General features: G+C 68.7%; 54 protein-coding genes. 23 read left to right on the top strand and 31 right to left on the bottom strand.

Features of this window, described 5'->3' with window-relative positions:
- Positions 1-235: 235 nt before the first annotated feature.
- Entirely contained in the window at positions 236-2,293 is a 2,058-nt protein-coding gene (locus B0F77_RS37540) for an elongation factor G-like protein EF-G2 (protein ID WP_086667816.1), read from the top strand.
- A gap of 101 nt (positions 2,294-2,394) precedes the next feature.
- Here B0F77_RS37540 and B0F77_RS37535 read toward each other — a convergent pair whose 3' ends face one another.
- A complete protein-coding gene (locus B0F77_RS37535) occupies positions 2,395-3,876 on the bottom strand; it encodes a CoA-acylating methylmalonate-semialdehyde dehydrogenase (protein ID WP_086667802.1) in 1,482 nt (493 codons plus the stop codon).
- Positions 3,873-5,156 carry an aspartate aminotransferase family protein gene (locus tag B0F77_RS37530; protein WP_086667801.1) on the bottom strand — a complete coding sequence of 428 codons (1,284 nt, stop codon included), beginning with the start codon at positions 5,154-5,156 and terminating at the stop codon, positions 3,873-3,875. Before B0F77_RS37530 ends, B0F77_RS37535 begins: the two co-directional genes overlap by 4 nt.
- Positions 5,157-5,264: 108 nt before the next feature.
- Between B0F77_RS37530 and B0F77_RS37525 the strand changes: the two genes are divergently transcribed.
- Positions 5,265-6,857, top strand: coding sequence for a PucR family transcriptional regulator (locus B0F77_RS37525; RefSeq protein ID WP_086667800.1), 1,593 nt, complete (start codon positions 5,265-5,267; stop codon positions 6,855-6,857).
- Between the two features lie 30 nt (positions 6,858-6,887).
- Here the strand turns inward: B0F77_RS37525 and B0F77_RS37520 are convergent, their stop codons facing one another.
- On the bottom strand, positions 6,888-7,346 hold the full coding sequence (locus tag B0F77_RS37520; protein WP_086667799.1) for a hypothetical protein: 459 nt from the start codon (positions 7,344-7,346) through the stop codon (positions 6,888-6,890).
- Positions 7,347-7,473: 127 nt separating this feature from the next.
- Here B0F77_RS37520 and B0F77_RS37515 point away from each other — a divergent pair, with 127 nt between their 5' ends.
- Genes B0F77_RS37515 through B0F77_RS37505 form a run of 3 tightly spaced genes read left to right on the top strand, consistent with a single transcriptional unit; the run spans position 7,474 to position 9,362 of the window.
- Entirely contained in the window at positions 7,474-8,181 is a 708-nt protein-coding gene (locus B0F77_RS37515; protein WP_211294226.1) for a MerR family transcriptional regulator, read from the top strand.
- Between the two features lie 17 nt (positions 8,182-8,198).
- The gene (locus B0F77_RS37510) at positions 8,199-8,807 is read left to right on the top strand and encodes a class I SAM-dependent methyltransferase (protein WP_086667797.1); all 609 of its coding nucleotides are present in this window, start codon (positions 8,199-8,201) and stop codon (positions 8,805-8,807) included.
- Between the two features lie 51 nt (positions 8,808-8,858).
- A complete protein-coding gene (locus B0F77_RS37505; protein ID WP_086667796.1) occupies positions 8,859-9,362 on the top strand; it encodes an RDD family protein in 504 nt (167 codons plus the stop codon).
- Here B0F77_RS37505 and B0F77_RS37500 read toward each other — a convergent pair.
- Positions 9,343-10,044 (bottom strand): alpha/beta hydrolase, encoded by a 702-nt coding sequence (locus B0F77_RS37500; RefSeq protein ID WP_086667795.1) that lies wholly within the window; start codon positions 10,042-10,044, stop codon positions 9,343-9,345. The two genes, B0F77_RS37505 and B0F77_RS37500, sit on opposite strands and share 20 nt — an antisense overlap.
- 155 nt (positions 10,045-10,199) lie before the next feature.
- Here B0F77_RS37500 and B0F77_RS37495 point away from each other — a divergent pair, with 155 nt between their 5' ends.
- From B0F77_RS37495 to B0F77_RS37475, 5 genes are all read left to right on the top strand, one after another.
- Positions 10,200-11,708 (top strand): NCS1 family nucleobase:cation symporter-1, encoded by a 1,509-nt coding sequence (locus B0F77_RS37495; protein ID WP_086667794.1) that lies wholly within the window; start codon positions 10,200-10,202, stop codon positions 11,706-11,708.
- Positions 11,705-12,547 (top strand): nitrilase-related carbon-nitrogen hydrolase, encoded by an 843-nt coding sequence (locus tag B0F77_RS37490; RefSeq protein WP_086667793.1) that lies wholly within the window; start codon positions 11,705-11,707, stop codon positions 12,545-12,547. Before B0F77_RS37495 ends, B0F77_RS37490 begins: the two co-directional genes overlap by 4 nt.
- The gene (gene hydA, locus B0F77_RS37485; RefSeq protein WP_086667792.1) at positions 12,544-13,929 is read left to right on the top strand and encodes a dihydropyrimidinase; all 1,386 of its coding nucleotides are present in this window, start codon (positions 12,544-12,546) and stop codon (positions 13,927-13,929) included. Before B0F77_RS37490 ends, hydA begins: the two co-directional genes overlap by 4 nt.
- Before the next feature lie 11 nt (positions 13,930-13,940).
- The gene (locus B0F77_RS37480) at positions 13,941-14,933 is read left to right on the top strand and encodes a TIGR03842 family LLM class F420-dependent oxidoreductase (protein WP_086667791.1); all 993 of its coding nucleotides are present in this window, start codon (positions 13,941-13,943) and stop codon (positions 14,931-14,933) included.
- Between the two features lie 190 nt (positions 14,934-15,123).
- Complete coding sequence (locus tag B0F77_RS37475; RefSeq protein ID WP_086667790.1) at positions 15,124-17,208, top strand: tetratricopeptide repeat protein; 2,085 nt, start codon at positions 15,124-15,126, stop codon at positions 17,206-17,208.
- A gap of 4 nt (positions 17,209-17,212) precedes the next feature.
- Here B0F77_RS37475 and B0F77_RS37470 read toward each other — a convergent pair whose 3' ends face one another.
- From B0F77_RS37470 to B0F77_RS37435, 8 genes are all read right to left on the bottom strand, one after another.
- Positions 17,213-18,163, bottom strand: coding sequence for an NUDIX hydrolase (locus B0F77_RS37470; RefSeq protein ID WP_086667789.1), 951 nt, complete (start codon positions 18,161-18,163; stop codon positions 17,213-17,215).
- Positions 18,160-19,272, bottom strand: coding sequence for a glycosyltransferase family 4 protein (locus B0F77_RS37465; RefSeq protein ID WP_086667788.1), 1,113 nt, complete (start codon positions 19,270-19,272; stop codon positions 18,160-18,162). The genes B0F77_RS37470 and B0F77_RS37465 overlap by 4 nt, the downstream gene beginning before the upstream one ends.
- Before the next feature lie 13 nt (positions 19,273-19,285).
- Positions 19,286-20,188 (bottom strand): phosphatidylinositol mannoside acyltransferase, encoded by a 903-nt coding sequence (locus B0F77_RS37460; protein WP_086667787.1) that lies wholly within the window; start codon positions 20,186-20,188, stop codon positions 19,286-19,288.
- Positions 20,185-20,787, bottom strand: coding sequence for a phosphatidylinositol phosphate synthase (gene pgsA, locus B0F77_RS37455; RefSeq protein WP_086667786.1), 603 nt, complete (start codon positions 20,785-20,787; stop codon positions 20,185-20,187). The genes B0F77_RS37460 and pgsA overlap by 4 nt, the downstream gene beginning before the upstream one ends.
- Before the next feature lie 151 nt (positions 20,788-20,938).
- Complete coding sequence (locus B0F77_RS37450; protein ID WP_086667785.1) at positions 20,939-21,778, bottom strand: helix-turn-helix domain-containing protein; 840 nt, start codon at positions 21,776-21,778, stop codon at positions 20,939-20,941.
- 305 nt (positions 21,779-22,083) lie between these two features.
- Positions 22,084-22,632 carry an HIT family protein gene (locus B0F77_RS37445; RefSeq protein WP_086667784.1) on the bottom strand — a complete coding sequence of 183 codons (549 nt, stop codon included), beginning with the start codon at positions 22,630-22,632 and terminating at the stop codon, positions 22,084-22,086.
- Entirely contained in the window at positions 22,629-24,677 is a 2,049-nt protein-coding gene (thrS, locus tag B0F77_RS37440; protein WP_245849154.1) for a threonine--tRNA ligase, read from the bottom strand. The genes B0F77_RS37445 and thrS overlap by 4 nt, the downstream gene beginning before the upstream one ends.
- Before the next feature lie 34 nt (positions 24,678-24,711).
- Complete coding sequence (locus B0F77_RS37435; protein WP_086667782.1) at positions 24,712-25,203, bottom strand: GNAT family N-acetyltransferase; 492 nt, start codon at positions 25,201-25,203, stop codon at positions 24,712-24,714.
- Positions 25,204-25,344: 141 nt separating this feature from the next.
- On the opposite strand from B0F77_RS37435, the gene B0F77_RS37430 reads away from it, so the two are divergent.
- Both B0F77_RS37430 and B0F77_RS37425 read left to right on the top strand, forming a co-directional pair.
- Positions 25,345-25,629: a hypothetical protein gene (locus B0F77_RS37430; protein ID WP_086667781.1), complete on the top strand. Its 285-nt coding sequence runs from the start codon at positions 25,345-25,347 to the stop codon at positions 25,627-25,629.
- Between the two features lie 70 nt (positions 25,630-25,699).
- On the top strand, positions 25,700-26,206 hold the full coding sequence (locus B0F77_RS37425) for a hypothetical protein (RefSeq protein WP_086667780.1): 507 nt from the start codon (positions 25,700-25,702) through the stop codon (positions 26,204-26,206).
- Positions 26,207-26,344: 138 nt separating this feature from the next.
- Here the strand turns inward: B0F77_RS37425 and B0F77_RS37420 are convergent, their stop codons facing one another.
- The 6 genes from B0F77_RS37420 to B0F77_RS37395 form a co-directional block, all read right to left on the bottom strand.
- A complete protein-coding gene (locus tag B0F77_RS37420) occupies positions 26,345-27,994 on the bottom strand; it encodes an AMP-binding protein (protein ID WP_086667815.1) in 1,650 nt (549 codons plus the stop codon).
- Positions 27,995-28,180: 186 nt separating this feature from the next.
- Positions 28,181-28,879: a FadR/GntR family transcriptional regulator gene (locus tag B0F77_RS37415; protein WP_425435776.1), complete on the bottom strand. Its 699-nt coding sequence runs from the start codon at positions 28,877-28,879 to the stop codon at positions 28,181-28,183.
- Between the two features lie 4 nt (positions 28,880-28,883).
- Positions 28,884-29,651, bottom strand: coding sequence for a 3-oxoacyl-ACP reductase (locus B0F77_RS37410; RefSeq protein ID WP_086667779.1), 768 nt, complete (start codon positions 29,649-29,651; stop codon positions 28,884-28,886).
- 27 nt (positions 29,652-29,678) lie between these two features.
- Positions 29,679-31,031: an aldehyde dehydrogenase family protein gene (locus B0F77_RS37405; protein WP_086667778.1), complete on the bottom strand. Its 1,353-nt coding sequence runs from the start codon at positions 31,029-31,031 to the stop codon at positions 29,679-29,681.
- Positions 31,028-31,723: a gamma-glutamyl-gamma-aminobutyrate hydrolase family protein gene (locus tag B0F77_RS37400; RefSeq protein WP_086667777.1), complete on the bottom strand. Its 696-nt coding sequence runs from the start codon at positions 31,721-31,723 to the stop codon at positions 31,028-31,030. The genes B0F77_RS37405 and B0F77_RS37400 overlap by 4 nt, the downstream gene beginning before the upstream one ends.
- Complete coding sequence (locus tag B0F77_RS37395; RefSeq protein WP_086667776.1) at positions 31,710-33,050, bottom strand: glutamine synthetase family protein; 1,341 nt, start codon at positions 33,048-33,050, stop codon at positions 31,710-31,712. The genes B0F77_RS37400 and B0F77_RS37395 overlap by 14 nt, the downstream gene beginning before the upstream one ends.
- Before the next feature lie 125 nt (positions 33,051-33,175).
- Between B0F77_RS37395 and B0F77_RS37390 the strand changes: the two genes are divergently transcribed.
- Complete coding sequence (locus B0F77_RS37390) at positions 33,176-34,711, top strand: amino acid permease (protein WP_086667775.1); 1,536 nt, start codon at positions 33,176-33,178, stop codon at positions 34,709-34,711.
- 46 nt (positions 34,712-34,757) lie between these two features.
- Here B0F77_RS37390 and B0F77_RS37385 read toward each other — a convergent pair whose 3' ends face one another.
- Positions 34,758-35,516, bottom strand: a complete 759-nt coding sequence (locus tag B0F77_RS37385) for a dienelactone hydrolase family protein (protein ID WP_086667774.1) — start codon at positions 35,514-35,516, stop codon at positions 34,758-34,760.
- Positions 35,517-35,622: 106 nt separating this feature from the next.
- Here B0F77_RS37385 and B0F77_RS37380 point away from each other — a divergent pair, with 106 nt between their 5' ends.
- On the top strand, positions 35,623-36,486 hold the full coding sequence (locus B0F77_RS37380) for a 3-hydroxybutyryl-CoA dehydrogenase (protein ID WP_086667773.1): 864 nt from the start codon (positions 35,623-35,625) through the stop codon (positions 36,484-36,486).
- Between the two features lie 33 nt (positions 36,487-36,519).
- On the opposite strand, the gene B0F77_RS37375 is transcribed toward B0F77_RS37380, so the two are convergent.
- From B0F77_RS37375 to B0F77_RS37325, 11 genes are all read right to left on the bottom strand, one after another.
- A complete protein-coding gene (locus tag B0F77_RS37375; protein WP_086667772.1) occupies positions 36,520-37,101 on the bottom strand; it encodes a GTP-binding protein in 582 nt (193 codons plus the stop codon).
- Positions 37,082-37,447 carry a DUF742 domain-containing protein gene (locus tag B0F77_RS37370; protein WP_086667771.1) on the bottom strand — a complete coding sequence of 122 codons (366 nt, stop codon included), beginning with the start codon at positions 37,445-37,447 and terminating at the stop codon, positions 37,082-37,084. The genes B0F77_RS37375 and B0F77_RS37370 overlap by 20 nt, the downstream gene beginning before the upstream one ends.
- The gene (locus B0F77_RS37365; protein WP_086667770.1) at positions 37,447-37,881 is read right to left on the bottom strand and encodes a roadblock/LC7 domain-containing protein; all 435 of its coding nucleotides are present in this window, start codon (positions 37,879-37,881) and stop codon (positions 37,447-37,449) included. The genes B0F77_RS37370 and B0F77_RS37365 overlap by 1 nt, the downstream gene beginning before the upstream one ends.
- A complete protein-coding gene (locus B0F77_RS37360) occupies positions 37,878-40,208 on the bottom strand; it encodes a sensor histidine kinase (RefSeq protein ID WP_245849153.1) in 2,331 nt (776 codons plus the stop codon). Before B0F77_RS37360 ends, B0F77_RS37365 begins: the two co-directional genes overlap by 4 nt.
- 222 nt (positions 40,209-40,430) lie before the next feature.
- Entirely contained in the window at positions 40,431-41,342 is a 912-nt protein-coding gene (locus B0F77_RS37355; RefSeq protein WP_086667769.1) for an NHL repeat-containing protein, read from the bottom strand.
- Positions 41,343-41,426: 84 nt separating this feature from the next.
- On the bottom strand, positions 41,427-42,269 hold the full coding sequence (locus B0F77_RS37350) for a helix-turn-helix domain-containing protein (RefSeq protein ID WP_086667768.1): 843 nt from the start codon (positions 42,267-42,269) through the stop codon (positions 41,427-41,429).
- A gap of 123 nt (positions 42,270-42,392) precedes the next feature.
- Positions 42,393-43,133, bottom strand: coding sequence for an ATP-binding protein (locus B0F77_RS37345; protein WP_086667767.1), 741 nt, complete (start codon positions 43,131-43,133; stop codon positions 42,393-42,395).
- Between the two features lie 50 nt (positions 43,134-43,183).
- Positions 43,184-43,504, bottom strand: coding sequence for a hypothetical protein (locus B0F77_RS37340; RefSeq protein ID WP_143467116.1), 321 nt, complete (start codon positions 43,502-43,504; stop codon positions 43,184-43,186).
- Positions 43,505-43,569: 65 nt separating this feature from the next.
- Entirely contained in the window at positions 43,570-43,872 is a 303-nt protein-coding gene (locus B0F77_RS37335; RefSeq protein WP_143467114.1) for a hypothetical protein, read from the bottom strand.
- Entirely contained in the window at positions 43,857-45,311 is a 1,455-nt protein-coding gene (tnpB, locus tag B0F77_RS37330) for an IS607 family element RNA-guided endonuclease TnpB (protein WP_245849152.1), read from the bottom strand. The genes B0F77_RS37335 and tnpB overlap by 16 nt, the downstream gene beginning before the upstream one ends.
- A gap of 7 nt (positions 45,312-45,318) precedes the next feature.
- Positions 45,319-46,758: a PucR family transcriptional regulator gene (locus B0F77_RS37325; protein WP_086667764.1), complete on the bottom strand. Its 1,440-nt coding sequence runs from the start codon at positions 46,756-46,758 to the stop codon at positions 45,319-45,321.
- Positions 46,759-46,886: 128 nt separating this feature from the next.
- Between B0F77_RS37325 and uraH the strand changes: the two genes are divergently transcribed.
- The 9 genes from uraH to B0F77_RS48230 all read left to right on the top strand — a co-directional run bounded on the left by uraH (position 46,887) and on the right by B0F77_RS48230 (position 55,401).
- A complete protein-coding gene (gene uraH / locus B0F77_RS37320) occupies positions 46,887-47,201 on the top strand; it encodes a hydroxyisourate hydrolase (protein WP_086667763.1) in 315 nt (104 codons plus the stop codon).
- 2 nt (positions 47,202-47,203) lie between these two features.
- Positions 47,204-48,064 (top strand): FAD binding domain-containing protein, encoded by an 861-nt coding sequence (locus B0F77_RS37315; RefSeq protein WP_086667762.1) that lies wholly within the window; start codon positions 47,204-47,206, stop codon positions 48,062-48,064.
- Positions 48,055-48,516: a (2Fe-2S)-binding protein gene (locus tag B0F77_RS37310; protein ID WP_086667761.1), complete on the top strand. Its 462-nt coding sequence runs from the start codon at positions 48,055-48,057 to the stop codon at positions 48,514-48,516. The genes B0F77_RS37315 and B0F77_RS37310 overlap by 10 nt, the downstream gene beginning before the upstream one ends.
- Complete coding sequence (locus tag B0F77_RS37305; RefSeq protein WP_086667760.1) at positions 48,513-49,865, top strand: 8-oxoguanine deaminase; 1,353 nt, start codon at positions 48,513-48,515, stop codon at positions 49,863-49,865. Before B0F77_RS37310 ends, B0F77_RS37305 begins: the two co-directional genes overlap by 4 nt.
- Positions 49,862-52,048: a molybdopterin cofactor-binding domain-containing protein gene (locus B0F77_RS37300; protein ID WP_086667759.1), complete on the top strand. Its 2,187-nt coding sequence runs from the start codon at positions 49,862-49,864 to the stop codon at positions 52,046-52,048. Before B0F77_RS37305 ends, B0F77_RS37300 begins: the two co-directional genes overlap by 4 nt.
- 37 nt (positions 52,049-52,085) lie before the next feature.
- Positions 52,086-52,547, top strand: coding sequence for a nucleoside deaminase (locus tag B0F77_RS37295; RefSeq protein WP_211294225.1), 462 nt, complete (start codon positions 52,086-52,088; stop codon positions 52,545-52,547).
- An 89-nt stretch (positions 52,548-52,636) separates the two neighbouring features.
- The gene (locus B0F77_RS37290) at positions 52,637-54,043 is read left to right on the top strand and encodes an NCS2 family permease (RefSeq protein WP_086667757.1); all 1,407 of its coding nucleotides are present in this window, start codon (positions 52,637-52,639) and stop codon (positions 54,041-54,043) included.
- 55 nt (positions 54,044-54,098) lie between these two features.
- Positions 54,099-55,181 carry an XdhC family protein gene (locus B0F77_RS37285; protein ID WP_086667756.1) on the top strand — a complete coding sequence of 361 codons (1,083 nt, stop codon included), beginning with the start codon at positions 54,099-54,101 and terminating at the stop codon, positions 55,179-55,181.
- A complete protein-coding gene (locus B0F77_RS48230; RefSeq protein ID WP_425435778.1) occupies positions 55,066-55,401 on the top strand; it encodes an allophanate hydrolase-related protein in 336 nt (111 codons plus the stop codon). Before B0F77_RS37285 ends, B0F77_RS48230 begins: the two co-directional genes overlap by 116 nt.
- Before the next feature lie 65 nt (positions 55,402-55,466).
- On the opposite strand, the gene B0F77_RS37275 is transcribed toward B0F77_RS48230, so the two are convergent.
- Positions 55,467-56,087 carry a response regulator gene (locus B0F77_RS37275; RefSeq protein ID WP_086667754.1) on the bottom strand — a complete coding sequence of 207 codons (621 nt, stop codon included), beginning with the start codon at positions 56,085-56,087 and terminating at the stop codon, positions 55,467-55,469.
- Positions 56,088-56,305: the final 218 nt, after the last annotated feature.

The following is a 56,305-nucleotide window of genomic DNA, read 5'->3' as shown; positions in this document are numbered from 1 at the left end:
TTCACGAGGGGAAGTCTTGGTTAACCCATCCTACGTCTGACGTGGCCTCCTCACCCAAGCCACTGGAGCCCGGAACCAGAAGGCCACTTCACGATCAACCGCAGGTCGTGACACGTGTCACTCGGTCAGTTGCGAAACGTACTCGCGAGCCGGTCGGCGCCCAGACGGGTCTTCGGGGTTGTCCCCGGAGTGGAACGGGTGTGAGATCGAACACTACGACTTGACGGAGGTCGCCATGGGAAGCAAGAACTCCGACAACGGGACACCGGCAGGCGCGGTCGCTGTAGACGATCCGGCCAAGGTCCGCAACGTCGTGCTGGTCGGCCCGTCCGGCGCGGGCAAGACGACGCTCACCGAAGCCATGCTCGCCGCCACCGGCGTGCTGACCCGCGCGGGGTCGGTCACCGAGGGCACCACGGTCTGCGACCACGATCCGGCCGCCGTGCGACAACAACGTTCGGTAGGCCTCGCGGTGGCTCCGATCCAGCACGGGGACATCAAGATCAATCTGATCGACACCCCCGGATACGTCGACTTCGTGGGTGAGCTCAGGGCAGGACTACGGGCCGCGGACGCGGCCCTTTTTGTTGTCAACGCTTTCGAAGGCGTTGACGCCGCCACCATCGCGCTGTGGGAAGAGTGCGCTCTCGTCGGCATGCCGCGTGCCGTTGTCATCACACGCACAGACCACCACCGCGCCAACTTCGGCAACGCGGTCATCGAGTGCCAGGCGGCGTTCGGCGCGGGCGTCGTGCCGTTGTACATGCCGGAGGGTGACGCGCTGGTCGGTCTCCTGACGTCCGGCGACAACTACCCGGACGAGCGCGCGGCGTTGATCGAGGGAATCATCGCCGAGAGCGAGGACGAGTCCCTCATGGACCGCTACCTGGCTGGCGAGGAGATCGACCAGGACACGCTGATCACCGACCTGGAGACCGCCGTCGCGCGCGGTTCGTTCCACCCGGTGATGCCCGTGTGCGCCGCGACCGACATGGGCCTGACAGAGCTGTTGGACGGCATCGCGCGCGCGTTCCCCTCACCGCTGGAGCACGAGGTCCCTCTCGTGACATCGGTGGACGGCATTCCGCAGCCCCGCATGGCCGCCGACCCGGACGGGCCACTCGTCGCCGAGGTGGTCCGCACCGCAGTGGACTCCTACGTCGGCCGCGTGTCGCTGGTCCGCGTCTTCTCCGGCACGCTGCGCCCCGAACGCCCCGTGCACGTCTCCGGTCACGGCATGTCCGACCGCGGCCACGAGGACCACGACGCCGACGAACGCGTGGCCCACATCTACTCACCGCTGGGCGCCTCCCTGCGCGAGGTCCCCTACTGCGTGGCCGGCGACCTGTGCGCCCTGACCAAGCTCACCACCGCCGAAACCGGCGACACCGTGTCCGCGCCCGAGAAGCCGCTCCTGATGGCCCCGTGGGACATGCCGGAGCCGCTGCTGCCCGTGGCCGTCGTCCCGCGCACCCGCAGTGACGAGGACAACCTGGCCCGCAACCTCAACCGCCTGGTCGCCAGCGACCCGACCCTGCGCCTGGACCGCAACGCCGAGACGCACCAGATGGTCCTGTGGTGCATGGGCGAGGCCCACGCCGACGTCGTGCTGGCCCGCCTGCGCGCCGGCGGAGCGGAGATCGACACCGAACCGGTCCGCGTCGCGTTGCGCGAAACCTTTGCCGGCTCGGCGAAAGGTCACGGCCGGCACGTCAAGCAATCTGGAGGTCACGGCCAGTACGCCGTGTGCGACATCGTGGTGGAACCGCTCCCCCGCGGCTCCGGCTTCGAGTTCGTCGACAAGATCGTGGGCGGCTCGATCCCCAACCAGTTCATCCCGTCCGTGGAAAAGGGCGTGCGCGCCCAGCTGGAACGGGGCCTGCACGACGGCACCCCCGTCGTCGACGTCCGCGTCACCCTCGTCGACGGCAAGGCGCACTCCGTCGACTCCTCGGACGCCGCCTTCCAGACCGCGGGCTCGATGGCGCTGAAGGAAGCCGCCGCGAACGGCCGCACGACGCTGCTGGAACCGATGGACGAGGTCGCCATCCGCCTGCCGGACGACCACCTCGGCACCGTGCTGGGCGACCTGTCCGGCCGGCGCGGCCGCGTGCTGGGCACCGAGTCCGACGAGGGCGGCTGGACGCTGATCCGCGCCGAGGTGCCGTCGTCCGAACTGCTGCGCTACGCCATCGAACTGCGCTCGCTGACGTCGGGCACCGGCACCTTCACCCGCCGCTTCTCCCGTTACGACCCGCTGCCGGAGGCGCTGGTGGCCCGCACCAGCAGGTAGGCCCGATCACTCGCGTCCTCCGCTGGCCATGAACGGCGCTTTTGTGGACCTGAGGTCCACAAAAGCGCCGTTCATGGCCAGCTCGCATCGGTGATGCAGTACTAGGTGTTCTGCGGGAACCCCAGGTTCACGCCGCCGTGCGACGGATCGAGCCACCGCGACGTGATCACCTTGGAGCGGGTGAAGAAGTGCACGCCGTGCGGCCCGTACGCGTGTGCGTCGCCGAACAACGATTCCTTCCAGCCGCCGAACGAGTAGTAGGCCACCGGCACGGGGATCGGCACGTTCACGCCGACCATGCCGACCTCGATCTCGTTCTGGAACCGGCGGGCCGCACCACCGTCGTTGGTGAAGATCGCGGTGCCGTTGCCGTACCGGTTGCTGTTCACCATCTCGACGGCTTCCTCATAGGTGTCACAGCGGACGACCGAGAGGACCGGGCCGAAGATCTCGTCGGTGTAGATCGTCATGTCCGTGCCGACGTGGTCGAACAGCGTCGGGCCGAGCCAGAACCCGCCGGCCTCGCCGTCGATCGGGTGGTCGCGGCCGTCCACGACCAACGACGCTCCCGCATCGACACCGGCGTCCAAATAGGACGTGACCTTGTCCCGGTGCACGCCGGTGACCAGCGGTCCCATCTCGCACGACGACCCGGAGCCGACCTTCACGTCGGCGATCCGCGACTTGATCTTGTCGACCAGCGAGTCGCCCACCTGGCCCACGGCCACGACCACCGAGATCGCCATGCACCGTTCGCCGGCCGAACCGAACCCGGCGGACACCGCGGCGTCCGCGGCCAGGTCCAGGTCGGCGTCGGGCAGCACGACCATGTGGTTCTTGGCGCCGCCCAACGCCTGCACGCGCTTGCCGTGCGACGTACCGGTCTCGTAGACGTACCGCGCGATCGGCGTGGAGCCGACGAACGAGATCGCCTTCACCGTCGGGTGCTCCAGCAGCCGGTCCACGGCCACCTTGTCGCCGTGCACGACGTTCAGCACGCCGTCCGGCAGCCCGGCCTCCGCGAACAGTTCGGCGATGAAGATCGACGCCGACGGGTCCTTCTCGGACGGCTTCAGCACCACCGCGTTGCCACAGGCGATCGCCGTCGGCACGAACCACAGCGGCACCATCGCCGGGAAGTTGAACGGCGAGATCACGCCGACCACGCCGACCGGCTGCTGGATCGAGTAGACGTCGACCCGCGTCGAGGCGTTCTCGCTGAACCCGCCCTTGAGCAGCTGCGGGATCCCGCACGCGTACTCGACGGATTCGAGGGCCCGCTGGATCTCGCCGCCCGCGTCCGAGACGACCTTGCCGTGCTCCGCCGAGACGATCTGCGCCAGCTCGCCCTTGCGGTCGTTGAGCAGCTCGCGGAACTTGAACATCACCGTCGAGCGCTGTGCGAGCGACGCGTTTCGCCAGGACGCAAACGCTTCCGCCGCCGAGGAGACGGCTGCGTCCACTTCGGACACCGATGCGAAGGCGACCTGTGAGGCCACCTTGCCGGTCGTCGGGTCGTAGACGTCGCCAACGCGCTCGGGAGTGTCTTCCCAATGCTTGCCGTTGATCCAGTGCTTGATCACGCCTTCTCCACCGCCTGCGCCAAGATCCCCAGAGCCTCTTCCAGTTCGTCCTCGGTCAGCGTCATCGGCGGCGCCAACCGGATCACGTTGCCGTACAGGCCGCCCTTGCCGACGAGCAGTCCGCGCGCCTTCGTCTCGGCCAGCACCGTGGCCGCGGCACCGGCGTTCGGTTCGCCCTCGGGCCCGACGAACTCGACACCGACCATCAGGCCCTTGCCGCGCACGTCACCGATGATCGGGTGCTTGTCCGCGAGTTCGCGCAGGCCCCCGAGCAGGCGCGAACCCAGCTTGGCCGCGTTGGCCTGCAGGTCGTGGTCGAGCAGGTAGTTCAGGGTGGCGAGCGCGCCGGCCGTGGAGACCGGGTTGCCGCCGAACGTGGAGATCGAGTTGGCGTTGATCGCGTCCATCAGGTCGCCGCGCGCGACCACGCCGCCGATCGCGAGGCCGTTGCCGAGGCCCTTGGCGAACGTCATCGCGTCCGGCACCACGTCGTGCGCCTGGATGCCCCAGAAGTGCTCGCCGGTGCGTCCCCAGCCGGTCTGCACCTCGTCGGAGACGAAGAGGATCCCGTACTCGTCCAGGACGTCCTTGAACGCGCGGAACAGGCCGTCGGGCGGGGAGGTGAAGCCGCCGACGCCCTGGATCGGCTCGGCGATCATGCACGCGACGTCGCCGGACGTGGTGGTCTCGATGATCTCGCGCAGGTCGTCGACACAGGCCTTGATGTAGTCCTTGTCGTCCATCGCCTTGAACGGGCTGCGGTAGCGGTAGCCGCCGTGCACCCAGCTGACCTTGATCGGCGAGAGCGCGCTGGCCGACCAACCGCGGTTGCCCGTGATGGCGACCGTGGCGAACGCACGGCCGTGGTAGCTGTTGCGCAGGGCCAGCACCTGCTCGCTGCGGCGCGCCTGAGTGGCGAGCATCAGCGCGGTCTCGTTGGCCTCGGTGCCGGAGTTGGTGAAGAACACCTTGGCGTCCGGGATGCCGCTCAGCTCGGCGATCTTCTCCGCGAGCTCGACCTGCGACTTGATCAGGTACAGCGTCGAGCTGTGCAGGACGCCGGTGTCGAGCTGCGAGCGGATCGCGTCGCTGATCTCGGCGACGTCGTAACCGATGGCGTTGGTCAGGATGCCCGCGAAGAAGTCCAGGTAGGTCGTGCCCTCGCGATCTGTCACCCGGCGCCCGCTGGCGCTCGCGATCTCGATGGGCTCGTCGTAGTAGAGGGCCAGCCACTTCGGCATCACCGCGCGGTGTCGTGCCAGCAGCTCCTTGTGAGCCATCTCGTCCTCCAGGGGGTGTCCACCTGTCCTCGGAGTCTGCTGGGAGGCCGGGTTCGCCGCCATGCACAACCTGTACCCGGATCGGGCGGTTGGCATTACGTTGTGTCCATGTACCCGACCGTCGCCGAAGTCGTCGCTCTCCCGGTGATCCGGCAGGGTAAGCCACGTTTGGTGGCCGGATCGGCCGGCCTTTCACGCCGCGTCCGCTGGGTGCATGTGGCGGAGATCGCAGACATCGCGCCATTGCTGCGCGGCGGCGAGCTGGTGCTCACGACCGGTGTGATGCTGCCCGAGTCCGGCCTCGCCCAGTACATCGAGGAACTCGCCGCGGTGGGCTGCGCCGGGCTGGTCGTCGAGCTGGGCCGGCGGTGGCGCGACGACGTGCCGGCCGCCCTGGTCACCGCCGCGGAACACCACGGGTTACCGCTGCTCACGCTCTCGGAGGAGACGAAGTACGTCGCCGTGACGGAGGCGGTGGTGGCGTTGATCGTGGACGCCCAGCTGGCCGAGCTGCGGGCCGCGGAGCAGGTCCACGAGACGTTCACGGCGCTGACGGTCGCCGGGGCCGAGCCCGCCGAGGTGCTGCGCGAGGTGGCGCGCACGTCCGGGCTGCCGGTGGTGCTGGAGACCCTGGGCCACGACGTGCTGGCCTACGACGCGGCCGGGCACGATCCGGTGGTGCTGCTCGACGACTGGGCGGCGCGCTCGCGGGCGGTCACGGTGTCCGAGCGGACCGCCTACCACTCCGGGTCCGGCTGGTTGATCACGATCGTCGGGGCGCGCGGGGCCGACTGGGGACGGCTCGTGCTCGTGTCTCCGGAGCCGCCGCCGCACCGGCACGTGGTGGTCGCCGAGCGCGCTGCGTCCGCATTGGCCGTGCACCGGTTGGTGGCGCGTGACCGTGAATCGTTGGAACGGCAGACGCACCGCACTCTGCTCGCACAGCTGTTGGGTCAGTCCGCCCAGGCGCCTGACCTAGGTGCGCGGGCGGCCGCACTGGGCGTGCCGTTGGAACGGCGGCAGCTGATCGGCGTGGCGGTCCGGCCGGTGTCCGTGCTGCAGGGGCAAACGCTTGCCACGCAGGAGGTTCTGCGTGATCTCGCCGAGGCGACGGCGCTGGCGGGCCGACGGGTGACGGTCGCGGCGCTGGTCGGCGTCGTGGACGACACATCGGTGCGTGCGCTGCTGTCCGTGCCGATGACCGTTGGAGTGGAAGGCGTGCTGCGCAAGGTCGCGCGCGAGATCCACCGCACGGCCGCGTCGCCGGTGGTGATCGCCGTGGGCACGACCGTGACGTCCACAACGGACGTTCGCCGGTCGCTGGGCGAGGCCGCGCACGTTGCCGGAGCGGCGTTGCGGGCGCCGGGATCGCAGCTCTACCACCGGCTGGACGACGTGCGGTTGCGCGGGTTGCTGCACCTGCTGCGCGAGGACGAGCGGGTGCGGGCGTTCGCGGACCGCGAGCTGGGACCGTTGCTGGCGCGGGATTCCGCTCAGGGCTCACGGCTGGTGGAGCTGCTGCGGTGCCTGTGCGAGAACGGCGGCAACAAGTCGGCGGCCGCGGGCGCCGCGCACCTGTCCCGCACCGCCTACTACCAGCAGCTGGCGCGGATCGAGCAGGTCCTGGGCGTCTCGCTGGAGGACCCGGAGTCCGTGCTGTCGCTGTACGTCGCGCTGCTGGTGCACGAAATGGGCCCGTGAGGTACCACGGGCCCATTTTCGGCGTGCGACTCAGCCGTTGATCGTCGGCAGCGTGCCCGACAGCACGTTCGGGTTCGGCACGACGCCGTTGGTCGGCAGGTCGGACAGGCTCGGGGCCTTCAGGTCACCGACGTGCGCGTTGCCGGCCAGGCCCTCGGCGTTCGGCAGCGACGGCAGGGTGCCGAGCTCGGGCAGCGGCGCGGGCACGGTGCGCTCCTGCGCGGCACCCGGAAGCGCCGGGACGGCCGGGACCGCGCCCAGCGGCAGGTCGCTGACCACGGGCGCCTGGATCTGGCCGAGGTTGACGGCGCCGGCCGACTCGAGCGGGTTCGCGTGCGAGGTGGCGTCGGAGATCACCTTGTCCGCGCCGACCTCGGGGAGGCCACCGTTCAGCTGCGGCACCTCCACGGCGTTGGCCGAGCCCGCGAGCAGCGGGGCCGCACCGGCGGCGAGAAGGGCGGCGGCGCGGAACAGTCCGGAACGAGACACAGTTTTCCTCAATCTGGTTTGGGGACCGATCTTCGTTTTCATCGGCTGATTTGGTTCGCCGATTAATCCGCTCGATCGGGTGTTGAGGACTTGAACCTCCCGCCACGTGAGGTCCTACGGTCTTGGTGTGACCCGTTGGAGCATCGGTGACCTGGCCAAAGCGAGCGGACTGACCGTCCGCACGCTCTACCACTACGACGAGATCGGACTTGTCGTCGCGTCGGAGCGCACGGCATCCGGTCACCGTCGGTACACCCCGGACGACGTCCGCCGCCTCTATCAGGTGAGATCGCTGCGCCAGCTCGGTCTTTCCCTGGAAGAGGTCCGATCGGCACTGTCCCGTTCGGACTCGCTGCGGCCGATCTTCCAGGCCCAGCTGGCCGCGCTGACCGCGCAGGTGCAGCAGGTCGAGGTGCTGCGGTCGCGGATCGCCGCGCTGCTCGACGGGCACACCACCGAGTCCCTTCTGTCCACTTTGGAGATGATGTCCGTGTACGAGAGCTACTTCACCGCCGATCAGCTGGCCGACCTGCGTTCCCGTGCGGCCTCGATGGGCCCGGAGGCCGTGGAGGCGCTGAAGGCTTCCTGGCAGGAACTGGTGCAACAGCTGCGTCAGCACATGGCGGACGGCACGCCCGCTACCGACCCACGCGTCGTGGAGCTGTCACGGCAGTGGGACGCGCTCGGGGCCAAGTTCACCGGCGACGACCCCGCGATCAAGGCCGCCGCGCAACGGTCGTGGGAGGAGAACAAGTCGTCGATCAGCACCCAGATCGGGTGGCCCGCGGAGGACGGCCTGGTGGATTACGTAAGTCAGGCGCGCGCGGCTCAGTGAGGTGAAAAAGTGTCGTCATGTCCGCCGATGACGACACACGCCGACTGCAAGCCGCCAACCCGACGGGTTGGTTCGAAGATCTCTACGCGGAGGCCGAAGCCGGCACGGCCTCCGTCCCGTGGGATCAGCCCCATCCGCAACCGCAGCTCGTCGAGTGGGGCGCGGGCCGCGACGGCACCGGCCGGCGCGCGCTGGTCGTGGGCTGCGGGTACGGCCGCGACTCGGAGTACCTGGCGTCGCTGGGTTTCGACGTGGTCGCGTTCGACATCTCCCCCACCGGGATCGCGGCGGTCCAGGCGCGCTATCCCTCGTCTCCAGTTTCCTACGTCGTCGCCGACCTGCTGAACCCGCCCGCCGAGTGGCACCACGCGTTCGACCTGGTCGTGGAGAACATGACCGTGCAGGCGCTGCCCGTCGAACTGCACGCGCAGGCGACCGAACGCGTCGCGTGGCTGACCGGCGAAACCCTGCTGGTGCTCGCCGTCGCCCGCGAGGAAGGCCCCACGCCCGACGGCCCGCCGTGGCCGCTGACGCCGTCCGAGATCATGGCTTTCGAAACCGACGGCCTGCGGGCGAGCAAGGTGCGGCGCGACCAGTACCGCTGGACGGCGGAATTCGTGCGCTAACTGTCCATGAACTGACTACTTATGCCGGACTTCTGCCGCATAGCGTGAATCATGCTCGTTCGTCGGCTGATCGCCCGCCTGCTCGACTGGCTCCTGGTGCTGGTCGTGGCGTGGCCGTTGGTTCACGAACCCATGCTGGTGGTGCTCTGCGCGGCCGTGTACGACGCTCTGCTGCTGCGGCTGAACACCCTCGGCAAAGCCCTGACAGGGCTGCGGGTGGTGGGCCCCGCGTCCGGACTGCGCGTAAGACGAGCACTGGCCCGCACGCTCATCACGACCGCGCTACCCGGCGCGGGCGCGGTGCTCGTGCTGACCGGTCTGAGCTGGCGGGAACCGGCGCTGATGGCGGGCCTCGGCTGGCAACAGCCGTGGGTCGTCATCGGCGAGCACGTGGCCGTGAGCTCGGCGGGCTGGCTCGGGTCGCTGCTGCTGGTGTCCGGGCTGGTGCTGCTCGTGCTTTCCGCTGTGGAGTCGTTGGATCTGCGCGGGACGCGGACGTGGCACGACCGTAAGGCGGGCACGGCCGTGGTGCGCCTCAAAGTGCGCGCCCAATGAACCCCAACGCCTCCGGCAGCACGCGACGCCAGTAGCCGTCGCTGTGCTCGCCGTGCTCGAACGACCCTTGCGCCCCCACCGCACGAGCCAGGTCCAGCGCCGGGTCGTGGAACGGGTCCTCCTGCCCGCACCAGATCCCCACCGGTGACTTGATGCTCGCCGTGTGGCGCAACGGCTCGTGTCGCTCCCACACCTCGCGCGACGCGAACCCGTTGATCCGCCGGGCGTCGTCCCACGTCGGGAACAGCGCCGGGCTGATCGCCGCGACGGCCTTCAGCGACTGCCGCGACGCGATGTCCAGGACCCCGAACCCGCCCATCGACACGCCCAAGGCCGCTTCGAACGGCACCGGCGGCGTGAGGTTCACCCAGTAGTCCTCGCCGCCGTTGACCACGGCACAGCGGAACTTCGCGCCGTCGAGGAACTGCGGCAGGCCGAGGTCCTGCCACCACCGGACGCTGCCGCCGCGTCCGTGCAGCACGAGCACGGCCGGGCCGGACGAGCCCATCCAGGCACCCCAGGGCGTGGGCTGAACGGGTACAGGTGGCACGTCGGGCACCACGCCGTCCGGGCCGGTCCAGCCCAGCAGCCGGCGGCCGCGCGGGGTCAGCGCGCCGTACGTCGCGGCCGTCCCCACCAGGCCCGCGCCCGCGAGCAAGACCGTCCGCCGTGGAATCCCCATACCGATCAGTGAAACAGAACGTGCGCACAATGTGCGCCGATCATGACAAGCGTGGACACTCTGACACTGCCACACCTGCGGCAGCGGACCCAGGATTCCGGGATGGAAACCGACCGCGTTCGGGTTGTTTCAGCAGCGTAACAGGGGGTTGAACGATGGCAGTCGAGTCCTCACCGCCCCAGGTCACACCTGACGGCCGGGTCGAACTGAGCGACGCAGGTCCCATCAAGGACAGCCGCTTCTACAACCCCGAGCTCGCGCCGGTGCCGATCGAGCAGCGCACCTGGACGACGTACAACTTCTTCGCGCTGTGGATGGGCATGGCGCACAACATCCCCAGTTACACGCTGGCCGCGAGCCTGATCGCGCTCGGCATGGACTGGGTGCAGGCGTTCCTCACGATCACCCTGGGCAACCTGATCGTGCTGGTCCCCATGCTGCTCAACAGCCACGCCGGCACGAAGTACGGCATCCCGTTCCCCGTGTTCGCCCGCGCGTTCTACGGGATCCGGGGCGCCAACCTGGTCGCGCTGCTGCGGGCGTTCATCGCGTGCGCCTGGTTCGGCATCCAGACGTGGGTCGGCGGCAAGGCGCTGCACGTGATCATCGGCAGGCTGGCCGGTGACGGGTGGGCGAAGGCGTCGCAGATCGGCGGGCAGCCGTGGACGTTGTGGTTGTGCTTCTTCGGGTTCTGGGTCGTGCAGATGCTGATCATCTGGCGTGGCATGGACGCGATCCGGCGTTTCGAGAACTGGACGGCGCCGCTGGTCAGCGTCGGGTTCCTGATCCTGCTGGGCTACGTGCTGGTGAAGGCGGGCGGGTTCGGGCCGATCCTGCACCAGGGCAGCACGCTCGGCTGGGGACCGGACTTCTGGAAGGTCTTCTTCCCCTCGCTGATGGGCATGATCGCGTTCTGGTCGACGCTCAGCCTGAACATGCCGGACTTCACGCGGTTCGGTGGTAGCCAGAGGAAACAGGTCACCGGACAGATCCTCGGCCTGCCGACCACCATGTCGTTCATCGCGATCGTCGCGATCCTGACCACGTCCGGCGCGCAGGCCCTCTACGGCGAGGCGATCTGGGACCCGGCGGATCTGGCATCCCGGTTCGACAGCACGCTCCTCGTGCTCATCGCGTTGATGTCGCTGGTGCTGGCGACCATCTCGGCGAACCTCGCGGCGAACGTCGTCAGCCCCTCCTACGACTTCTCGAACGCGTTCCCCAAGCGCATCACGTTCGCGGTCGGCGGCCTGATCACCGGCGTGGTCGGCATCCTGATCCAGCCGTGGCGGCTGATCTCCGACCCGAGCATCTACATCTTCGCGTGGCTCGGGTTCTACGGCGGTCTGCTGGCGAGCGTCGCCGGTGTGTTCGTGGCCGGGTACTGGGTGATCAAGAAGACCCGGCTCGAACTCCAGGACCTGTACCTCGACGGACGCGGTGCGTACTGGTTCAACGGCGGCTGGAACTGGCGTGCGGTCGTGGCGACGCTCGTGGGCTCGGTGCTCGCGGTCGGCGGCGCCTACGGCGGGCCGTTCCCGGCGGACGGCCTGATTCCGTTCCTCAAGCCGCTCTACGACTACAACTGGGTGATCGGTTTCGCGGCCGGTTTCCTGGTTTTCCTTGCTCTGAAGGACAACACGGCAAAGGAGACGACCAGGTGAGCAACATCATCCGGGCGGCGCTCGTCCAGCAGAAGTGGACGGGCGACAAGGAGTCGATGATCGCGAACGCGGTCGAGCACATCCGCAGCGCCGCTTCCCAGGGCGCGCAGGTGTTGTGTCTCCAGGAGCTCTTCTACGGCCCGTACTTCTGCCAGGTGCAGGACGCGGACTTCTACTCCTACACCGAGGCGATCCCGGACGGCCCCACGACGGAGCTGATGCAGGAGGTCGCGGCGCAGAACAACATCGTGCTGATCGTGCCGATGTACGAGGTGGAACAGCCGGGCGTGTACTACAACACCGCGGCCGTGATCGACGCGGACGGCACCTACCTCGGCAAGTACCGCAAGAACCACATCCCGCAGGTCAAGGGCTTCTGGGAGAAGTTCTACTTCAAGCCGGGCAACCTCGGTTACCCCGTGTTCGACACCGCGGTCGGCCGGATCGGCGTCTACATCTGCTACGAACGCCACTTCCCCGAGGGCTGGCGCGCGCTGGGCCTGGCCGGCGCGAAGATCGTGTTCAACCCGTCGGCGACGTCGCGTTCGCTGTCCGAGTACCTGTGGAAGCTGGAGCAGCCCGCGGCGGCCGTCGCGAACGAGTACTTCGTCGGCGCGATCAACCGCGTGGGCGTGGAACCGTTGGGTGACAACGAGTTCTACGGGCAGACGTACTTCGTGTCGCCGCGCGGCCAGCTCGTCGGCGACGCCGCGTCCGACACCGAGGAAGAGCTCGTGGTGCGCGACCTCGACCTGGACCTGCTGACCGAGGTCCGCGACACGTGGGCGTTCTACCGCGACCGCCGCCCCGACACCTACGAGGGCCTGGTGACGCCGTGAGCACCCTGATCCGCAACGGCTTGGTCATCAACGCGACCGGCTCGCACGCGGCCGACGTGCTGATCGACGGCGAGCACATCGCCGCGCTGGTCACGCCGGGGTTCGAGGTGCAGGCCGACGAGGTCGTCGACGCGGCGGGAAAGTACGTGATCCCCGGCGGGATCGACGTGCACACGCACATGGAGATGCCGTTCGGCGGCACCCAGTCCGCGGACACCTTCGAGACCGGCACGACCGCGGCGGCGTGGGGCGGCACCACCACGATCGTCGACTTCGCCGTGCAGCCCAAGGGTTCCTCGTTGCTGTCCACTCTGGACAAGTGGCACACCAAGGCCGACGGCAACTGCGCGGTCGACTACGGCTTCCACATGATCATCTCCGACGTGAACGACCAGTCGCTCAAGGAGATGGAGTCGTGCATCGCCCAGGGCGTGAACAGCTTCAAGATGTTCATGGCCTACCCCGGCGTCTTCTACGCCACCGACGGCGAGATCCTGCGCGCCATGCAGAAGGCGCGCGAAACCGGCGCCACGATCATGATGCACGCGGAGAACGGCATCGCGATCGACCAGCTCGTCGCGCAGGCGCTCGCCAACGGCCTGGGCGACCCGGTGCAGCACGGCCTGACCCGTCCGCCGGAGCTGGAGGGCGAGGCAACCTCGCGCGCCATCCAGCTGGCGAAGGTGACCGGTTCCCCGTTGTACATCGTGCACTTGTCGGCCGCGCAAGCGCTTGACGCTGTCACGGCCGCACGGGACACGGGCCAGAACGTGTTCGCCGAAACCTGCCCGCAGTACCTGTACCTGTCGCTGGAGGACTTGGCGCGTCCGGGCTTCGAAGGCGCCAAGTACGTGGCGTCGCCGCCGTTGCGCCCCAAGGAACACCAGTCGTCGCTGTGGCGCGGGCTCAGGACGAACGACCTGTCCGTCGTGAGCACCGACCACTGCCCGTTCTGCTTCAAGGACCAGAAACAGCTGGGCGTCGGCGACTTCTCCAAGATCCCCAACGGCATGCCCGGCGTCGAGCACCGCGTCGACCTGCTGCACCAGGGCGTCGCGAAGGGCGAGATCACCCGCGAACGCTGGGTCGAGATCGTGTCGACGACCCCGGCCAGGATGTTCGGCATGTACCCGCGCAAGGGCGTGATCGCGCCGGGCGCCGACGCGGACGTCGTGATCTACGACCCCGCCGCCACCCAGACGATCTCCGCCGAGACCCACCACATGGCCGTGGACTACTCGGCCTACGAGGGCTTCGAACTCGCGGGCCGGGTCGACACCGTGTTCTCCCGCGGCCGCAAGGTGATCGCCGACGGCGCCTACCACGGCTCCACGGGCCACGGCCGGTTCGTGTCCCGCGATCTCAACCAGTACCTGGTCTAGGAAGGAACACCGTGGACTTCGGCATCGTGCTGCAGACCGACCCGCCGGCGCGGGACGTGGTGGAAGGCCTCCGGGCCGCCGAGGACTGCGGCTTCCGCTACGGCTGGACGTTCGACTCCTGCGTGCTGTGGCAGGAACCGTTCGTCATCTACTCGCAGGTCCTCGCGGCGACTCGGGACCTGATCATCGGTCCCATGGTCACCAATCCGTCCACAAGGGACTGGTCGGTGACGGCATCGCTGTTCGCGACGCTGAACGACATGTTCGGCAACCGCACGGTCTGCGGCATCGGCCGGGGCGACTCGGCCCGCCGCGTGATCGGCCAGAAGCCCGCCTCCCTGGCCACCCTGGGCGACGCGATGCACGTGATCAAGGAACTGGCAGAGGGACGTTCCGTCGAACACCACGGCACAGCGGTGCAGATCCCGTGGGTGCGCAACGGAAAGCTGGAGATGTGGATGGCCGCGTACGGTCCCAAGGCGCTGAAGATGGTCGGCGAGCAGGCCGACGGCTTCATCCTGCAGACTGCCGACCCGGACATCGCGCGCTGGACGATCGGCTCCGTCCGCGAGGCCGCCGTCGCGGCCGGGCGTGATCCGTCGGCCATCACGATGTGCGTCGCGGCACCGGCCTACGTCGGAACTGATCTCCCCCATCAGCGGGATCAGTTGCGGTGGTTCGGCGGGATGGTCGGCAACCACGTCGCGGACCTCGTCGCGCGGTACGGGGACTCGGGCGCCGTGCCCAAGGCCCTGACCGACTACATCAAGGACCGCGAGGGCTACGACTACTCCCATCACGGCAAGGCGGGCAACCGGTCGACCGACTTCGTGCCCGACTCGATCGTGGACCGCTTCTGCCTGGTCGGTCCGGAGTCGGCGCACGTGGAACGGTTGCGGGAGCTCAAGGAGATCGGCGTCGACAACTTCGCGCTGTACCTGATGCACGACGAGAAGGACAAGACGCGCGACGCGTACGGATCGTCGATCATCTCCGCCGTCTAGTGCCGCGTCGCGGCTCAGTTCTGGCGCTTGCCCCGCAGATGAAGGGACCCTTCATCGACCTGAGGTGGATGAAGGGTCCCTTCATCCACAACCGGGAGCACAACTAGGCCGCGACAACCTACTAGTGGCGTGATCAGGCGTGTCGGCCGGTTCGGCGGACACGCCTGATCGATTCCTGGATGATGGACCGATGCCTGACGAGGTCGAACCGTTCTCCGTGCGCAACACCGTCCACGGTGACGTCCACGGCGACAACGTGCAGATCGGCTACATCGGCGGCGACTTCACGCTCCACCAGCACGCGAAGCACCGGCCTCCCGCCGAGTTGCCGTTGAAGATCGGCGTCGTGCCGCCGCTCGCGGCGTCGTTCCAGCGCCGGTCGGTCTCCCTCAGCGGGCACACCACCGTGTTCACCGGGATGGGCGGCGTGGGCAAGACGCAGCTCGCCGCGGACCTCTGCGAACGCACGTGGGCCGCGGGCGTGGTGAAACTCCAGATCTGGGTCACGGCGAGCTCCCGCGAGGCGATCGTCTCCGCCTACGCCGAGGCGGCGGCCGAGCTCACCGGCCGGGACGACCTCGGAGTGGAGAAAGGCGCCCGCAGGCTGCTGGAGTGGCTCGCGCGCGCCGAACAGGCGTGGACGGTCGTGCTCGACGACGTCCAGGACCCCGCCGACCTCGACGGGCTGTGGCCACCGGCCGACGGAAACGGCAAGGCGCTGGTGACGACCCGGCGCCGGGACGCGGCCCTGCTGGGCGACGGGCGGCAGATCGTCGCGGTCGACGCCTTCAGCGAGGACGAGGGCCTGGCCTACCTCCAGACGGTGCTGGGCGGTCAGCCGCCGTTGCTCAACGGTGCCGCCGACGTCGTGCGGGCGCTGGGAAGCCTGCCGCTGGCCCTCGCCCAGGCCGGCGCGTACATGCTGGACCGGCACCTGTCGTGCGCCGAGTACCTGGCGAAGCTGCGGTTCCGCAAGGGCGACGCGGACGAGCACCGGGCGGCCGTCGCGGCCACCTGGGCGTTGTCGTTGGAGCAGGCCGAACTGCTGCGGCCGCGCAAGGTGGCCCGCACGCTGCTCGACCTCGCCAGTGTCCTGTCCCCCAACGGCATTCCGCTCGACCTGTTCACCGGGCCGTACGCGCGGATGTACCTCGCCGCGATGACCGCGTACCAGCTCGACGAGGCCGGCGTGCGGGACGTGCTCGCGGGCCTGCACCGGCTGAGCCTGATCACCCTGGGCGGCGGCGAGGTCCGGATGCACGCCCTGGTGCAACAGGCGAACCGCGACACGTGGAACACCAAGCAGCAGAAGAAGACCATCCGTGCCGCCGCCGATGCCCTGCTGGAGGCGTGGCCACACGTCAGCGACGACCGCAACGACGAGTGGTGCAACGTGCTGCGCGCCAACGCCAAGACGCTCATGGCGGTCGAGGGCACGTACCTGAGCGGGCGGGACCCTCACCTGCTCCCGGTCACCTACGGCAACAGCCTGTCGGTGAACGGGCTCGCCGTCGAGGCGCTGGACCACTTCGACCACGTCTACCAGGCCGCGGTCCAGGCCCACGGCCCCCACGACTTCTTCGCGCTGTCCGCGCTGAGCAACCGTGCCCAGGCGCGGCGCAAGGCCGGCGACCTGGGCGGTGCGCACGCCGACTACGAGCACCTGCTCGCCAACCAGCACCGGGTCCGCCGCGGCGACCGCGCGCTGATGCTCACGACCATGCTGGTCGCCCGGCACGACCACGCCAACGTCCTGGCCGAGGCGGGCCACCTGGAAAGCGCCATCGCCGAGCTGGAGGAGGTCCTCGGCGTCTACCTCCGGATCCACGGACCCGAGAGCCCGGAGGCGCTGTCGGTCCAGCACGACATCGCCCTGTACCGCTCGGAACTCGGCCACTCCGGCGAATCGCTGGCCGAGCTGGAACAACTCCTCGCCGTGCAGCTGCGGTTGTACGGCCCGGACGACGTGCGAACGCTCGCGGCCCGGCACAACCTCGCGTGCGCTCGTGCCGAAGCCGGTGACCTCGCCCGTGCCACCGCCGAACTCGAGCAGCTCGTCGCCGACTCGACCAGGGCGCTCGGCCCCGACCACCCCAAGACCCTGACCGCCCGCTCGGTCCTCTGCGACACGCGCGGGATGGCCGGCGACCCGCGCCGCGCGGTGGCGGAGTTCGAACGGCTGCTCGCCGATCGCCTGCGGGTGTTCGGGCCTGATCATCCCCAGGTCCAGGCGACCCGCGAGGGGATCGCCTTCTGGGGGTCGAAGATCCGCTGAGCCGTCAGCGAACAGGCCGGGTCTCGCCGTCCCAGCCCGCGTCGATCGCCGGCAGGAGTTCGGCCAGCTGCACCGGGTACACGGTGTCCTCTGTGGACTCCAGCTCCTCGGCGCTCCACCAGCGGTGGCCGGAGATGGTGGTCTCCTCGACGTCGTTGAAGCCCGAGGTGTCGATGTTCAGCTCGCCGTCGACCGAGGCGTGGAAGAACCACTCCTCCGCGTCGAACGTCTGACCGTCGAAGCTGAAAACCGCGCGGCGTCGCCAGATCGGCCCGACCAGCTGTTCCGGTTCGAGCTTGAGGCCGGTCTCCTCGAACGCCTCGCGCACCGCCGTGTCGCGCAGGTCCTCGCCGTCCTCGACGCCTCCGCCGACGGTGAACCAGAACAGTTCCTGGGGCCGCGCCGGGTCGAAGCCCTGGAACAGCAGCACTCGGCCAGCGGGATCGGTCAGGACGATCCGGGCGGACGGGCGGGGCGTGAGCAGCACGGCCTCGGACGGGGTGGTGGACTCGGCGATCTCGAAGTACGACGGCTGCGGTGCGGTGCCGGCCAGGCGCAGCCACCTCGCCACCCGGCGGCGGCGCTGCAGGAGCGTGTCGCGCACGGCGTCGTTGTGCACGCGGCGGGCGAGCATGACGCGTTCTTCGGCGTCGGAGAGTTCGGCGGCCAGTGCAGGCGCCAAGGAAGACCGGTCCAGGGCGCCCAGGAGGCCGGAGAGTTCGTTCTCGGCCAGTTCGCGTTCGGCGCGGGTCGCGGACTCGGCTTTCGACGCCGCCGCGGACAGTTCGGGGTCGAGCAGGGCCCGCGCCACCACGGCTCGGCGGGCCAGGGCGGCGTCCAGGGCGGCCCACGCGGCGTCGGTGCGCACGTGCAGGCGGTCGAGGCGATTCGCGATCGCGAGGATCCAGGCGGCCAGCAGGAGTGCTACCAGGACGACGACAACAGCCGTGGTCATGCCTCGCTCACCCGGCGTGGGTCGGCGGCGATCGCGGTTTCGTAGACGCGCAGCACCTGCGACGCCACCACGGACCAGTCGAAGGCCTGCACGCGCTGGGAAGCGATGTCGACGTACTCGGCGCGCAGCCCGGAATCCCGCAGAACGGACCGCAACGCGTCCGCCAGTGCACGAGGGTCGCCGACCGGGAACACCACGCCCGCCTTGCCGTCGTCGAGCACGCGGCGGAACGCGTCGAGGTCGCTCGCCACCACCGCGGTACCGGCGGACATGGCCTCGGTCAGGATGATGCCGAACGACTCGCCGCCGGTGTTCGGGGCGACGTAGACATCCACGGAACGCAGCATCCTCGCCTTCTCGACGTCGTCGACCTGGCCCAGCAGATCGACCCGGTCGGCGAAAGGCCCCTCGAACTCGGTCTCGCCGCGGCCCACGACCAGCAGGCGCAGGTCCGGGAACTCGTCGGCGATCAGGCCGAACGCCTCCCACAGGACCGGCATGCCCTTGCGCGGCTCGTCGTAGCGTCCGACGAAGCCGATGGTGCCGCCGGGTCGCGGGTAGCCGTCCAAAGTGGACGCCGAAGCGAAGAAGTCGACGTCGACGCCGTTCGGGATCTCCACCGCGTCACCGCCGAGGTGCTCGACCTGGACGCGGCGGGCCAGCGCGGACACGGCGATGCGGGCGGTGACCTTCTCCAGGAACGGCTGCAGCACGCCCTGGAACGCCGACAGCATCTTGGAGCGCGGCGTCGAGGTGTGGAAGGTGGCGACGATCGGGCCGTCGGCGACCACCAGCGCGAGGAACGACAGGGATGGCGCCGTGGGCTCGTGCAGGTGCAGCACGTCGAACTGGTGCTCGTCGATCCAGCGGCGGACCCGCGCGTACGAGACCGGGCCGAACGACAGACGTGCCACCGAGCCGTTGTACGGGATGGCGACCGCGCGGCCGGCGGACGTGACGAACGGCGGCAGTTCCTGGTCGTCGTCGGCGGGAGCCAGCACGTCGACGGAGTGCCCGAGGCCGATCAGGGCACGCGCGAGGTCGACGACGTGGGCCTGCACACCCCCTGGCACGTCGAGGGAGTACGGGCAGACAATGCCGATCTTCATCTGGCCACCGCCTTCACCGCGAGAGCCTCCTGGCCAGCGCGGCGCGGCGGCTCTGCGGCAGGTCGGCGAGCCAGAGTTGCTGCAACATGTGCCAGTCCGCCGGGTGCGCGGCGATGTCGGCGGCGAACACGTCCGCGACGGCCTGGGTGGCGGCCTGGACGGTGCTGACCTTGATCGGCGGGTGGATGCGGAAGTGCCAGCCGTCCTCGGTGAACCAGCAGCCGACCGGGAGCAGCGCGGCTCCCGTGGTGGCGGCCAGGTGCGCGGGGCCGGCGGGCATCAGGGTCTGTTCGCCGAAGAACGTCACGGGCACGCCGGACGAGGTCAGGTCGCGGTCGGCCAGCAGGCACACGACCTTGTTGGCCCGCAGCCGTTCGGCCAGCACCGTCGCGGGTGGACGGTCGCCGCCGTTCAGCGGCAGCACCTCGAAGCCGAGGGTCTCGCGGAACTCCACGAACTTGCGGTACAGCGACTCGGGCTTCAACCGCTCGGCGACCGTCGTGAACGTGCCGGAGTGGCCCACCAGCCAGACGCCGGCCATGTCCCAGTTGCCGCTGTGCGGCAGGGCGACGACCGCGCCGGTGCCCTCGCTCAGCGCCGCGTCGAGGTTCTCCACGCCGGACACCTGCGAGTCGCACTTCTCGTAGGCGGCGCGCAGGTCCATCGACGGCAGCCGGAACGCCTCGCACCAGTACCGCGCGTACGACCGCAGCGAGTCGCGCACCAGTTCGTCGAGCTCTTCCTCGCCCGCCCGCGGCACGACCCGGCTCAGGTTCTTGCGCAACTGCGCGACGCCCGCGCCACCCCGTTTCGCGGCGTAGTCGGCCCCGACCCGGAACAGCGCTCGTGCCCACGACTGCGGCAGCAACCGGATGAGCCGCCAGCCGGCCGTGTAGCCGAGGGTCGCGAGGTTCACGCGGCCTCCCGCGCCGACTTCGCCACCGCGAGGATCCGCTGCAGCACCGTCGCCACGGTCATGACCGCGAGCAGCCACAACGAGATGTCCATCAGGTGCGGCACACCGAGCCCCTGCACACCGGCGCCGACCAGGGCGACGATGAACCGCTCGGCCCGCTCGGCCAGGCCACCGTCCGCCGCCAGGCCGGACGCCTCGGCGCGCGCCTTCACGTACGAGATCACCTGCGAGGCGATCAGGCAGATGAACCCGGCCGCGGCCGTCCACCGGTTGCCGGTGTCGAAGGCGTACCAGGTGAGCGCGGCGAACAGCGCGCCGTCCGCGATGCGGTCGCAGGTGGCGTCGAGCACGGCACCGAACTTCGTGGGCCCCTGCGCGCGGGCCATGGCCCCGTCGATCAGGTCGAGCAGCACGAAGAACGTCACCAGCGCGCAGCCGAGGAACAGCTGCCCGCGGGGGATGAACCACAGCGCACTGGCGACGGCACCGATCGTGCCGGCCACGGTAACGGCGTTGGGCGTGAGGCCACGCGCCAGCAACCACGCCCCGATCGGGTCGGTGACGCGCGAGACGGACGCGCGAGCGAAGATGTTCAGCATGGCGTGTCGCAGCCTAGCTGGACTGGTGAAACGCGCTGCTCGCGGGTGAGGCGGGCAACTGCGAAAATCCCCCTGAAGCCCCCGGAAACGAACTGTGCAGCTGGCTGGCGAGCACTGTCCGGTGATTGACAGCACCCGCGAGCGAACCCCTCTAACCGAGCCGGCGGTGATCCTCGGCGATGCGTTTCAGCAACGCCTGCAACTCCTCTCCCCGCACCGCCAGCCTTTCCAGCCGTCCGAACAACGCGAGGTACTCCCGCACGTCGAGCGGATCGGTGATGGTCGCGTTGCCGGTCAGCACGCTGACCGTGACAACGCGCTCGTCGTAGATGTGGAAGCCGTGCAGTGCCACCACATTCGCGTCGGCCGACCACGGCACGACACCAAGACGGACGTTCGGGCGGCGCTGGATCGCGGTCAGGTGTTCCACCTGTTCCGCCATCAGCTCGGCCGAGCCCATCCGCCAGCGCAAGGCGCTCTCGGAGAGCAGGAACACGAACTGCTTGGCCAGGTCGTCCATCCGGGAACGCCGGATGCGCAGGGCCGCCACCGCGGCCTCCTGCTCCGACTGCGGCATCGTCCCCAGCACGATCCGCAGGTAGGCCTCGGACTGCAGCAACGCGGGCACCAGGTTGACCTGGAAGAACCTCGATGTCGCAGCCCGCGCCTCCACGCGGGTGATCGTTTGCTGGTGGCGGTGCGCCCCTCGGTGCAGCACGACGCGGCGAGTTTCCGCCTCAGCGTGCAGCGACCTGGCGAGTTCGACCAGTTCGATGCGCGTCTCTCTCGACGCGGACAATTCCGCTACGAGACGCTCCACGTCGGTGACGGACGGGAGCAGCATGCCGTTCTCGATCTTCGACAGCTTTGACTGGCTCATCCCGGTGGCACGGGCGGTGGCCGTGCCGGTCATCTTCGCCTCGGTGCGCAACCGGCGTAACTCACGCGAAAGCCGTTCTCTCGCTAATCGCGAACGCTCAGGTGCGGTCATGTTCGCACCGTAACCATCTGCACACGCGGAGACGATCGGCCATCGGCGGGGACTTGACTTGCAGTTGACACCTCCAGGTGGGTGATCTCACGCACCTGGAATCGTTTTGTGCTGCCGTTACGTCTCGATCGGCTGACTAGAAACACCCGAAAGTTGTAACCGAATCTATTCCCCGCGACATGGAAACTGGCTGGATTGTCCTACTCAGACAACCCGGCGTGGTTTTTGTCACTCTTTTGTCCAGGAATTGGTACGGCTTTCAATCACACCGCTCGCTAAACGCCGCGTTTAGCGAATCTGATTGGTCAGCCGACGGCCTTCCAGCCGTCCGCCAGCAGCTGACGGGTCTCCCCGAGCAGCTGCGGCAACACCTTGGTGTGCCCGATGACCGGCATGAAGTTCGCGTCGCCACCCCATCTCGGCACGACGTGCTGGTGCAGATGCGCGGCAATCCCGGCGCCGGCGACAACACCCTGGTTCATGCCGACGTTGAACCCGTGCGGCGCCGCCACGTGCCGCGCCACCCTCATCGCCTTCTGCGTGAACGCGGCGAACTCGGCGGTCTCCGACTCCGTCAGGTCGGTGTAGTCCGGCACGTGCCGATACGGCAGCACCATCAGATGACCGGGGTTGTACGGGTAGAGGTTCAAAACAGCGAAGACCTCGGCACCGCGCGCGATGATCAGGCCGTCCGAGTCGTCCAACTCGACAACTCGGCAGAACGGACAGCCAGAAGGTTCGTCACCGTCCGCCTTGCCCTCACCCTTTACATACGACAAGCGGTGCGGAGTCCACAAACGCTGCAATGCGTCGTGGACCCCGACACCGTCCTGCTCGGAAAACTCGGACGTCACGAGAGCAGTTCCGCCGTGGGCGAGGCGTTCTCGCGGCGGCCGACCCACTCGACGATCTGTTCGACCGCCCGCTCCACCGGAACGCCGTTGATCTGCGTGCCGTCGCGGAACCGGAACGACACCGCGTTCGCCTCCACGTCCTTGGCGCCGGCCAGCAGCATGAACGGCACCTTCTGCATGGTGTGGTTGCGGATCTTCTTCTGCATGCGGTCGTCGGACGCGTCCACGTCGACCCGGATGCCCTTCTTGCGCAGCACCTCGCGCACCGCGAACAGGTGGTCCGCGTTCTCGCTGGTCACCGGGATGCCCACGACCTGGACCGGAGCGAGCCACGCCGGGAACGCGCCCGCGTAGTGCTCGGTCATCACGCCGAAGAACCGCTCCACCGAGCCGAACAGCGCGCGGTGGATCATGACCGGGCGCTGGCGGGAGCCGTCCGGGCCGGTGTACTCGAGCTCGAACCGCTCCGGCAGGTTGAAGTCGAGCTGAATGGTCGACATCTGCCAGGTGCGGCCGAGCGCGTCACGGCACTGCACCGAGATCTTCGGGCCGTAGAAGGCGGCGCCACCGGGGTCCGGCACGAGGTCCAGGCCGGACTCGCGGGCCACCGACGCCAGCGTCTCGGTCGCCTCCTCCCAGATCTCGTCCGCACCCACGTACTTCTCCGGGTTCTTGGTCGAGAGCTCCAGGTAGAAGTCGTCCAGGCCGTAGTCGCGCAGCAGGTCGAGCACGAACTTCAGCAGCGAGGCCAGCTCGTCGCGGATCTGGTCCCTGGTGCAGAAGATGTGCGCGTCGTCCTGCGTCATGCCGCGCACTCGGGTGAGGCCGTGCACCACGCCGGACTTCTCGTAGCGGTACACGCCGCCGAACTCGAACATGCGCAGCGGCAGCTCGCGGTACGAACGCCCGCGCGACTTGAAGATCAGGTCGTGGAACGGGCAGTTCATCGGCTTGAGGTAGTAGTCCTGGCCGGGCTTGCGCACCGTGCCGTCCTCGTTCAACTCGGCGTCGAGGTGCATCGCCGGGTACATGCCGTCCTTGTACCAGTCCAGGTGACCGGAGACCTCGAACAGGTTGCCCTTGGTGATGTGCGGCGAGTAGACGAACTCGTAGCCCTCTTCGGTGTGCCGCTGCCGGGAGTAGTCCTCCATGGCCTTGCGGATGATGCCGCCCTTGGGGTGGAACACCGCCAGACCGGAGCCGATCTCGTCCGGGAACGAGAACAGGTCCAGCTCGACACCCAGCTTGCGGTGGTCGCGGCGCTCGGCCTCGGCCAGCCGCTCCAGGTACGCGTCCTGCGCCTCCTGCGACTCCCACGCGGTGCCGTAGATGCGCTGCAGCTGCGGGTTGTTCTCGTTGCCGCGCCAGTAGGCGGCGGCCACGCGGGTCAGCTTGAACGCCGGGATGTGCTTGGTGGTCGGCACGTGCGGGCCGCGGCACAGGTCGCCCCACACCTGCTCGCCGGTGCGCGGGTCGAGGTTGTCGTAGATCGTCAGCTCGCCGCCGCCGACCTCCATGATCTCGCTGGTGTCGACGTCGCTCTTGATGTCGACGAGCTCCAGCTTGAACGGCTCCTCGGCGAGCTCGCTCTTCGCGGCGTCGATCGACTCGACGACCCGGCGGGAGAACCGCTGCGATCCCTTGATGATCTGCTTCATGCGCTTCTCCAGCGCCTGCAGGTCCTCCGGGGTGAAGGGCTTCTCGACCTGGAAGTCGTAGTAGAAGCCGTCCTTCACGGGCGGGCCGATGCCGAGCTTGGCCTCGGGGAACTGCTGCTGCACCGCCTGTGCCAGCACGTGCGCGGCGGAGTGGCGGATGACGCTGCGGCCGTCCTCGGTGTCCGCGGCGACGGCCTCGACCTCGACGTCGACCTGCGGGACCCACGACAGGTCGCGCAGGTGGCCCTCGGCGTCCTTCACGACGACGATCGCGTCGGAGCCCTTGCCGGGGAGCCCGGCCTCGCGCACGGCCGTGCCCGCCGTCGTCCCCGCCGGAACCACCACGCGAGGCGGGTTCTGGGCGACTGCTGGGCGCGACTCGGACACGGTGACTCCTAGATCCAGGTGTTGGGTGAGCAGATCAGATGTTATCGGTGCTCAAAACCGACATGACGATCGCGTCGTGGAACTCGCCTTCCCACAGCAGCGCGTCCCGCAGGCGGCCCTCCTCGCGGAAGCCGAGCTTCTTGTAGACATGGATCGCCCGGTCGTTGAACTCGTACACCTCCAGATCCACCCGATGGAGTTTCCGGACGGTGAACGCGTGGTCCAGGACGTGCCGGATCGCCAGGGTGCCGTAGCCCTTGCCGAAGCCGTCCTGGAGGAAGATCCGCATGCCGGCCGACCGGTTGTACGGGTTGATCGTGAGCACGACCTCGCCGAGGAACCGGCCGTCCTCGGTGATGGCGCGGGTGTAGCGGTTCGGGTCGTTCAGCGTCCGCTCGATGTACGCCTCGTAGTCCGCGAGCTCGAACCTCGCGTGCGAGCCGGTCAGCTTCCTGACCTCGGCGTCGTTCGGCCCGCCGGCGAGCATCCGCGGGGCGAACTCCTGGCGGAGCGGGACGAGTTCCATGCCTCCGATTGAAGCGGGTACCCGCAACTGTTTTCCGTGTCGGGTCGCCTACGCAGGGTTTCTGAGTGGTTTTTCGGATGCGTCCCGGTGCGCGGGGCGAGCAGTCTGTGTGCCCGGCCCGCCGCCGTTAGGAGCACCGACATGCACGACCTGGTCGTCGAATGCCCGGTTCACCTCACCGAGTCCAACCGGGACGAACTGCGCCTGCTCTACACCGACCTGCGCGATCACTACTCCCGCCGCGACGCCCGTGACGGCACGCGCACGACGCTGCACTTCGTGTGGTCCGGCGTGCTCGATCCCGAACTTTTCGGTGCGACCTACGCCGACCAGCGGCACGTCTTCATCGGCTCGCGGCCCGTGGTCAACTCGTCCCGAGGCGCTGACCTGCCCGAATCGCTGCGGCACGGCGTCTGCACGGCCTGATCGTCCGGCTTCAGGAAACGGACAGGCGGCTGTCAGGCTCAGCTCAGCCGAACGGCGCATCGTTGAGGACATGAGCGAGCAGGGACCGACGCCTCCGCCGCAGGAGCCGTCGAGCAACGACCCGCAGGCGGCCCGGCCTGCACCGGACCAGGCAACGACCCCGCTGCCGGCCGAAGCACCGGCCACGCCTGGTCAGCAACCCGCCCCGGAACAACCGGCGGCGACAGCGGCAGAACCGCCCCCGGCGGCGACAGCGGCGGAACCACCCCCGGCGGCAGCGCCCGCCGCCGCTCCGGCGGCACCGATCCCCTCGGCCGCGGCACCCGCCGGCCGTGGCCGCGCGAGGCGTTTCGCCGGACACCGCGCCACCCAGCTGGTCGCCGTGGGACTGCTGGGGCTCGTCCTCGGCGGCGGCATCGTGGGAGCGATCGCGGCCAACCGTTTCGACCACCGCGGCGGACCCGGCCACGTCCGCATGTACGAGCGAGGCGACCGCGGCCCGGACCGCGGTGATCGGGGTGACCGCTTCGAGCAGCGCGGTCCGTTCGACGACCGCGGCGACCGCTTCGAGCGGTAACCCGACCGAGCGCACGACGCGGGCTTCTGCCCGAGTCCCCGACGGCTCGCGTCGTGCGCTCCCCCCACAGGTTTGCCATGAACGGCGCTTTTGTGGACCCCAGGTCCACAAAAGCGCCGTTCATGGCACCGACAGGGCTCAGTTCGAATGTGGTTGCGGGCCGAGTCTGATCGCGAGAAGTTGGCGGCGCAGGACTTTGCCGGTCGCGTTGCGCGGCAGCTTCGGCACGACGACGACCTCGCGCGGAACCTTGTGCCGCGCCAGCCGGGTCCGCACGAACTCGCGGAGCTCCCGCACGTCGATCCGCGCCCCCGCCACCGGCACCACGAAGGCGCGCAACCGTTGCCCGTACTCGGGATCCGGCACGCCGAGCACCGCCGCGTCACGCACGCGGTAGTGCGTCATCAGGAGGTTCTCCACCTCGACCGGGTACACGTTCTCACCACCGGACACGATCATGTCGTCCTGGCGGCCGTCGAAGTACAACCGTCCGGTCGGGTCGAAGTGGCCCAGGTCGCCGGTCGCGACGAGGCCGTCGATGCGTTCCTTCTGCGAGCCGTCGGTGTACTCGTCGACGGTCAGCGAGCCGCGCACGAAGATCCGGCCCGTCACGAACGACCGGGTGATCCGGTTTCCGTCGTTGTCGTAGATGCGGACGATGCAGTTGTGCGGTGGCATGCCGACGCACGACGGTGCGGCTTCGAGGTCCTGCGGCGTCGCCACGGTGGCGACCGCGACCTCCGTTGAACCGTAAAGGTTGTAGAGCACCGGTCCCAGCACGGCGTGGGTGCGGTGCACGAGGTCGGTCGGGATCACGGCGCCGGAGCAGAACACCACGCGCAGGTGTGAGAGGTCGAACGAGTCGATCACGGACCGGTCCAGCTCCATGATCCGCTGCAGCATCGTCGGCACCAGCACGATCGTCGTGCAGCGCTGGCCCTGCACCGACCACAGCGTCTTGCGCGGGTCGAACCGGCGTTGCAGCACCGCGCGCGAGCCGAGCGACATGGCGAGCGTCAGGTGCGAGTAGCCGACGGAGTGGAAGATCGGCGCGGCGATGAACGTCGACTCGCCGGAGTGCATCGGGATGCGGTCCAGGAAGTCCGACGCCGTCAGCACCGACTTGATCTCGCGGGCGGTGCCCTTCGGCACGCCGGTCGTGCCGGAGGTCAGCTGGATGACGACACCCGGTTCGCGCGGCGGTTCCAGCTCTCCGCGCGGGGCTTTCGCGACCAGCTGGTCGAGTGTCGGCGTGCGACGGTCGAGTCCGTCGCGCGACCAGGCGAGCCAGCGCGGGATCGACGGCGGCAACTGGTGGAACAGCGGCGTGAACTCCTCATCGTGAATGACGAGCGAGGCGCGTTCACGTTGCAGCAGGTCCAGAACGACCGGAGCACCGAAACCCGTGTTCACCAACAGCACGCGGACGCCGAGCTTCGCGCACGCCAGCAGTGATTCGACCGTGCCGCGGTGGTTGCGGCACATCAACGCGACGATGTGGGTGTGCTGCACCCCCAACGCGCGCAGGCCCTGTGCGATCGCGGTGGAACGCCGGTCCAGTTGCCGGTAGGTCACCGAACCGCGTTCGTCGACGACCGCCACACCGTCCGGGTTCAGCCGGACGGAACGGCGCAGCGCCGCGACGTTCGGCCCCCAGACCTTGACCTCTTTCAACGCCTGCACGGACATCTTGAAGTTCGTGAGACTCACCATGCCCGCGGCGGACAAGACACGGAGTGAGTGCACCCGGCCCACGGCGTCGCGAAACACCTTGCGCAACCCTGGCATCAACAGCTCCTCGCGCTGCAAGTCCCCGAGGTATTCGGACGGTAACTGTCCGCAAGGCTCACGCCAAGTGTTGTTCCATGCGGAATTCGCATGACAACGGGACATTTGAACCTGTAAACGTTTTCACGTTGCTGTTTCCCTGATGGAAACCCTTCCACACTGCTGCCTTTGCCCCAGTCTGACCAGTCAGACCAAAAAGCCGCGCAACAGCGACGCCGTTCCGTCGAGGTGCTCGGCCATCGCCTGGCGCGCCGACGCCGGGTCTCCGTCCAAAATGGAGGCGATGATCCGCTCGTGCTGGGCGTTGGAGTGCGCGAGGTTCGGTTCGAGCAGCGGGATGGTGTCCAGCAGCTCGTTGACCCGCATGCGCGAGTCGGCGACGGCGGCGGTCAGGGCGGCGGATCCCGTCGCCTCGGCGATCGCGAGGTGCAGCCGCGAGTCCTTGCGCCGGTACTCCCCCAGCGCCGCGGTGGAGGCCTCTTCCAGCCGGGCCCGCAGCCCGCGCCGTTCGGCCGGACCCAGCGACCGGCCAGCCGCGGTTTCGGCGGCGCCCGTCTCCAGGACCTTCCGCAACGTCAGCGCGTCGTGGATGTCGCCGAACTCCTTGCCGGGCGCGGGCTTCGGGATCACGTCGTTGACGAACGTGCCCCCGTACCGTCCCCGGCGCGACTCCACGTAGTTGTTCTCCTGCAACGACCTGATGGCCTCGCGCACGGTCACGCGGCTCACGCCGAGCCGGGTGGCCAGTTCCCGTTCGGACGGCAGCCGCTCACCCGGCGCGACGACGCCGAGCCGGATGGCCTGCATGAGCCGTTCGACGGTCTCCTCGAAGGCGTTGCCCGCCCGCACGGGACGGAACAACGCCTCCTGCGCGTGTTCCATCATGCGCCTAGAGCGGTGTCACGTACGCGCCGGCGATGCCGCCGTCCACGAGGAAGTTCGACGCGGTCATGAACGACGAGTCGTCGGACGCCAGAAACGCGACCGCGGCGGCGATTTCCTCAGGTTCGGCGAACCGGCCGAGCGGTACGTGCACCAGCCGGCGGGCGGCCCGCTCCGGGTCCTTCGCGAACAGCTCCTGCAACAGCGGGGTGTTGACCGGGCCGGGAGACAACGCGTTGACGCGGATGCCCTCGCGCGCGAACTGCACGCCGAGCTCGCGCGACATCGCCAGCACGCCGCCCTTGGACGCCGTGTAGGAGATCTGCGACGTCGCCGCACCCATCGTCGCCACGAACGACGCCGTGTTGATGATCGAGCCCTTGCCGTTGACCTGCATGTGCGGAATGGCGTACTTGCAACACAAATAAACCGACGTGAGGTTCACCTTCTGCACGCGGTCCCACGCCTCGATGCCCGTCGTCAGGATCGAGTCGTCGTCGGGCGGCGAGATGCCGGCGTTGTTGAACGCGATGTCCAGCTTGCCGTAAGTGTCCACAGTGGTCTGGAAAAGGGCTTTGACCTGTTCCTCGTCGGTCACGTCGACCTGGACGAACAGCCCGCCGGCCTCGTCCGCGGCGGCCTTGCCGGACGCGGGGTCGAGATCGGCGACGACGACCTTCGCGCCCTCGCTCGCAAATCTGCGCACGGTCGCGAGGCCGATGCCGCTAGCGCCACCCGTCACGACGGCCACGCGGCCCTCGAGTCGCTGCACCATCTTTTGTTCTCCTCAGGTTGCCCAGAATCAGGATGCGATGAAGACGTTCTTGACTTCGGTGAAGCTGTCGAGCGCGTCCGGTCCGAGCTCCCGGCCGAGACCGGACTGCTTGACGCCACCGAACGGCGTCCAGTAGCGGACGGACGAATGCGAGTTGACAGACAGATTTCCGGCCTCGATCGCGCGCGACACGCGGATCGCCCTGCCGACGTCCTGCGTCCAGATCGAACCGGACAGCCCGTACTCCGAGTCGTTCGCGATCCTGATCGCGTCCGCCTCGTCGGTGAAGGGCAGCACCACGACGACCGGCCCGAAGATCTCCTCGGTGACCGTCACGTGGTCCGCGGGAGGCGTGAGGACCGTCGGCGGGAACCAGAAACCGGGTCCGTCCGGCGAGGTTCCGCGGAACGCGACATGGGCGTCGTCTGGTACGTAAGACGCGACCTTGCCGAGGTGCGCGGCCGTGATGAGCGGCCCCATCTCGGTCGCCTCGTCGCCGGGCTCGCCGACCTTCACGCCCTTGACCGCGGGCTCCAGCAGTTCCATGAACCGGTCGTAGACGCTCGCCTGCACGAGGATCCGCGACCGCGCGCAGCAGTCCTGCCCGGCGTTGTCGAACACCCCGTAGGGCGCCGTCGCGGCCGCCTTCTCGAGGTCGGAGTCGGCGAAGATGACGTTCGCCGACTTGCCGCCCAGCTCCAGCGTCACCCGCTTCACCTGGTCCGCGCAGCCCGCCATGATCTGCTTGCCGACCTCGGTGGAGCCGGTGAAGACGACCTTGCGCACCAACGGATGCGTGACGAACCGGTTGCCGACGACGCTGCCCTTGCCCGGCAGCACCTGGAACACGCCCTCCGGCAGGCCCGCCTCCAGCGCGAGCTCGCCGAGCCGGATCGCGGTCAGCGGCGTCACCTCGGCGGGCTTCAGCACGACCGTGTTGCCGGCGGCCAGCGCCGGGGCGAACCCCCAGCCCGCGATGGGCATCGGGAAGTTCCACGGCACGATCACGCCGACGACGCCGAGCGGTTCGTGGAACGTGACGTTCAGCCCGCCGGGCACCGGGATCTGCTTGCCGAACAACCGTTCCGGCGCGGCCGAGTAGTACTGCAGCACGTCGCGGACGTTGCCGGCCTCCCAGCGGGCGTTGCCGATGGTGTGCCCGGAGTTCTCGACCTCCAGCTGCGCCAGTTCCTCGTTGTGCGCGTCGACGAGTTCGGCGAACTTCCGCAGCAACCGGCCGCGATCACCGGGGGCGACGTTCCGCCAGCTCTCGAACGCCTTCTGCGCCCGGACGATCGCCGCGTCCGTCTCTTCGAGAGAGGTGTGCGGTACGGACCGAACGACCTTCTCCGTGGCGGGGTTGATGACGTCAAAGGTCACGACGCTCTTCTCCTTGCGGCATCCACTAGCGCTTCGAACAACCTCAGGTCCTCGGTGTCCTGCTCGGGGTGCGACTGCACACCGACGACGAAGGGGGCGCCTTCCAGTTCGACGGCCTCGACCGTGCCGTCGGGCGCCTCGGCGGTGACGCGCAGTCCATCCGCGACCCGGTCCAGCGACTGGTGGTGATGGCACTGCACGGTCGTCGCGTCGCCGAGAACGTCGTGCAGCCGGGAGTCGCCGACCACCTCGATGTCGGTGTGCTCGAAGACGCCCGGCGCCGGGTTGTGGCCCTCGATGTGCTGGTGCAGCGTGCCGCCCAGCGCCACGTTGAGCACCTGCATGCCCCGGCACACGCCGAGCACCGGCAGGTCGATCTTCAGCGCGGCCTCGACCAACGCGAACTCGGCCTCGTCGCGGTCGCGGCGCGGTTCCCCGGTCAGCTCGTGCTTCTCGGCACCGTAGGCGGCGGGGTCGATGTCCGCGCCGCCCGCGATCACCAGTCCGTCCAGGAACGCGATGGTCTCGGCGGTCCAGGTGCCGACCGGCGGCAGCATGACCGGGTTGCCGCCCGCCTTGACCACGCAGTCGAGGTAACCGCGGTAGAGCACCGCGGCTTCCACGTCCCACTGACCGAAGCGCGTGCGCTCCAGGTAGGTGCTGATGCCGATGAGTGGCTTAGAGGCGCTCAAACCCGCGTACCTTCTCCCAGTCCGTGATCGCCGCCTCGAACGCGTCGAGCTCGACCTTCGCCGCGTTCAGGTAGTGGTCGACGACCTCTTTGCCGAACGCCTCCCGCGCGATGTCGCTGGCCGCGAACAGGTCCGCGGCCTCACGCAGCGTCGTGGGCACGGTCGGCCGGTCCGAGGCGTAGGCGTTGCCGACGAACTCGTCCTCCAGCTCCAGCTTCTGCTCGACACCGTGCAGGCCGGCCGCGATCAACGCCGCCACCGCGAGGTAGGGGTTCACGTCCCCACCGGGTACCCGGTTCTCGAACCGCAAAGACTGGCCGTGGCCGACGACCCGCAGCGCGCACGTGCGGTTGTCCCGGCCCCACGCGACGGCGGTCGGCGCGAACGAGCCCTTCACGAAACGCTTGTAGGAGTTGATGTTCGGTGCGAGGAAGTAGGTGAACTCGCGCAACGCGGCCAGCTGCCCGGCGAGGAAGTGCTTCATCATCTCGGACATGCCTTGGCCCTCGGCGAACACCGGCTCGCCGTCCTTGGAGCGCAGCGACAGGTGGATGTGGCAGGAGTTGCCCTCACGTTCGTTGTACTTCGCCATGAACGTGAGCGACTTGCCCTGCTGCGAAGCGATTTCTTTGGAACCGTTCTTGTAGATGGCGTGCTGGTCGCACGTCCGCAGCGCCGTCGTGTAGCGGAACGCGATCTCGTGCTGGCCGGGGTTGCACTCGCCCTTGGCGGACTCGACGACCATGCCCGCGCCCGTCATACCGTTGCGAATGGCCCGCAGCAACGGCTCAACGCGCGCGGTGCCGAGCAACGAGTAGTCGACGTTGTACTGGTTGGACGGCGTGAGGTTGCGGTAGCCGGAGTTCCAGGCCTGCTCGTAGGTGTCGTCGAAGACGATGAACTCCAGCTCGGTGCCGACGTAGCACTCCAGCCCGAGCGCGGCGAGCCGGTCGAGCTGCTTGCGCAGGATCTGCCGCGGCGAGGCGACGACGGGATCGCCGTTCTCCCAGACGAGATCGCACATGACGAGCGCGGTGCCCTCCTGCCACGGCACCCGGCGCAGCGTCGCGATGTCCGGCTTCATCACGAAGTCGCCGTACCCGCGGTCCCAGCTGGACATCTCGAACCCGCTGACGGGGTTCATCTCGACGTCGACGGCGAGCAGGTAGTTGCAGCCCTCGGCGGCGTGTCCGAGAACCTCGTCGAGGAAGTACTGGGCAGCACAACGCTTGCCCTGCAGGCGGCCCTGCATGTCCACGATCGCGACCAGGACGGTGTCGATCTCACCGGTGTCCACGGCCTCGCGCAACTCCTCGACGGTCAGCATCCCGCGTTCCTCCAAAGGTATGTCAGCGAGCCATTGGCCGATACATCTTGACACCACCGGTTGAAGAGCGCCACCCTCAGCCACCGTCTAAAGGACTGGACGGAGTCCAATTGAGGAGGACGCCGATGAGTCATGAAGCAGACAGTCCTGCCACCTCACGCTCCGCAGACGAACAACGACTCCACGAACTCGGCTACGCCCAGGAGCTGTCCCGGACCATGTCCGGCTTCTCCAACTTCGCCGTGTCGTTCACGATCATCTCGATTCTCTCCGGCTGTCTGACCCTCTACGGGTTCGGCATGAACACCGGTGGTCCCGCGCTCATCGTGTGGGGCTGGCCGTTCGTCGGCCTGATGACCCTGATCGTCGGTCTCGCGATGGCGGAGGTCTGCTCCAGCTACCCCACGGCGGGCGGTCTGTACTACTGGGCGGCGAAACTCGCGCCGAGCAACGGCGCCGCCTGGTCGTGGTTCACCGGCTGGTTCAACTTCCTCGGCCAGGTCGCGGTGACGGCGGGCATCGACTTCGGCGCGGCGTTCTTCATCAACGCGTTCCTCGACCTCCAGTTCGGCTTCGCGGCCACACCTCCGCACACCATCCTGATCTTCGGCATCGTGCTGGTGCTGCACGGGTTGCTGAACACGTTCGGCGTGAAGCTCGTCGCGATGCTCAACGACATCAGCGTGTGGTGGCACATCGTCGGCGTGCTCGTGATCGTCGGCGCGCTGGTGGTCCTGCCGTCCGAGCACCAGTCCGCCTCGTTCGTCTTCACGCACTTCGTCAACAACACCGGCTGGTCGTCGGCGTTCTACGTCGGCATGCTCGGCCTGTTGCTGGCGCAGTACACCTTCACCGGCTACGACGCTTCGGCGCACATGACCGAGGAGACCCACGACGCGGCCCGCAGCGGCCCGCGCGGCATCGTGATGTCCATCGTGGTCTCGCTGATCGCGGGCTGGGTCCTGTTGGTCGGCATCACGTTCGCCATCCGCGACTACGACGGCGCCATCTCCAGCGCGACCGGCGTGCCGCCGGCGCAGATCTTCATCGACGCGCTGGGCGTGACCGGCGGCAAGCTGTTGCTGCTGATCGCGATCGGCGCCCAGCTGTTCTGCGGCATGTCGTCGGTCACCGCGAACTCGCGGATGATCTACGCCTTCTCCCGCGACGGCGCGCTGCCGGCGTCCTCGTTCTGGCACAAGATCAACAAGCGCACCCGGACGCCCACCAACGCGATCTGGCTGGCCGCGGGCGGCGCGTTCGTGCTCGGCCTGCCGTACCTGTGGAACGCGACCGCGTACGCGGCGGTCACGTCGATCGCGGTGATCGGGCTCTACATCGCCTATGTGCTGCCGACGCTGCTGCGGTTGCTGCAGGGCGAGAACTTCCAACGTGGACCGTGGCACCTCGGGAAGTGGAGCAAGCCGATCGGCGTCGTCGCGGTGGCGTGGGTCGTGTTCATCACCGTGTTGTTCATGCTGCCCCAGGCGAGTCCCGTGACGGCGAAGACGTTCAACTACACGCCGATCGCGGTGCTGGTGGTCCTCGGGTTCGCGGGTGTCTGGTGGCTCGCGTCCGCGCGGAAGTGGTTCAAGGGCCCCCAGGTCCAGGGCTCGGCGGAGGAACTGGCCGCGATCGAACGCGACCTCGACTCCGTCTGAGCATCGCCGTGCCGGGCGCTCTCCTGTGGAGCGCCCGGCACGGTGATCAGAGCTTGCGGGCGAACAGGTCCAGCACCGCCGCCCAGTGGCGTTCGGCGGCCTCTTCGCTGTACATCGCGGTGTCGGCCTGGGTGAAGCCGTGGGAAGCGCCGGCGTAGGTCTCGCCCCGGTGCGGGACACCCGCTTCGCTGAGCGCCTTGTCCAGCCGGTCGATCTGCTCGGCCGGATTCGTCGGGTCGTTGTCCGCGTGCCCGAAGTACAGCTCCGCCGTGATGGCACCGGCGAGCAGGTGCGGGCTGTCCGGCGCGTCGGTCGCGAGGTACGCGCCGTGGAACCCGGCCGCGGCGGCGACCCGGTCCGGGTAGGTGCCCGCGGTGCGCAGGGCGAGACCCGCCCCCATGCAGTACCCGGTGAGCCCCACGGGTCCGTCGGTGGTGAGCGGCGAGGCGGCCAGCCAGTCGAGGTAGGCGGCGGCGTCGCTCATGGCCCGCTCGGGCGTCAGCGTCTGCATGGCCGGCCGCAGTGACTCGAAGAGCCCCGGCCGCGCGGCGGGGTCGATGAAGTCGGGCAGCTCGACCACCGGCGCCCGACCGGCGCGGTAGACGACGTTGGGCACCAGGACCACGTATCCGGCCGCCGCGAGCCGGTCGGCCATGGACCGCAGATGCGGCCGCAACCCGAACGCGTCCATGTACAGCAGGACGCCGGGGTACGGGCCGGGTTCGGCGGGATGGGTCAGGTAGGCGTCGGCGATTCCGTCCGGCGTGGGGATGTCGACGGACGATCCGTGCACAGCAGTGCTCATCAAAGCCTCGGTCCCGAAAGTCGTAACTGGTACTGAGTTTCACATTAGCCATCGCTCGGCCCTGCGCTGACCTCGCGTTCAAGCCGTTCGTGGCAGGATCGGGCCTGTGAGTGACATTCAACGAGTGGGAGTCGTCGGTTCCGGCCTCATGGGTTCCGGAATCGCCGAAGTGAGCGCCCGCGCCGGCCTCGACGTCATCGTCGCCGAGGTCAACGTGGACGCGACCGCGGCAGCGCAGGGGCGGATCGCCTCATCGCTCGCCAGGGGCGTGAAGTCGGGCAAGCTCAGTGAATCCGACCGCGAGGCCGCGCTGGCCCGCATCCGGTTCACCACCGACATCGGCGAGTTCGCCGACCGCCAGTTCGTGGTCGAGGCGGTCGCCGAGAACGAGCAGATCAAGACCGACGTCTTCACCGCGCTCGACAAGGTCGTGAAGGACGAGGACGCCATCTTCGCGTCCAACACCTCCTCGATCCCGATCATGAAGCTCGGCATGGCCACCCAGCGCCCCGAGCAGGTCATCGGTGTGCACTTCTTCAACCCGGTGCCCGTGCTGAAGCTCGTGGAGATCGTGCCGTCCCTGCTGACCGGTGCCACCACCCAGGTCCGCGCGGAGGAGTTCGTCCGCACGACCCTGCACAAGGAGGTCATCCGCTCGCAGGACCGCGCCGGCTTCGTGGTCAACGCGCTGCTGATCCCCTACCTGCTCTCGTCGATCCGCATGCTCGAGTCCGGCTTCGCCTCGGCCGACGACATCGACAACGGCATGGTGCTCGGTTGCGCCCACCCGATGGGCCCGCTGCGCCTGACCGACCTGATCGGCCTCGACACCACCAAGGCCATCGCCGAGTCGATGTACGACGAGTTCAAGGAGCCGCTGTACTCCCCGCCGCCGTTGCTGCTGCGCATGGTGGACGCGGGCCTGCTCGGCAAGAAGTCCGGCCGCGGTTTCCACAACTACGCGAAGTGACGCGAGGGCCCGCTCCCCGGAGCGGGCCCTCTGTCATACAGCTGCCAATCGGTTCATCGAGTGCTGGATCAACCCCACCAGCACGGTCTTGGACGACTCCCGGTCCCGCGCGTCGCACAGCACCACCGGGATCGCCTCGTCCAGGTCCAGCGCGTGCCGGACCTCGTCCACCGTGTAGAGCTGCGCCCCGTCGAAGCAGTTCACGGCCACGACGAACGGGATCCCGCGGTGCTCGAAGAAGTCGATCGACGGGAACGACGAGTCCAGCCGCCGCGTGTCCACCAGGACCACGGCGCCGATGGCACCGGTCGCGAGTTCGTCCCACATGAACCAGAACCGGTTCTGGCCCGGCGTCCCGAACAGGTACAGCACGACCGCCGTGTTGATCGTGATGCGCCCGAAGTCCAGGGCGACGGTCGTGGTGTCCTTGCCCTCGATGCCGACGAGGTCGTCGACGTGCGTGCCGGCCTCGGTGAGCAGTTCCTCGGTGCGCAGCGGCGGGATCTCGGAGACCGACGCGACCATGGTGGTCTTGCCGGTGCCGAACCCGCCGGCGATGACGATCTTGACCGCGGTCGGCACGGTCAGCTGGTCGTCAGATCCCACGAACACCATCCAGTACGGCCTGCAGGAGATCCCGGTTGGGGATCTGGGGGGAGGAGTTCTGCACGAGCACGTCACCGCGCTCGATGAGGTCCGACAGGAGGACCTTCACCACGATGAGGGGCACGTCGAGGTAGGCGGCTACCTCGGCGACCGACAGCGGGCGTGCGCACAGGGCCATGATCTCGCGATGTTCGACCGTCAGCGACGTCTGGTCGGACGTAAACGAGGAGGCTCGGACCTGCGTCACCAGGTGCAGATCAGGCGCGTTCGGCCGGGTGCGGCCGCGCACCATGGCGTACGGGCGTACGAGAGGCCCCGCGGCCTCGTCGTACCACCAGTCCTCCCGCGCGGTCATCAGCGCGACTCACGCGCCGAGGGGACGGTTGCCGTTTCCTGGCGCGGGGCCGACGAGAGGTACGTGCCCACCCGCTTGACCAGCATGTTCATCTCGTAGGCGATCATGCCCATGTCGGCGTCCTCTTCGCCCAGCACCGCGAGGCACGCGCCGTGCCCGGCCGCGGTCACGAACAGGTAGGCGTGCTCCATCTCGACGATGGTCTGCCGCACCGCGCCGCCGCCGAAGTGCCGGCCCGTGCCGCGGGCGAGCGACTGGAACGCCGACGCCATCGCGGACAGGTGCTCCGAGTCGTCGCGGGACAGCCCTGCCGAGCGGCCCAGCAGCAGTCCGTCCGCCGACAGCACGACCGCGTGCCGGGCGCCGACCACGCGCTGGATCAGGTCCTCCAGCAACCAGTTCAGTTCACCGTGCTGGCTGGTGTTGTCCTTCATGACGAGGGGGCTCCTTCTGATCTCCAGTCGTCGGTCAGCCGGGCGTCACGGGTGCCGCGCTGGAACGCGGCGAGCCCGTCTCGGATCCGCTCGGCCGGCCTTTCGCCGGTCACCGGCTCGGCATGGGGTGTCTCCTGCGCGGACTGCATGAGCTGCGGCGCGAGGTTCTGCCGCTTCTTCCTGCGGGGAAGGGGTGCCTTCCCGTCCTGCGGAGGTGGGGTGGAGGTTGGTTCGTCCACCGGCGTTGCTGGTTCGGACACGGCCGGCGGGGGCGTCGAGTTCAGCGCCGCCCGCACTTCGGGGGTCACCGTGATCGGGAAGCTGGGGTGTTCCTCGACGTGACCGTGGTGGTGGTCGTGGAACGACCGCACGGGCATCTGGGTGGTCTCGGTGATGTCGCCCGCCGTGTTGTGCGGGGCGACGATGTTCGGCGGCAGCACGCACAACGCGACCGTGCCGCCATACGGCGAGTCGCGCAGCTCCACCTTGATGCCCCGCCGCGCGGCGAGCCGGGCCACGACGAACAGCCCGAGCCGGGACTCGCCCCGGAACGCCATCGTCTCGAAGTCCGGCGGGTTGGAGAGCTTCGCGTTGGCCTGCAGCCGCTCCTCCTGCGTCATGCCGAGCCCGTGGTCCTCGATCTCGATCACGATCCCGTGCGGCACGGCGCTGGAGTGGACGATCACCTCGGACCGCGGCGACGAGAACGCCGTCGCGTTGTCGACGAGCTCCGCGAGCAGGTGGATGGTGTCGGCGACGGCCACTCCCACCAGCGCGCGGTCCGGCACCGGGTTGACCTTGACCCGGACGTACTGCTCGGTCTCGGCGACCGCGGAGCGGATGACGTCGCTCAGCCGCACCGGCTTGCGCCACTGCCGGCCCGGCTGCTCACCGGCGAGGATGATCAGGTTCTCCGCGTTGCGGCGGGCCCGCGTCGCCAGGTGGTCCAGCTGGAAGAGCGAGTCGAGCTGCTCGGGGTGCTCCTCCTCGCGTTCGAGCTTGTCGAGGATCTTGAGCTGCCGGTGGACGAGGCCCTGGTTGCGGTGCGCGATGTCGAGGAAGACCCGGTTCACCCCCTCGCGGGCCTGCGTCTCCTTCACCGCCGCCGCGACCGCCGTGTACTGGGCGGTGTTGAACGCGTCCGCGACCTGGCCGATCTCGTCGTTGCCGTAGTCCAGCGGCGGCATGTCGCGGTGGACGTCCACCTGCTCGCCGCCGCGCAGCCGCGCCACGATGTGCGGCAGCCGTTCCTGCGCGAGCCGCAGCGTGTCCTCGCGCAACGACGCCAGCCGCGTGACCAGGGCCCTCGACACGAGCCGGTTCGAGATGCGCAACGCCAGCACGATGCCCACGACCACGGCGAGCAGCGCGATCAGGCTGCCGATCAGCACCGCGGTGAACCGGCTGCCGGCCTTGTCCAGGCCCAGGTTCGCGGCGTCCCCCGCCTGCTGGACCGCGATCCCGACGAGCTTGTCGTGCACCGGTCCGGCGGCCGCGCGCCACTGCTGGTCGGTGACGCTCGCGTCGCCGTTGATGATCCGGCCTTCGAGGTCGAGCAACGTCCGGTACTCGGCGCTCCCCCGCAGCGCGTCGTATTGCGCGCGAGGCTGCTCAAGTGCGAACGGGATCGTGGAGTCGATGCTGGCGTGATAAGCACCCACGAGCCGCACGAACTCGATGCGTTCGGCCGGGGTGAACCCGCTGTTGAGCAACCCGCGCGAGCCGATCGTGGCTTCGCGGGACATCCAGTCGGCGGCCTGGAAGATCGCCACGGCCTGGACGTTGGCCTGGCCGGCCTCCGCGTCCGGCACCAGCCGCGCCTGCCGGGAGAACAGCGCCACGCCCGCGTCGAGCAGGCTGTTGTAGTAGTCGTAGACCGCCTGCGGGTTCGCGGCGCCGGACTCGACCTGCGCCCGCTGCTGCGGCAGCTCGTTCAGCACGGAGTTGAGCGCGTTGATCCGGTCGACGATGTCCTTCGGCGAGCTGTCCGCGAGGTCGGTGAACGCGGCCTTCATCTTCAGGACCGACTCGTCGGTGGCGGCCTGCTGCTTCTTCAGCGCGGCCGCGTCCACCCCGCCGGCCTTGCTCAGCAGCTCGAGGCTCAGCTGACGTTCCTTCTGCAGACCGGCGAACGCGTCGACGGACGGGATCACCGAGTCCTTCACGCTCGACGCGACCGAGCGCAAGTAGATGCCGTCGAAAAGGGTGTACGAGGAGAAAACGGCCCACATGACCAGGAGCACCACGCTGGGCACGACCACGACACCGGCCAGCCGCGACCGAATGGTCCGGGGGTTGGTCGGTGTGTAACCGCTCTTCTCGTTCACAGCGCTCTCACGGTCTCCCTGTCCCACGGCTAGCGCTGCGGGTAACCCGAGTCACTCCTTCGGCTGAAATTAGGTTACAAGTAGAGATCATCGTTACCCAATGACAGCGATCACACGCAGTACGCGGTTGGCAGGCTACCCAGTCGAGTGAGCGGAGCAACACCCGGTACGAGGGTTCTCACAAGGCAAGAACCCCCGTACGGGCTAGTTCCTGTGCCTGTTCTACGGGCGCTCAACCGCGACGACGTTGTAGGTGGTCTCGGGCGTCGGCGGGGTGCTGAACCGGGCATTCGGCAGGTACAGGCGCTTACCGAACGCGGCAACGGTCGTGGGAACGTCGAACCGCGCATCCGTGCGTTCCGCCGCTAGGGTCGCGCCATCACGACTGAGCGTGTAGCGCGCGACTTTGTTCAGCCTGTTTTGCACCACGAACAACTGGCGTCCCTCACGCAACAGACCGTCGCCATTCGTGAGTGTTTGACCGTGCAAATTGATGCTGGTCGTTTTGCCCAAACGTGTATCGATTCGGAACAGCGACCCGGTGTTGCTCTGCACGGCGATCAGGCCGCCGTCGAGCCCGGTGACGATGCCGTTGAGGTTCGTCGCGCCGGGCGTGACGACGAGGTCGCCGGTCAGCGCCAGGGTCCGGTGCGGCTTGAGGTTGAGCGGCACCTCGTACAGAACCGCCTTGCGCGAGTCGGTGAACCACGCCGACTTGTCGGTCAGCACGACGTCGTTGACGAACGTGTCCGTTGTCGCGAACTGGAACTTCGCCAGCAACGCACCGGTGCGGGTGTCATACACGCGTGCGTCGCCACCAACACCACCCGCTACCCACAGCCGTTTGCGCGCGTCGACCTTCATGCCGAGCGACGGTGTGCCAGGCCCCTTGGCCAGTACCTGGCCCTTGCCGGTGCGAAGGTCCGCCGCGTAGATCGACCCGTCGGCCCGCGACCCGAAGTAGGCCGTGGTGCCGCTGATCGCGATGCCTTCCGGTTGCCACCCGTTCGGCAGGGAGAACTCCGTCGGGAACTGCCCTGTTGGATCATGCTGGGACGCGTCTGCGGTGGCCGGCGCGGCGGTGAACGTGACGCCCAGGACCGCCGCGAGCAGGACACCGAATCTGCGGTACATGCCGTCTCCTTTTCGGTTTGGGTGCGCCCCCGATCCTTCTCCCTGACGCGGCCGAACCGGAGTTTTCTCAGGAATCCGACATCTCTACAGCTCAGCGGCGGCCTCGGCGATGAGCTCCAGCGACTCGCCCGCCCCGAGCGCGAGCTGCTGCAGCCCGGCGAACCGCTGCGCGCACCGCTCGGTCAGGCCGGGCTCCTCGACGTACTCGCCCTTGATGAACGTCTCCAGGTACGCCACGTCGTTGTGCTGACGGTGCGGAAAACCCAGCAACGTGAACGGCGACCCCATCGCCGGATAGGCCCCGGCACCACGCGGCACGACCTGAAGGCTCACCGTCGGGTACTCGCTGACCTCCATCAGGTGCAGCAACTGCGCCTTCATCACCCGCGGCCCTCCAACGACCTGCCGCAGCACGGCTTCCGGGAAGACCGCCTGCACGGTCAGCGGGTCCTTGTCGCCCAGCCGCGCCGACCACGCCTCCCGCGCCATCGTGAGCCGCGCGGTCCGGACCGGGTCGTCGGTCAGCATCGCCGCGTTCGTGTACCCGCCGAGTTGAAAGACGGCCGGCACGAGATCCGTCGTGAACGCCCGCAGCAACGTCGCCTCGAACACGAGATTCGCGAAGTCCGCCGCCGGATCGAAGTTCACGGCGTTGTTGAGCGCGCGCTTGCGGACTTGTTCCGCGTACTCCGCGCGCACCACCACGGCCTGCCATTCCGGAGTCGGCACCTTGTACACGTAACCGAGCGCCATGACGTCCACCGGCGCCGACGGCTGCACGGCGTTCTCCATCATGGACAGCTTGGCACCGCTGAAACCCACACGCTGGCCGGCCTCGGTCAGGCTCAGCTCGCGCTCCGCGCGCCACCCGGCCAGCTGCCGCCCGATGGCGCGTTCGAGCGTCGAGGCCCGGAAATCCTTCGGCATGACGTGAAGGATATGACCATTTCGGATTCCCGAATGGAGCCACCCCGGTGTTGACAACCCTTAAACACCAACGAACTCCGCTTACCGGAGTCGTATGCATTAAACGGCCGTTAGTGCTTTTAACTATTGATAGCGTTTCGTGCGCGCATGGGCACGCACGAGGTCGTGGAACCTGAACGCGTAGTCGCCCACCTCGGTGAGCAACGACTTCTCGACCAGGTCGTCCAGCGCGTCCTCGACGTCGCAGTCGGGCTCACCCGCGATCGCCGCCGCCACCGGAACGCCGAACGTGCCGGCCTCCCACGCGCACAACCGGTAGAGCCGCGCCTGCCGTTCCGGAAGCTCCACATAGGACCGGTCGAGCAGCTGGCCGAGGCGCCCGTCGTCGGTGAGCGGCTCGACGTCGATCTGGTGCGCCTGCGGGAGGTTCAGCTTCGCCCGGCTGGTCACGAGCACCGTGCCGGACGCGGGCAGCAGCGGCGTCACCTGCTCGGCGGAGTCCGCGTTGTCCAGCAACAGGGTGAACTGCCGCCGGGTCGCGAGGCCGCGGAACACGTCCGCGACCTCGTCCGGTGCCACCCCGTTGAGACCGAACGACCGCAGCAGCCGGTCGAGATCCTGGGTGGCCAGATCGACGTACAGCTGCTCGCCGGATCGCCGTTCCTGCAACCACTTCAGCGCCAGCGCGGTCTTGCCCACCCCGCCGGGCCCGCTCAGCACCGTCACCCCACCGGCCCTGATGCCAGCCAGCTCGGCGTCGCGGCCCACGAAGTGCCGCGGCGGCGCAGGAGGCCGGAACCGCCTCGGTACGTCGTTGGTGCAACGGATCGTGCCTGTGGTGGTGCCCGTCAGAACGTCACTCATCGCCCGTACCTCCCCGACACCTTGAAGCTACGGGCTTTCACCGTCTTGCGTCAGACAGCCATAGAGTGATCGCACGTGAGTGCGGCACCCGTGTTGGAGGTGGCGCTCCTGACCTGACGGCCGTTGATGATGATCTTGCAGGTGAGCTCGCCGTGCACGCCCTCCAGCCGGATGGCCACCCGTCCCTTGCGCGCGCCCATGCGTTCGAACGGCATGTCCGGGTTGCGCAGGGTCCGTTCCTCTTCACCGGGAAACGCGTAGGTGAGCTGGTCCGTCGTGCCGGATCCCTCGACCACCACGCGGATATGGGGCGCTACCGCGCAGCCGGTGCTTCCGGCCAGCAGCAGGCCCACGAGTAAGACGGTCCTCATGGTGGAACGGTAGGAAACCGCGCCCCGCGGATACATCAGCCTGAAGGCTCAAGCCCCATCAGCCGTCAGACTGACAACCCGCGGCGCCTCAGGCACTCCTCGACCCTGAACCGCTCGATCTCGCGGTCCAGCCCCTGCGGCAAGCGGCCCAGCCGGTGCTCGACCTCCAACGCCGCGCAGGCCTGCACGAGCAACGCGTCATAGGCCTGACGTGCGGCGATCTTCTTGACCGCCGAGTCCTCCGGCTCGAAGCAGGCCAGCGCCCTGCGCACACGACGAAGGTCGGCCGCGATGCGTTCGATCGGCCGATGCGGGGACACCGGGGCAGGACGCAACCTGCGCAGCACCTTCATCAAGTCGAAGGGCACCCCTTCAAGCTACCGTTACCTGACGTGTGAGCGAACATGAATCCGCTGTGTTCAGGCAGCCGCGCCTTGCGGCGTCGGCGTTGGCCCGTACCGGTTGGTGCGGGTCTTCCCGTGGCCGTACCCGTCGCCCGCGTGGTGCGGGTCTTACGTGGGTTTCCAGCGGGCTCGTTTCGCGTCGCCCCGCAACTCGGGGAGGACGTCTCGCGGCGCACGAGCGCAGCGAGGTTACGTGCGGCGTTGAGGTCCCGGTCGCAGACCATGCCGCACGCGTCACAGCGGTACACGCGTTCGGACAGGCGCAGCTTGGCTTTCACCACACCACAACCCGAACACGTCTTGGACGAGGGATACCACCGGTCGGCAACGTGCACCTGCACGCCAGCCCACCGGGCTTTGTACTCGATCTGGCGACGCAGCTCGGCCATCCCGACACCGGCGATGTGCCGGGCCAGCCGCCGGTTGCGCAGCATGCCGGCCACGTTCAGGTCCTCGACCACGACCGCGCCATGGGTACGGACCAACCGGGTGGTGAGCTTGTGCAGGCTGTCCCGGCGGGCGTTCGCGACCGCGGCGTGTACCTGGGCGATGCGGGCCTGGGTCTTGCGCCACCGGGCGGAGGGTTCCTGGCGGGTGCGCCGGTCCGGGCCGGTGCGGCGCGCGGCCTGGCGTTGCAGGCGACGCAGTTCCCGCTGGGCGGTTTCCAGGTGGCGCGAGTTCGGGATGACGTCGCCTGTCGACAACACGGCCAGGGATTTCACCCCCAGATCGACCCCGACCACGCTGTCGGGCCGGGCGGGTACGGGGTCGGCGCGGGTGATCTCCACGGAGAACGACACGAACCACCGGCCCACCCGGCGGGACACTGTCGCCGAGCGGATGCGGGCAGTACCGCGCTCAACGTGCCGGGCCAGCTTGCGAGTTGACTCGTGCGTGCGCACCAAGCCGATGCGAGGCAGCTTCACGTGCCGGCGATCATCAGCGAGGCCGAAGGCGCCGGTGGTGAACCGGCACGACAGACCGGACCGCTTGCCCTTGAACCTCGGGAACCCGAGCCTGCGCCCCTTCCGCTTGCCACGCTTGGAGTCTGTCCAGTTGCCCAACGCGGTCGCCAGGTTGGCCAGGCCGCAGGAGTAAGCCTCCTTCGAGTTCTCCGCCCACCATGGGGCGACCTCGTTCTTGGCCCGGTTCCAGTCCTTGCGCAAGCTGTAGGCCGACCACGACATCGACGGACTGAGTTGATCGCCGGGGAGGTTGTAGGTCTTCTCCGCGGCTCGCTGGTCCAAATTTGCTTTGATCCGCGCCAAACCCCAGTTGAACGCGTACCGCTGCGCACCACAATGCGACCCCAGGACCGCCTGCTGCCCTGGAGTCGGATCAAGCGCAAACCGATACGCCTGGATCACCGTGACCATCTCGCCGACACCGTAGCGGGCGACCAAGCAGCTACTACCCCGCCTGCAGTGCCAGGAAGAGGTCCACGCGCGCCTCGAACTCGGCCAGGTCGACGCCCAGCAGTTCCTCGACACGCCCCACCCGGTATCGCAACGTGTTCACGTGGACGTGCAGCTTGGCGGCCGCGGCGGTCCACGAGCCGGAGCAGTCCAGGAACACCTTCAGCGTGCCGATGAGATCCGACCCGTGCTCGGCGTCGTAGTCCAGCACCGGACCGAGCAACCGGCGGCGCAGCGACGCCCGCAGCTCTTCCGGGACGCCGGCGAGCAGCAGTTGATAGAGCGCGATCTCCTCGCCCGCCACCACGCACGTGCGACCGCCACGACGTTCACCCAGCCGACGCGCGTGCGTGGCTTCCTCCGCAGCGCCACGCAAACCACGCCACTCGACCGGTGAGCTGATGCCGACCAGGACGCGCGACGACCCGAGTCCCGGCTCCATCACGCGCATCGCCTCACGCACGTCGTCCGGCAACGAGTCGTCGGCCTTGGCCACCGCGTAGACCGTGTCCCCCACAGGCGTCACCAACGCCTGTGGCAGCGTTTCCTCCAGCACGGCGGCTGCCAGATCGGTCCGTTGATCGGACGTCACCGCGCTGATCACGCGCAGCCGCACGTTCTCCAGCCCGGCCGCCGCCAGCCGTGACTCGACGTCCGCGGAACCGCTCAGCACGGCGGTCACGAGCGGCCCGGCGGTGCGGTTCTCGATCTGTCTGCCCTGGGCCTGGCGGAGGCGTTCCAGGCCGACCAGGGACGCGAGCTCGGCGGCGGCCTCTTGCTGCGGTGCGCCGCCCACGACGAGGATCCAGCTGGTGAGCCGGTTGCCACCGCGTTCGGAGACGGGCACGAGCGTCATGCCCCTGACCGTCTTCGGGAGCCGGTCGGCCTGCAGGAACTCCTTCACCAGCGTGACCCGCTCCGGCAGTTCGCCGCCCGCCACGACCCGGCCGGTGGTGGAGAGCACCCAGCACGGCGCGTTCAGCTCGTGTCCGCCCGCCAACAACAACGCGGGCAGCCCGGAGCCCTCCGCGATGACGTTCAGCAACCGGCGGTGCCTGCTGAGCCCGACCAGTTCCATCGACACGCGTTCGGTGATGGTCGCGAACGACAGGTCGACAGGCACCTCCAGCAACGGCACGTGGTGGCGTTCGCAGGCGTCGACCAGGTCCTCGGGCAGCGAGCGGTTCTCGGTCTCGGACGCGGCCAGGCCGGCGACGCGGGCCGCGGCGAGCGAACGGACGAACGTCTCGGAGTCCTGCGGGCCGTGGTGCCAGAGCAGGCCGGACAGCACGAGCTCCCCGCCGGACAGGTACCGGCTGGGGTCGGGCAGCTCCGTTCCGTACACACGGCTGACCGTGCGGTCGAGCTGGTCCTCACCGGTTTGCAGGCTCAGCCGCAGTTCCGGCATCTGCAGCAACGTCCGCAGCAGCAACATGACAGGTCACTTTCGTCCATTCGTGTTTGTAGGAAAGCACAAATTCGTTACGTGTAGGAGCCTGCTGATTCATGCGTCCCGGCTGTAGTGGATCGGGCCGGTGACTAGGTGTACTGGCTCACAACCAGATGGGAGGGCGAGTGACGATCTCCACGCATGTGCTGGACGCGGCACGCGGCAGGCCGTTCACGGGCATCGCCGTGTCGCTGCAGCGCCGCGACGGGACCGAGGTGGCGAACGCCGAGACGAACGCCGACGGCCGGATCACCGGATGGGGTGAAGGTCTGGAGGCCGGGGTGTACCGGCTGGTGTTCGACACGGCGCAGGCCGCGCCGTTCTTCCCCGAGGTCGTGCTCACGTTCGACTACTCCGATCCGGCGCAGCACTACCACGTGCCGCTGCTGCTGTCGCCGTTCGCCTACTCCACCTACCGAGGTAGCTGACGATGGACTTCCTTCGACCGGAAACGCTTGCGGAGGCGTTGGAGCTGAAGGCCTCCCGGCCGGACGCCGTGCCGATCGCCGGCGGCACGGACGTCATGGTGGAGCTCAACTACGACCACCGCAGGCCAGGCGCGCTGCTCGACCTGACCAGGATTCCCGAACTCCAGCAGTGGTCCGGCGGCCTGCGGGTCGGCGCGGGCGTGCCGTACGTGCGGATCATCGACGAGCTCGGCGCCCAGCTCCCCGGCCTCGCGATGGCTTCACGAACGGTCGGTTCGCCGCAGATCCGCAACCGCGGCACGGTCGGCGGCAACCTCGGCGCGGCCTCCCCCGCCGGGGACACGCACCCGGTGCTGCTGGCGTCCGACGCGGTGATCGAGGTGGCCTCGGTGCGCGGGACGCGGATGATCCCGGCGGACGACTTCTATCTGGGCGTCAAGCGGAACGCGTTGGAGCCGGACGAGCTGATCGTGGCGGTTCACCTGACGCCTGCCAAGGGGCCACAACAGTTCTCCAAGGTCGGCACGCGCAACGCCATGGTGATCGCGGTGTGCTCGTTCGCGATCTCGCTGTTCCCGGCGGAGAACCGGGTCGGCGCGGCGGTCGGTTCCGCGGCTCCCACGCCGCGCCGGGCCCTGGACGCCGAGCAGTTCCTGGCCTCCGCGCTGGACTTCGCCTCGCCGAAGCCGCTGCTGGACTCGGTGAAGCGCGAGTTCGGGGAGCTGGTCTCGCAGGCCGCGTCGCCGATCGACGACGTGCGCGGGTCGGCGGCGTATCGCAAGCACGCACTGGCCGTGATGGCTCGCCGGACGCTGGGCTGGGCCTGGCAGGAACTCTTGGACGGGGAAAAGGCATGCGCGTGAACGTGACGGTCAACGGCGAGCAGCGCCAGGCCGACGACGTCTGGGAAGGCGAGTCGCTGCTGTTCATGCTGCGCGAACGACTCGGGCTGCCCGGCTCGAAGAACGCGTGCGAGCAAGGCGAATGCGGTTCGTGCACGGTGTACCTGGACAACGTGCCGGTGTGTGCGTGCCTGGTCGCGGCCGGGCAGGCGCAGGACCGTTCCGTGCGGACGGTCGAGGGGCTCGCTGACGGTGATTCGCTGGACCCGGTGCAGGAGGCGTTCGTCGAGGCGGGCGCGGTGCAGTGCGGGTTCTGCACGCCCGGTCTCGTGGTGCAGGCACACGACCTGCTCGACCGCGTGCCGAATCCGTCCGACCCGGAGATCCGCGAGGCGCTCGCCGGGAACCTGTGCCGTTGCACGGGCTACGAGAAGATCCTGGACGCCGTGCGATTGGCGGCGTCGCGCCGATGATCGTCCTCGACCGCTGTGCGGTGTCCACCGTGGATTCGGCCGGGACCGAGCACTCGTCCGGGCACGTGGTCGTCCGGGACGGGCGGATTCAGTCCGTCGGTTCGGGTCCGGCGCCTCGGCCCTCCGAGTCGCACACCTACGTCGACGCGTCGTCGTGCCTGGTCACGCCCGGGCTGATCAACACGCACCACCACCTGTACCAGTGGGCGACGCGCGGGCTGGCCCAGGACGCGACGTTGTTCGAGTGGCTGACCACGCTGTATCCGGTGTGGCGCGGGCTGGACGACTCGGTGACGCACGCGGCGGCCTCGGCCGGGCTGGCGCGGCTGGCGCTGACGGGCTGCACGCTGGCCGCTGATCACCACTACGTCTTCCCGTCCGGCGGCGGTGACGTGTTCGACGCGCTGGTGTCGGCGGGGCGGCGGATCGGGATCCGGCTGGAGGCGATCCGCGGGTCGATGGACCGGGGCCAGTCCTCCGGCGGGTTGCCGCCGGACAACCTGGTCGAGGAGACCGAGGCCGCGTTGATCGCGACCGAGCAGGCGATCGGCGACTACCACTCGACCGCCGACGACGCGCTGGTGCGCGTGGCCGTCGGGCCCTGCTCGCCGTTCTCGGTGTCGAAGGAGCTGATGACCGGGGCCGCTGCGCTGGCTCGCCAGCACGGCGTCCGGCTGCACACGCACCTCGCCGAGACGCTGGACGAGGAAGAGCAGTGCCTGGCGGAGAACGGGTGCACGCCGACCGAGTACGCCGAGCAGCTCGGCTGGCTGGGTTCCGACGTGTGGCTCGCGCACACCGTGCACCTGAACTCCGACGCGGTGAAGCGGCTCGGGGCGACGTCGACCGGTTCCGCGCACTGCCCGACGTCCAACGGGCGGCTGGGCACGGGGATCGCGCCGGTGCGCGACCTGCTGGACGCGGGCGCGCCGGTCGGACTCGGGGTCGACGGCGCGGCGTCCAACGAGGACGGTGGGCTGGTGGTCGAGCTGCGTTCGGCCCTGTACCAGGCACGTCAGCGGGGCGGGCCGGGTGCGCTGGACGCGCGCAAGGCGTTGTGGATGGGCACCATGGGCGGGGCCCAGGTGCTGGGCCGTGCCGACTCGCTGGGCTCGATCGAGCCGGGCAAGGTGGCGGACCTCGCGGTGTGGGATCTGTCCGGAATGGACTACGCGGGGATCGCGGACCCGGTGGCGGCGTTGGTGCTCGGCACTCCCCCGCCGTTGAAACTGTTGATCGTGGGCGGCCGGGTCGTCGTGCAGGACGGGGTTCTGCGGACGGCGTCGACCGACGAGCTGGCGCGTGACCTTTCCGCCGCCAGTCTGAAGCTTCAGGAGGCAGCGCGATGACCCTCACTCCCGCCGAACTCACCTCCGCGGTGTCGGGTGGCATCGGGACGTCGCCGCAGCGCCCGGACGGCAACCTGAAGGTGCGCGGCGAGTTCGCTTACGCGTCCGACCTGTGGCACGAGGACATGATCTGGGGCGCGACCCTGCGCTCGCCGCACCCGTATGCCCGCATCACGTCGGTCGATCTGACGGAAGCGTTGAAGGTGCCCGGTGTGTACGCGGTGCTGACGCATTCGGACGTGCCGGGGCGCAACCTGTACGGGTTGGAGCACAAGGACCAGCCGGTGCTGGCGGTCGACGTCGTGCGCTACCAGGGCGAGCCGGTCGCGCTGGTCGGTGCCGACCACCCGGAGACCGCGCTGCGGGCGATGAAGAAGATCGTCGTGACCTACGACGTGCTGGAACCCGTCGTGGACATGGAAACCGCGGTGGACGACACCCCGTTGCACCCCGGCGGGAACCTGGTGCGTCACGTCCCGATCCGCCGTGGTTCGCAGGACGTCACGGCCGATGTCGTGGTCACCGGGCGGTACGAGGTAGGGATGCAGGACCAGGCGTTCCTCGGGCCGGAGTCCGGGCTCGCGGTGCCGGCCGCGGACGGCTCGGTCGACCTCTACATCGCGACGCAGTGGTTGCACGTCGACCGCGACCAGATCGCGGCGGCGCTGGGGTTGCCGCAGGAACAGGTGCGGCTGACGCTGTCCGGGGTCGGTGGCGCGTTCGGTGGCCGTGAGGACCTGTCGATGCAGGTGCACGCGTGTCTGCTGGCGCTGCACACCGGCAAGCCGGTCAAGATGGTCTACAACCGCGAAGAGTCGTTCTACGGGCACGTACACCGGCATCCGGCCGTGTTGTACTACGAGCACGGCGCCGACCACACCGGCAAGCTGGTCTACGTTCGCACGCGGATGTACTTGGACGGCGGTGCTTACGCCTCCTCGACTCCCGCTGTCGTGGCCAACGCGGCGACGTTGGGCGTCGGTCCGTACGAGGTCGACAACGTGACGGTCGACGCGTACGGCGTCTACACGAACAACCCGCCGTGCGGTGCGATGCGTGGGTTCGGTGCCGTACAGGCTGGTTTCGCCTACGAGTCACAGATGGACAAGCTGGCCGAGGCGTTGGGGATGTCGCCGGTCGACGTCCGGGTGCGCAACGCGATGACCGAGGGGTCCGTGATGCCGACCGGCCAGGTGGTCGACTCGGCCGCGCCCGTCGCGCAGCTGTTGAAGCTGGTGCAGGACAAGCCTCTGCCGACCGGGACGTCGTCCGACATCCGAGAACTTCCCGGTGGTGTCTCGAACACGACGCACGGCGAGGGTGTCGTGCGCGGTGTTGGTTATGCCGTCGGTATCAAGAACATCTGCTTCTCCGAGGGTTATGACGACTACTCGACCGCTCGGGTGCGGGTGTCGATGGTCAACGGTTCGCTGGCCGCGGCCGTGCACACCGCCGCGTGCGAGGTCGGCCAGGGCCTGGTGACGATCATGCAGCAGATCGTGCGGACCGAGCTCGGCATCGAGCGCGTGACCGTGCTGCCGATGGACACCACGATCGGCAACGGCGGCTCCACCTCCGCTTCACGCCAAACCTACGTGACCGGCGGCGCGGTGAAGGCCGCCTGCGGTGTCGTCCGGTCGCTTTTGGACGGTCGCACGGACATCGGCTCCGAGGTGATCGACGAGACCGTCGAGTGGCGGCACCGCGCGACCGAGCCGTTGGATCCCGAGACGGGACAAGGCAACGCGCACGTCCAGTACGGCTTCGCGGCCCACCGCGCGGTCGTCGACGTGGACGTCGATCTCGGCCTGGTGCGCGTGGTGTCGCTGGACTGCGCGCAGGACGTGGGTCGTGCGTTGAACCCGCAGGCCGTGGTGGGCCAGATCCAGGGCGGTTCCGCCCAGGGCCTCGGCCTCGCGGTGATGGAGGAGATCCAGACCTCCGGCGGCAAGGTGCGCAACCCGTCGTTCACCGACTACCTGATCCCCACCGTGCTCGACATGCCGCCGATGAGCATCGACGTGCTCGAGCTCGCCGACCCCCATGCCCCGTACGGCATCCGCGGCGTCGGCGAACCGCCCACCATCTCGTCGACCCCGGCGATCGTGGCGGCGATCCGCGCGGCGACCGGCCTGGCGCTCACCCGCGTCCCGGTCCGCCCGGAACACCTCACCGGTACCTGATCTCTTTGTTTGACCATTTTTGGGAGAGTTTGTTGCTGTGAACGCACATCTGCTCGCCACCATCGACCTGGCCACCCGCAACGTGGCCTCCGGCGGCGGCCCGTTCGGCGCGATGATCGTCCGTGACGGTTCGGTCATCGCCACCGGCGTCAACCAGGTGACGCCGACGCTCGACCCCACCGCGCACGCCGAGGTCGTCGCGATCCGCGCGGCCTGCCAGGCGCTCGGTGACTTCAAGTTGACCGGCTGCACGCTGATCTCCTCGTGCGAGCCGTGTCCCCTGTGCCTGTCCGCCGCGCTCTGGGCGCGGGTGGACAGGGTCGTCTACGCCGCCGACCGCGACGACGCGGCGGCGGCCGGGTTCGACGACCGCGAGTTCTACGAACTCTTCAGCAAGTCCCGTTCCGAGTGGGACCTGCCCGTGCACCAGATCTCCACAGGCGAGGACAACGCCCCGTTTACCGCGTGGATGTCACTCGCGACTCGTATCGATTACTAAGGGCCACAAGCCTTTTTGCTGACCGGAGCTGTAGCTAATCGCGTTCCGGCGTTGGAACGCGCCCACCGGCATGGGAAAGGCCGTCCTCCATGACTCAGTTACGGAGCCGACAATCGACGTCGGCCCTCGACCAGTTCTTCCGCATCACCGAACGTGGCAGCTCTCTGGGCCGTGAAGTTCGGGGTGGCATAACGACTTTCGTCGCGATGTCGTACATCGTGCTGCTGAACCCGCTGATCCTCGGTGCGTCCGCCGACATCACCGGCGCCAAGCTCACCATCGCCGAGATCACCACGGCGACCGCGTTGGCGGCCGGCGTGATGACCGTCCTGATGGGACTGGTCGGCAACGCTCCGTTGGCGCTGGCGGCCGGTTTGGGCGTGAACGGCGTGGTGGCGTTCCAGATGGCGCCGACCATGACGTGGGCCCAGGCCTTCGGTCTGGTGGTGCTGGAAGGCCTCTGCATCGTCGTGATGGCCGCGTCAGGCGTCCGCGAACGCATCATCAACGCGATCCCCGAGCCGTTGAAGATCGCGATCACCGTGGGCATCGGCCTCTACGTCGCGTTGGTGGGACTGGTTTCCGCCGGGTTCGTGACCCGCACGCCGGACGCCGTCGGGTCCACGGTCCCGGTCCGGATGGGCGTGGACGGCCACCTGAGCGGCTGGCCGATCGTGATCTTCTGCCTGGGTCTGCTGCTGATGATCGTGCTGATGGCGCGCGGCGTGCCCGGAGCCGTCCTGATCAGCATCGTCGTCGCGACCGTGGTGGCCGTGGTGGTGAACTCGGTGTTCACCGTCAAGGGCTGGGGACTCGTGACGCCCTCGCTGCCCTCTTCCGTCGTGGGCTCACCCGACTTCGGGTTGTTCGGCCGGGTCGATCTGTTCGGCGGGTTCGTGTCGGCGGGCGTGATCGCCGCGACGATCTTCCTGTTCACCCTCGTGCTGTCCGGCTTCTTCGACGCGATGGGCACCATCACCTCGGTGTCCGACGAAGCGGGCCTGACGCGTGACGGTCGCGTGGAGGGCATGGGCAAGATCCTGATGGTGGACGGCGCCGGCGCGATCGCCGGTGGCGTCACGGGGTCGGCCCCGAACACCGTGTTCCTGGAGTCGGCGGCGGGCGTTGGCGAAGGCGCCCGAACCGGCCTGGCCTCGGTGGTCACCGGCGGTCTGTTCCTGGTGGCGCTGCTCTTCACACCGCTGGCCACCGTCGTGCCCGCCCAGGCCGCGGCCCCGGCCCTGGTGGTGATCGGCGGCCTGATGATGACCCAGATCCGCCGAATCCCCTGGCAGGACACGGACTTCACCATCCCGGTGTTCCTGACGGTGGCGATCATCCCGTTCACCTACTCGATCACCAACGGCATCGGCGCGGGCCTCGTGTCGTACGTCGTGCTGCGGGTCTGCAAGGGCCGCTGGCCGGGCTGGCTGATGACCGGCCTCGCCCTGATGTTCGCCGTGTACTTCGGCGTGGACGTGATCACCGGCAAGTGACGCGCTGAGGTTCGGCCGGGCGGCCACCCGGCCGAACCTCTGATTGGGAGGCTCGATGCGTGACCTGGCATCAACACTGCTGTCGTGGGACCGGTTCGCGGTCGCCTCGGTGGTGGCCGTGCGGGGCAGCGCGCCACGCCCGGTGGGCGCCGCGATGGCGGTCGGTCCGTCGGGTGAGGTGATCGGCAGCGTCTCCGGCGGCTGCGTGGAGGCCGAGGTGTACGAGCTGGCCCGCACGGTTCTGGAGACCTCTGTGCCGTCGCTTGCCTCGTTCGGTTACTCGGACGACACGGCGTTCTCCGTCGGCCTGACCTGCGGCGGCTCGCTGGACGTCCTGGTGCAGCGCGACAGTCCTTCGTTGCGTGCGGCGCTTCAGGCCTCTGTGGACGGACATCCGGTGTCGGTTCGTTTTGCCTTCGAGGACCGGGTGTTCACCGAATCCTGGATGCCGCCACCGCGACTGCTGGTGTTCGGCGCCATCGACCACGCCGCCGCCGTGGCCGAGATCGGGCGTTTCCTCGGCTACCACGTGACGGTGTGCGATGCGCGCCCGATCTTCGCGACTCCTGAGCGCTTTCCCGCAGCGCACTCCGTGGTCGTCGACTGGCCGCATCGTTACCTCGCTCGTACGCACACCGACACCGACACCGCCGTGGTGGTGCTGACTCACGACCCGAAGTTCGACATCCCGGTTCTTTCGCAGGCCCTGTCGATGCCGCTGGCCTTCGTGGGCGCGCTGGGCTCGCGCCGCACGCACGCCGAGCGCCTCGACCGCCTGCTGGAGGCGGGTGTTCCGCGCGCGGCGCTGTCCCGGCTGCGTTCCCCGATCGGCCTCGACCTCGGCGGCCGCAGCCCGGCGGAAACCGCGGTGTCCATCGCCGCCGAACTGGTGGCCCTGCGGCACGGCGGCACCGGCCTGCCCTTGTCCTCGCTGTCCTCCCCCATCCACCGGACCCAGGAGAGTCATGGCACTGATCTTTCTCAACGGCGGCGGCATGCGGGGCGGACCGCTGCACTCCCAGCTGCAGGGCACGCCGATGGTGTGCCGGGCGCGCAGTGCGGCCAAATACCGCTACTTCTCGGTGCGGGGGAAGTTCCCCGCGATGCACGAGTCGGGGTCGGCGTCCGTGGTAGGTGAGCTCTACGACCTGCCGCTGAAGGTCCTGCGCGACCACCTGGTCCCCGCCGAGCCGCCGGAACTGGAGATCGGCGTGATCGAACTGGAGGACGGCAGTGCCGCCCTGGCCACCGTGCTGCGCGACGCCGTTCTCTCCGACCCGTCGCTACTCCATTCGGGTGACATCAGAGACATCTCGTATCTGGGCGACTGGCGGGAGTTCTTACATCGCGAGGGGTGAGGGAGTGGCAAGGGGGAGTTGCCGCAGGCGGCGGGACCAACCGAAGTGGTCCCGCCGCGGGGGACTCACCGCCCGCTCCGCAGCAGCCCGCGCTCGTACGCCACCGCGACGGCCGCCGCCCGGTCCGAAACCCCGAGCTTCGCGTAAACGTGCAGCAAATGGGTCTTCACCGTCGCCTCGCTGATGAACAGCGCCGCCGCCACCGCCCGGTTGGTGGACCCCTTCGCCACCAGCGCCAGCACGTCGAGCTCCCTGGTGGACAACGCCTCGGTCGCCGGCTCCCGCACCTGCCCCAGCAACCGCGTGGCCACCGCGGGCGACAACACGGCCTCGCCCGAGTGAGCCGCCCGAATGGCCCGCTGCAACTCGTCGCGCGGGGTGTCCTTCAACAGATACCCGGTGGCCCCGGCCTTGATGGCCGGCAACACGTCCCGGTCCGTGTCGTAGGTGGTGAGCACCAGCACCCGGCACGGATGCGCACGCAGCCGTTCGATCGCCGACAGCCCATCGCTGCCGGGCATGCGCAGATCCATGAGCACCACGTCCGGCGACAACGCCGTGACGACAGCGACGGCCTCATCCCCCGAGGCGGCCTCGCCCACGACCTCGAAGTCGGGCACGGCGAGCATGCCCCGCAACCCGTCACGTACCACGGGGTGGTCGTCGACGATGACCAGCCGGATCACGCGGCCACCCTGACGCCACGGCGGACAGCCAGGCCGCCCTTGCACGCCGAACGCACCTGATCCACGCCCCACCTCCGCAATCCCACCGCACCAGTCACGCCCGGCCCGCAAGCCCACATGGAACGCCAACCGCCGCCCACCGCATTGCTTACACCTGCCCCGTCACCGACGCGGGGACGCTGACGGCCGCCCCACCACCAACGCCGAACGCCTCCTGC

The organism is Lentzea kentuckyensis (assembly GCF_002150765.1).
Lineage (GTDB): Bacteria > Actinomycetota > Actinomycetes > Mycobacteriales > Pseudonocardiaceae > Lentzea > Lentzea kentuckyensis.
This window is presented reverse-complemented; position numbering and strand designations above follow the sequence as displayed.

Coding starts and splice junctions, on each gene's coding strand:
- B0F77_RS37540 (WP_086667816.1), top strand. CDS start 236: ATGGGAAGCAAGAACTCCGACAACGGGACACCGGCAGGCGCGGTCGCT.
- B0F77_RS37530 (WP_086667801.1), bottom strand. CDS start 5,156: ATGGCTCACAAGGAGCTGCTGGCACGACACCGCGCGGTGATGCCGAAG.
- B0F77_RS37525 (WP_086667800.1), top strand. CDS start 5,265: ATGTACCCGACCGTCGCCGAAGTCGTCGCTCTCCCGGTGATCCGGCAG.
- B0F77_RS37510 (WP_086667797.1), top strand. CDS start 8,199: ATGTCCGCCGATGACGACACACGCCGACTGCAAGCCGCCAACCCGACG.
- B0F77_RS37505 (WP_086667796.1), top strand. CDS start 8,859: ATGCTCGTTCGTCGGCTGATCGCCCGCCTGCTCGACTGGCTCCTGGTG.
- B0F77_RS37500 (WP_086667795.1), bottom strand. CDS start 10,044: ATGGGGATTCCACGGCGGACGGTCTTGCTCGCGGGCGCGGGCCTGGTG.
- B0F77_RS37495 (WP_086667794.1), top strand. CDS start 10,200: ATGGCAGTCGAGTCCTCACCGCCCCAGGTCACACCTGACGGCCGGGTC.
- B0F77_RS37475 (WP_086667790.1), top strand. CDS start 15,124: ATGCCTGACGAGGTCGAACCGTTCTCCGTGCGCAACACCGTCCACGGT.
- B0F77_RS37470 (WP_086667789.1), bottom strand. CDS start 18,163: ATGACCACGGCTGTTGTCGTCGTCCTGGTAGCACTCCTGCTGGCCGCC.
- B0F77_RS37465 (WP_086667788.1), bottom strand. CDS start 19,272: ATGAAGATCGGCATTGTCTGCCCGTACTCCCTCGACGTGCCAGGGGGT.
- pgsA (WP_086667786.1), bottom strand. CDS start 20,787: ATGCTGAACATCTTCGCTCGCGCGTCCGTCTCGCGCGTCACCGACCCG.
- B0F77_RS37450 (WP_086667785.1), bottom strand. CDS start 21,778: ATGACCGCACCTGAGCGTTCGCGATTAGCGAGAGAACGGCTTTCGCGT.
- B0F77_RS37435 (WP_086667782.1), bottom strand. CDS start 25,203: ATGGAACTCGTCCCGCTCCGCCAGGAGTTCGCCCCGCGGATGCTCGCC.
- B0F77_RS37430 (WP_086667781.1), top strand. CDS start 25,345: ATGCACGACCTGGTCGTCGAATGCCCGGTTCACCTCACCGAGTCCAAC.
- B0F77_RS37425 (WP_086667780.1), top strand. CDS start 25,700: ATGAGCGAGCAGGGACCGACGCCTCCGCCGCAGGAGCCGTCGAGCAAC.
- B0F77_RS37420 (WP_086667815.1), bottom strand. CDS start 27,994: ATGCCAGGGTTGCGCAAGGTGTTTCGCGACGCCGTGGGCCGGGTGCAC.
- B0F77_RS37415 (WP_425435776.1), bottom strand. CDS start 28,879: ATGATGGAACACGCGCAGGAGGCGTTGTTCCGTCCCGTGCGGGCGGGC.
- B0F77_RS37410 (WP_086667779.1), bottom strand. CDS start 29,651: ATGGTGCAGCGACTCGAGGGCCGCGTGGCCGTCGTGACGGGTGGCGCT.
- B0F77_RS37395 (WP_086667776.1), bottom strand. CDS start 33,050: ATGCTGACCGTCGAGGAGTTGCGCGAGGCCGTGGACACCGGTGAGATC.
- B0F77_RS37390 (WP_086667775.1), top strand. CDS start 33,176: ATGAGTCATGAAGCAGACAGTCCTGCCACCTCACGCTCCGCAGACGAA.
- B0F77_RS37385 (WP_086667774.1), bottom strand. CDS start 35,516: ATGAGCACTGCTGTGCACGGATCGTCCGTCGACATCCCCACGCCGGAC.
- B0F77_RS37375 (WP_086667772.1), bottom strand. CDS start 37,101: ATGGTGTTCGTGGGATCTGACGACCAGCTGACCGTGCCGACCGCGGTC.
- B0F77_RS37370 (WP_086667771.1), bottom strand. CDS start 37,447: ATGACCGCGCGGGAGGACTGGTGGTACGACGAGGCCGCGGGGCCTCTC.
- B0F77_RS37365 (WP_086667770.1), bottom strand. CDS start 37,881: ATGAAGGACAACACCAGCCAGCACGGTGAACTGAACTGGTTGCTGGAG.
- B0F77_RS37355 (WP_086667769.1), bottom strand. CDS start 41,342: ATGTACCGCAGATTCGGTGTCCTGCTCGCGGCGGTCCTGGGCGTCACG.
- B0F77_RS37350 (WP_086667768.1), bottom strand. CDS start 42,269: ATGCCGAAGGATTTCCGGGCCTCGACGCTCGAACGCGCCATCGGGCGG.
- B0F77_RS37345 (WP_086667767.1), bottom strand. CDS start 43,133: ATGAGTGACGTTCTGACGGGCACCACCACAGGCACGATCCGTTGCACC.
- B0F77_RS37340 (WP_143467116.1), bottom strand. CDS start 43,504: ATGAGGACCGTCTTACTCGTGGGCCTGCTGCTGGCCGGAAGCACCGGC.
- B0F77_RS37325 (WP_086667764.1), bottom strand. CDS start 46,758: ATGTTGCTGCTGCGGACGTTGCTGCAGATGCCGGAACTGCGGCTGAGC.
- uraH (WP_086667763.1), top strand. CDS start 46,887: ATGGGAGGGCGAGTGACGATCTCCACGCATGTGCTGGACGCGGCACGC.
- B0F77_RS37315 (WP_086667762.1), top strand. CDS start 47,204: ATGGACTTCCTTCGACCGGAAACGCTTGCGGAGGCGTTGGAGCTGAAG.
- B0F77_RS37310 (WP_086667761.1), top strand. CDS start 48,055: ATGCGCGTGAACGTGACGGTCAACGGCGAGCAGCGCCAGGCCGACGAC.
- B0F77_RS37305 (WP_086667760.1), top strand. CDS start 48,513: ATGATCGTCCTCGACCGCTGTGCGGTGTCCACCGTGGATTCGGCCGGG.
- B0F77_RS37300 (WP_086667759.1), top strand. CDS start 49,862: ATGACCCTCACTCCCGCCGAACTCACCTCCGCGGTGTCGGGTGGCATC.
- B0F77_RS37290 (WP_086667757.1), top strand. CDS start 52,637: ATGACTCAGTTACGGAGCCGACAATCGACGTCGGCCCTCGACCAGTTC.
- B0F77_RS37285 (WP_086667756.1), top strand. CDS start 54,099: ATGCGTGACCTGGCATCAACACTGCTGTCGTGGGACCGGTTCGCGGTC.